We start from the raw sequence: 56,086 nt of genomic DNA on the forward strand, positions 1-56,086 counted from the left end.
TTCGGGATGACCGAGCGCGGATAATGTAGCCAGTGCGGCATCAAGCAACGTTCCGGCTGTGCCTAACCTCTGATTGGCGTCGCTACACGTAGACATTTGGAAAATCAATCACATGCATCTTCCTCCACTGGCCCGACGAGTTCTCCAGCATAGTGACAGCGCTACAGCGCGTTCGAATGGCCCCCCGCACAGACAGACGATGTTCGAGCTCGACGGCAGCCAAATGTGCTGTCGCAGCATCTCCGTGCGCGACAGTCAGATGTGGAACGATGCCATCGTGTGCACCACCATAGGGGCGAAACATGGGAAAGCGCTCGACCAACGCAGTCGTCAAGGCGACGAACGGTTCTGGTGGATCGGGAGCAAGATAAGTGGTGACCGCAAACCGCTCGACCTTCCTCAACGAGAATTCGAACGGCTGCACAACACTCAGCGCGCTTTGCGCCTGGCGAAGGACATCGAGCGTAATTTCGTCAGGCGGCATGAAGGGAAACAGAACCGTGACATGCGCTGGCACGCCCAGGTCAGAGGTGGCATCAAACCGGCTCCGAAGGTCCGCTACTGTTGACTCGGCTGCGGGAACCTCAACGACGAACGCTGTTGTGAGCATTCCGGAATCCTCTCGCGTCGATTGACCATTTATGGTTGCGGATTCAACCTTCCTTGACCTGCGTCGAAAGCCAAATCGGACATTCATCGTGCTGCCTGCGGACATCAAGCGACCGTCCAGCTATGATCGCCTGACCTATGGATTCTGATCCAACGCTTCGCAACTTTGCGATTTCCACGACCATTCGACTTGCGTTCCAGTAAGCGACCTTCGACGAACGTACAAGCGCCAGCGCGATTCAAGGCCTGATCGACGAAGGTGTCGCCGAATGACCGAACGACCCGCGCTGGACATAAACCACCACACCCGCCGCTCAATCAAGATAAGGCTCCAACACCCCCTCGATCCAGTCCATGAAGGCCCGGACGCGAGGCGACAGATTGCGCCGATGGGCCACGACAAGCGACGCGGCGAGCGGCTCGGGACGCAAGTCGGGCAGCACCTCCACCAGCGCGCCGCTTTCGATGTAATGCGCAAGCGTCGGATATCCCGCCTGGATCAACCCAAGGCCTGCCAGCCCGGCTGCATGATAGGTCTGCACACTGTTGACCTGCATCGCGCTCGGCAACGGAAGCAACGCATAGCCGTCGCCGTCCGGGTATTCCCATCCGGCGTGCCTGGCACCGAGTGTCAGCGTGTAGTGGATCATCCGGTGTCCCTGTGTGCGCAGGTCATCGAGCGTGTGCGGTGTGCCGTACCGCGCCAGATAGCTCGGGCTCGCCGCATTGGTCATCCGCAGCTTTCCCAGCGGTCGGGCAATCAGCGTCTCGTCGACGATCGGCCCGAGCCGGATCACGCAATCGAATCCTTCCTGGACGAGATCGACGCGCCGATCGGTGCTCGAAAGTTCCAGTTCCAGTTCCGGATGCGCCGCCATCAGTTGCGGGAGTGCGGGAATCACGACGCTGCGTGCGAGCTCGGTGGGCATGTCGACACGCAGCCTTCCCCGCAACGGTGTGCCGTTGCCGGAGAACATCGATTGCAATTCCTGTACTTCGGCCAGCAGGTCGCGCGCGCGTGAATAAAAGGCGCGCCCGTCTTCAGTCAGCTGAACGCGCCTCGTGGTCCGGTGCAGGAGTGCAACGCCCACATCCCGCTCCAGCTCACGGATCACCATCGACACACGTCCCTTCTGAATACCGAGGCTTTCGGCCGCGCGCGTGAAGCTCGTCATTTCGGCGACACGGGCAAAGATCAAAAGCGCGTCGAGGTTTTGCATTGTTCACCCAGGGAGTAACAGAACGTTCAATTTGTCATCGTTTATAACTCAGTTGCGGCTCGGTAGAGTGGCTTTCCATGTTGTCCACCGCGGACAACCCGAACGAAAGGAAGCACCCATGACACCACACGCCGCTCCGGTCAACACAGTCGTCGTATTCCACTCCGGCTACGGGCATACCGAGCGCATGGCAAGCGCTGTCGCCGAAGGCGCCCGCGCCGTGCTCGTCGCGATCGACGGCGAGGGAAACATTCCGGCGGATGCCTGGGAAACGCTCGCCGGCGCGGACGCGATCCTGTTCGGCTCGCCGACCTACATGGGCGGCCCGAGCTGGCAGTTCAAGAAGTTTGCCGACGCATCCTCGAAGGTCTGGTTCGAAGGCGGATGGCGGAACAAGATCTTTGGCGGCTTCACCAACAGCGCCAGCATCAACGGCGACAAGCTCAACACGCTCGAATACTTCTTCCTGCTGGCCGGGCAGCACGGCGGCATCTGGGTCAGCATGGACATCAAGCCCGCGAACGTGAAAGCCTCGATGCGTGACGACCTGAATCGCATGGGCGCCTATATCGGGCCGATGGCGCAAACGCCTGCCGATGCGTCGCCCGAGGAAATGTCGCCAGGCGACCTCGAGACGGCACGCCGCCATGGCATGCGCGTCGCGACGATCGCCGGACAGTTCCGGTCCGGAACACCTCGAGGCAACTGAAATCAAGGCATGCGCGACGGGACGGGACGTGACGCAACGCAACGGACGCCGCCGCATGCCATCCAGCCACGTTTGAAGGGAAGGGTGATGAAATACAAGCAACTGGGCCGCACCGGCCTGTACGTTTCCGAGTTGTGCCTCGGCACGATGACGCTGGGCGGCAACGCCGACGCCGGCATGTGGAAGGCGATCGGCGCCGTCGAACAGGACGAGGCGAACCAGCTGATCGCCCGCGCGCTCGACGACGGAATCAATTTCATCGATACCGCCGACATTTACTCCTTTGGCCAGTCTGAACGCATCGTCGGGCAGGCTCTCCGGGACATCGGCGTGCCGCGCAGCGAGATCGTGCTCGCGACCAAGGCGGCCGGCGTGATGGGCCGCAAGCCCAACGAACAGGGGGCGTCGCGCGGCCACATCATGGATTCCGTGCAGAGAAGCCTGGAACGGCTTCAGGTCGACCATATCGACCTGTACCAGATTCACGCCAACGATCCTGTCACGCCGATCGAAGAGACGCTGCGCGCCCTCGACGATCTCACGCGGCAGGGGCTGGTGCGATATGTCGGCGTGTCGAATTGGCGCGCGGGCAAGATCGGCAAGGCGCTCGGGCTGAGTGAGGCGCTTCGCGCGACGCGCTTCGAGACGCTCCAGGCCTACTATTCGATCGCCGGACGTGACGTCGAGCGCGAACTGGTGCCGCTCGTCGTCGAGGAGCAGATGGGGCTGCTCGTCTGGTCGCCCCTCGCTGGCGGGTTGCTGTCGGGGAAGTTCGGTCCCGGTGCGTCGACCGACAGCGGTTCGCGGCGCACCCATTTCGATTTTCCGCCGGTCGATCCTGAGCGAGCCTGGCCGTGCGTGGCGGAGATGCGCGCCATCGCCGATGCGCACGATGTCTCGGTCGCGCGGATCGCGCTCGCGTGGCTGCTTGCGAGGCCGCACGTCACGAGCGTGATTGTCGGCGCCAAACGGATCGAACAGCTTGAAGACAATCTCGGCGCGGTCGATGTCGTCCTGACCGAGGCCGAGCTTGCGCGTCTCGATGCCGTGAGTGCTTTGCCGGCCTGCTATCCCGGCTGGATGATCGAGCGTCAGGAGGCGGGCAGGCGCCCTCAACCTTTCCGGCGCGTCGCGTCGGAATAGAACCGGCTAATGCACCTCAATCCGGTCGACGCAAGTCGTTGAATATCGCCCCCCGCATTGAATTGCGTGTTCCCGCTACCCAAGAGAGATCGACATGCCAAAAGGTTATCTAGTCGCACATGTCAGCGTTTCGGACCCCGTCGCCTATGCTGCTTATGCAGAAGCCGCGGGCGATGCAATCAAGGCTTTCGGCCCCAAGGTCATTGCGGCCTGGGGGCAGTATGAAAACCTCGAAGGCGAGGCCCATGAGCGGCATGTGGTCCTCGAGTTCGATTCGTTCGCCGAGGCCAGGCGTTTTTATGAGAGCCCCGAATACCAGACGGCCAAGGCGCTCCGCGCCGGGGCGGCAACCGGGACCTTCGTCATTCTCGAGGGGGCTTCATGACCCTGATCACGACACATTCGAACATGAGCGTCTTCGGTTCGATTTCACGGCAGGGGGGGGCTCATGAATCGCGGCCATCCTTCGCCGGAGGTGCCCGGCTTGCGAATGCGGGGACGCTGGTTTGCCGACACGTCCTCGCGGTGATCAATCATCCGGCTGAATGTCCCCCGGCCCATGCGACCGGACGAGCGACGGCCTGACGATGATCTTGCCGATAACCTGGCCAGATTCTTGCGCCTCGTGGGCTTCGACGATGGCGTCGAGCGCGAATTGCATGCCTATGGTCGGCGCATAGGCGCCGTCCGCGAGGCATTGGCTGATCGCCGAAACGGCTGCGGACTTGGCGGCCGCCGGGACGGTGTAAATGTAGACGAACCGGAATGAGCAGCCGGCGATCATGGCGTCGAGCAGGGGAAGCGGCACCTGATCGGCAGCGGATCCTACGGCGTACGAACTGATGATGCCGCCGTTGGCGAGGCAACGCATATCGATGTCGAGGTTGTCTTGCAGACTGACTTCCACGATACGATCGACTCCCCGCTGCCGTGTTGCCGACTTCACGATCGCGACCACATCCTGCAGCCGTCGATTGATGACGAGGTCGGCACCCGCACGCCGTGCGGCGTCCGCCTGCCCGGGCGTTGAAACGGTTGTCGCGACCCACGCGCCAGCCCATTTTGCGAGCAGGATTGCCGCGGTTCCGACTGCTCCCGCGCCGCCCTGGACGAGTATCGCGCAACCCTTGATGTCGCCGTCGGAGAAGAGGCAGCGATGGGCCGTGAGTGCCGGAATGCCCAGGCAGGCGCCGACCTCGAACGAAACGTTGTCGGGCAAGGGAACGGCCTGTGCTTCCGGCACGACCGCATATTCCGCGGCCGTGCCGAAGGGGCGGCGATATTGCGCTTCGAACAGCCACACCCGTTCGCCTGTCCGTGTCGGCGCAACGCCGGCACCGACCGCGTCGATCACCCCCGCGCCGTCTTGATGCGGAATGACCATCGGGAATGCGGAAGGGCCGGAGAAGCCGGTACGCGCCTTGATATCGCTGGGATTCAGGCCCGATGCGTGGATGCGCACCCGGACTTCGCCCGGACCCGGTTGCGGAACCGGAAAATCTCCGAGCCTCAGCACTTCCGAAGCGTTGCCCTGACGTTCGTAATAAGCGGCCTTCATCGATCTGATCCCTTGAATGAGTCCGGTCGCCGGTGATCGGCGGCCGATGTAACGATGCCGGGACTATCGGCGGTCGGCCGCTTTTGCACAAGAAGGCACGTCTTTGATATATAGGGAAAGAAATTATCCTATTGGGAGCCGGCATGACATCTTCGGTTAGCACGTATCCGTGCTCGGTCGCCGCGACGGTCGATGTCGCGGGAGGGAAATGGAAGCCGCTGATCGTGCACTATCTGCTGGGCGGTACCAAAAGGTTCGGCGAGTTGCGCGGCTTGATCGGAGCGGTGACCCAGCGCTCGTTGACGTTGCAGCTTCGCGAGCTCGAATCGGATGGCATCGTGACCCGGACGGTTTTCGCCGAGGTCCCGCCTCGCGTCGAATACACGTTGACCGAATTCGGCAGAACGCTCGCCCCGGTGCTCGACGCGATGAAGCAATGGGGCGATGCTTACCTCGCGCGACTGGAGCAATCCGCCGAGCGCCGGCCGTGTTCGTGAGGTTCCCGTTGCGTCGAGGGGGATGTCCGGACACCGTTGCCCGGCGAGTCGTTGAAAACGCACACGTGCCATAATTCGCCGGTTCCTGGGCTATCCGACGCATCGTGTCCTTCACGAAATGATTTTGTTCAGATCTCTTGCCGCCGCCTGCCTGTTGCTGGCGGGATGTATTGCCGCGGCGCACGCCGAAACGTATCCGCCAGAAGTGTCGAGAAACATCGACAAGCTCCAGTCCCGATGTGCCGGCAAGTCCAACGACCCCAAGGCGGCCGCCTGCATCGAATACAAGGACACGCTGGCCCGCACCGTTCCACCCGCTGTCCAGGCGTTGATGCGTCAGGAAGAAGTGGTCGATGGCCAATGCAGGAACGGCGCGGCACCGAAACTCTTGCCTGACGGGCAATATGCTCCGGGCAGTGCGTGCGCACAACGCGAGCTGATGATGAAAACCATTCGCCAGCACGGCTGGTGCTGGGGGCACACGGACATGGACAGCTATCATCCGGGCTGGGTGGTCTGTCATCCCGGTGAATGGCAGTGAAGCCGGGCGAAGCTGTTGCTGAAACGCTCGCGTGACGGCATCGGCGGCGTTCGCTGATGGTTGCGGATTCAACGCGCCGGGGCGACGGGCCGAGGATTGTGAACGATCGAGCGGCTCGTGCCGAACGACCGATTGAATCCGCCGCCGAACCCGGTCACTGCCTGCTTCGACAATCCGCGACTGACGTGACCCGATCCGCTAAAGGCTGTCGACACCGGTGCGTGTTGAAAACACGCCGACTGTCAGTCGGATGACGCCGACACCTCATTTCCCTGAGCCGCACCGCATTGATGGCAATGCGGGAAGAAGAAGAAATTCCGGCCGCCGCATTCGCAGACATTGAAGAGTCGTAATCCGCAATGCACGCAGAACGTGGAGTCGTCGCCGCCGAGATTCCATTGTTTGTCGCATGACGGGCAGCGCTTCTTTTCGAGCGAACGAACGGCTTTTTCGTAGCCGATCGTGCGCGCGCGTTCTCCCTGATCCTGCTGCAATTCGAGCCGCTTGCGTTCGGCATAGCGCTGAAAGGCCCTCATCATGTAAAGGCCGGCGAACACCGTGAGCGCAATCCCCACCAGGACCCGGACATAACCGCCGAAATTCGGCAAGTACGGAACCAGTTCGATGAAGAACGCGCTCAGTGCAAACAGGCCAAAACCGTACACGAAAGGCCAGTAGCGCATCTTGCGATAGCGTATGAACAACCAGATCGCAACCAGCAGTATCGGCAGCGTCAGCGCAAGCCGCAGCCCGAATACTTGCAGCTCGTAGTGCCGTGTCGCTTCGTCGAAGCGCCGTTCGGCTGCCGCGTCCGCTTCGGCGATTTGCGTGTCCACTTGAGTCTGCTGCGATGCCAGCGCCCGTTGCTGGTCGTTGATCGCATCGATCTGATGCTGCCAGTTGACCACCACGGCCTGGAGCGAATCCAGCTTGCGAGTTCTCGCCAGAATGTCGGGGTCCCTCGCACTGTCGCCGGTCACCGAGCGCGTTGCCAGCCAGTTGCGGAAGCTTTCCTTCTCGGCCGCATACTCCTTCGCGGCGCGGCCGCGCGCGACCTCCATGGTGTCGGCCTTGTCGGCAAGCGCGTTGTGCTGCGCCTGCAGATTGCGTCGCGCTGCGTCCAGCCGTGCTTTCGTCGGCGCATCGGCGAATTGCTCGATGGCGGGTGGGCCGCCCGTCGGGGCAAACGCCATGTCGCGGATCACGAGGCTGCCGAGCATGTTCAGAAAGACGGCGAAGATGATCGCGATTACCCATGAGGCGAGTCGCAGGAGCCGCGCGGGACTGGTCAGGCCGTCGCCGGAAGTCATCATTGTTTTGCCTTTGTTGGAATGGTTCGCAGTGTTATCAATCTTGACACAATGGTCGGCTGTCGCTTTTTGGCCGGCTGCCGCCCGATGCGCTGCACCACGCAGCCCTTGACGTTGACTCAGATGAAATGCCGGGCTTGCAAGGCGGTCATTGCGGCGAATCCAGGCCGAGTTGCTCCACTAGCTCAGGGAAGCCAAGCGACGTTGCCATCCTGGCAAAGGCATCCTGCTCTGTTGTCGATGCAACCGCAAGTGCCGCTGCGATCTCCTCAAGCGCATTGACGTCGTCGTCCTCGGCGTGCAAGTTGCTCCGCTGATCGATGTACCTCACGGCCAGGACAAGTGCCTTGGTTATTCCATCCATGTCGCCCTCAAAAGACCAAATGTGAAGTGGACCATGTGTACAGAGAAGATCGCTGCTTTGATAAGAGTATTGTCATGGCTTGGAAAAATTATACCGGCTCTTTTCGGGGAGTATTCAATTAGCAAAGTTTGGAAATAAAAAATCCACCCTTGAATGCCGGGTAGGAGTTAATAAATTCATTGCATGCGGCATCAATATCAATCGACTGTGGAAATATTTGATATTTCAACGTAAGCACAGATGCCACGTGATTGGCGATTACGAAGTCCCCAAGAGGTTCGCATTCTCACGCTGTGGCGATTGACTTCTTCCTTGTGGATTTCGAAGGTGCATCGGTCATCTGTCGTGGCTATCAGGCGAAACCGAGTCGCGGATCGTTGCTGTGCGATCGCGTCTGCCAAACGCATGTTCATATTGCGCTTTTGTGCGCGGGAGCCACGACACATGGCGAGCCACTTGCGAGCTCATCTGCAATTCGCAAAATCGATCGATGTCGGACGGTACGTGTTCTCGGAGTCGAACGGGGCATGAATTCATTCAGGTACCGGACGCAGCCAGGCGCGTTTCTCGAAAGGCGTCGTACGCGGTCACGGAATCATCAAGGCCCGGGCGGCGGATGCGGAAGCGACGGAAACCTCGATGGCAACGAGCACTTCGAGAGAACGACGCGCTGCTTCTGTCTCAACGGGGTAGTGCCCTGCGATGCGAGCCAGGATACCTCGCTTTCCGCTGCCATTTTGACCTCGGGCCGACGTCGGATAGGGGGGGCTGCCGTCAGCGCATAAGCGCTCCCGTTCCGCAACGGTTTTTCGTCTGATCGTGGATCAACGTCACGGCGCGGATCTTGCTGACGCGGTGTCCTCGGCCTGTTCTATAAGGGTAAGTCCGGCATGGCGCAACGCCATCAAACCAGATTAACTTATATCAAACAATTTTTGACGCAAAATTATGTTCCTGATATGGTCTTTCGCACTCGCTAAGCGCGATCCGGCCACGTTGGTGCCCGGCGAATAGGTTCGTCTACTTCGCCAGCGGTTGAGCCGGACGCTCAAGCAGCCTGCAATGGCGGCCGGTACTTCCAGACGGTCTTTTGTAGCAGGTGGAGCGTGGTCCGGTTTCGTCATCGCCGGCCTTGCTCGCGGGCATTGCATGGGCGCTGGACGTGACGACGCCGGACTGCTCCGAAATGCCATCGGGGAAAGTTCGGCTGAGCGCGGTGATCGGCTCGAGTTGTCCGGCTTCGCGGACTCGGTACATCGGTTCGCCGGATCATGAATACGGCGGGAGGATGTCAGTTCGAATGAATCCTCTAGTGCGCGCTCGTGGTCAAGGCGTACCCGGAAATCACCGCGCAGGGGGCAAGTTTCTTCGCGTGATCGACGGTGACGTTTCGCCGGAGCTGGAAGGCAAGGTATCGATGCGGCAAACAGGCGACCCGGCACATTCTCGATTCACGGTGCCGTAGGGCCGGAGCGACAGCGGAAGCAAGGAAGCGGCTTTGATCCAGATCGGGATGCCGCGATTGTTCTGATCGAAAGCGTGCCGGACAGGTCGAGATGCGTGGTACCTCTCCGCATGAAATTTTGAGGACGACGAAATGATTGATTTGATTATGCCGATCTGGCGAATATGACGCTGGCCGTTGCGGCCGAGACGACGCGCAGGCCGTGCGCCGTCATCCGCATGCGAATACGACACAACCCGTTTCAAACAATCCCACAACCACTCCTGACTGTGAAATACAGATGAAAAACAAAAACATCAACGTCAGCGTTATCGCTGTTGCCGCATTCGCCGCATCTTCGGCAGCAATGGCGCAGTCGTCGGTCACCCTGTACGGCATGCTCGATTCGGGTATCGGCTACACCTCGAACATCAATGGCCACAAGCGGTTCGGCCTCGACGGGGGCGCCGTAGGTTCGAACAAGTGGGGCCTCAAGGGGGACGAAGACCTCGGCGGCGGCCTCAAGGCGGTATTCAAGATCGAAAACGGTTTCAACATCGGTACAGGCGGGATAAACGGCCAGGGGCCGATTGGTTCCACGCGTTCGCTGTTCAACCGCCAGGCCTACGTCGGCATTGCTTCCGATCGGTACGGTACCCTGCGCATGGGGCGCCAGCTCGACGCCGTGACGGAAATGGTGCAGGGCCTGACGGGCGACGCCATTTCAGCATCGACGTTCTCGACGCCGGGCGACGTCGACAACAACGACAACACGACGAACCAGAACAGCGCCGTGAAGTACATTTCGCCGGTCATCAACGGCTTCCAGGCTGAAGGCGCGTACTCGTTCGGCGGTGTTGCCGGTGCGATGGGTTCGGGGCAGTCGTGGTCGGTGGCGGCGAACTACGCTCAAGGCGGCCTGACCGTCGCCGGCGGTTACTTCCGCGCGACGAACCAGGGTGAGAACGGGTGGCAGAACGCCACGGCACAACCGGGTTTCGGTACCGCGCTGGGCTATCCGAGCTCGGGTTATAACGGTGGCAACGCGTTCAAGAGCGCGGGCATCGCCCAGGTCGCAACTCAATACCAGATCGGTCCGTACACGGCGGGCTTGCGGTACTCGAACGCGCAGTACCAGGGCAACAACGGCCAGCCGTCGATCCACTTCAACGTGCTGGGTGCGCTCCTGCAGTACCAGGTCACCCCGGCATTGTCGCTGGCCACCGGGTACACGTATGTCTACGGTTCCGCAGCCACGCCCAGCCAGGCTGCCGAAGGCCGCACGATGGCTTCGATCAACCAGGCGTCGCTCGGTGCCATGTACGCGCTGTCGAAGCGCACGTCGGTTTACGCCGTCGGTGCCTACGTCCATGCCCAGGGCGCTCAGGCTTCGGCTGCCGACTTTGGCAACACCTCGTCGGGCGGTAACCAGGTTCAAGTCAACATCGGCATGCACCATAGCTTCTGATCCTCAAATTGCAGGCCCGGAAGCCCGGAGCAGTGGGTGCAATACGCCGGGCTTGCAGCATTCTGGTGGTTCCACATGACCATGAGCGCTCGGATCGTCAACGATTCGAGCGCTCGTGTCAGACGGCTGCAAGCGGGCCGCAAACGGGCCGCAAACGGCCGGGGCGCAGCTGGCCGCCCGATCTCGAGTCTCGTTCGACGAATCGCCCGGACTTCACGGCAGTCGCGACCGGCATCCATACCTTCATGAGCGTCGCCGCCGGTCCATGCGACGCCTTGTCGCCGGCGTGTAGCAAAAAGGCCTGCTGAAGCCGGCGGTGTCTCGGCCGCATTGACGGCTCATCGATCGCGCAGCCGCTCGACTTGCCGGCGCGCAGCACGAATGTCGTCACGGTACTCAACTCTTCCACGAATCTGTCGTTAACTCAGGGCGGCTGCCTCCGAGTGGGCGGCGCTCCGGCGTCTGAACCCGCCGGACAAGGGATCGTCAAATGCGACGTCGCGGCCCATGTGCCACGCCCGCCGCCGCGACGCCTCACGCGATGGGTCAATGCCCCGTCTGCGAGTTCGATGAGTACGCAACCATTCAGGGCAAGCGATATCGCACCGTGCCTGTCGCCGCGGGCGAGCCTGAAGGTTGCCGGATCGAAGCGCGCCGGCGAGGGCTTTTCGTCTTGGTTAGAGAATGTATCCGAGCAGCTACGATGTTCCGATTGCGCGCCTCGTCGCGCGTCAGATTCTGTCCTGCACGCCCGCCACGCCGGTGCGGGAGGTCGCGCGACGCATGTTCATCGAGCGTTGCAGCTCGATCGTCGTGATGGAGGATGAACAGGTCGTCGGGATCTGGACCGAGCGCGATGCACTGACGGCCGGCGACGATCCGCATGGGCTCGATCGGCCGGTCAGCGAGGTAATGAGCCATCCGGTGCTGACGCTCGAGGCCAACACGCCGCTGGGTGAGGCCGCGATGAAGTTCAAGCAGTCGGGCGTCCGGCACTTCGTGGTGGTCCGCGATAGCGCCCCGATCGGCGTGCTGACGCAGACCGACGTCGTCGTGAACCAGGGCCCGGAGTTCTTCCTGCACCTGAAGCCGATCGAATCGATCCGCATCCATCCGCCCGTCGTGGTGTCCGAGCAGGTCGCGCTGCACGACGTCATCGCACGGATGCGCACGCAACGACTCGACGCGATCCTGGTCGGCTACGACGACGGCGAGCACGGCATCCTGACCGAGCGGGACATCGTCCGGCTCCTGGCGGAAGGCGCGTCCGAGGGCGCGGTCGGGGCCTACGCGAGCAAGCCGCTGCAGATGCTGAGCGCAAAGCAGAGCCTGTATACAGCACAGCGCTTCATGACCGAGCACAATATGCGGCACGTCGGCATTCGGGACGAGGCGGGCAGGTTGACCGGGCTGCTCTGTTTCGCGGACGTGCTGCAGAGCATCGAGCATGAATACGCGAACGAGTTGCGCAGCGCCGTGCGCGAGCGCGACGAAGCGCTGGGTCTCGCGCGCTTCAACCTGCGCATGGCGGATCGGGTGTTCGAATCGGCGCTCGAAGGCATCATGGTGACCGATCGGCACGCGAGGATCGAGCGTGTCAACCAGGCCTTCACGCGCCTGACCGGGTACACCGCGGACGAAGTGATCGGGCGCAACCCGGGCCTGCTGAGTTCCGGGCGCCAGACGCCGGATTTCTACAAGCAGCTGTGGCATTCGCTGACGACCGATGGCCACTGGCAAGGCGAAATCTGGAATCGCCGCAAGACCGGCGAGCTGTTTCTGGAATACCTGACGATCACCAGCATTCGCGACAACGACGACGAGATCTCGCACTATGCGGCGATCTTCTCCGACATCACGCAGCGGCGTCAGGCGGAGGAGCGGCTGGGTTATCTCGCCACGCACGACGTGCTCACCGATCTCGCGAACCGGGCGCTGTTCGAGGAGCGGCTCGCGCACGCGATCACTCACGCGAAGCGGCTCGGTCACAAGGTCGCGGTGATGTACCTCGATCTCGACCGCTTCAAGCTGGTCAACGACACGCTCGGCCACAACGCCGGCGACGAGGTGCTGAAGCAGGTCGCGGAGCGCATCGTCGCGTCGGTGCGCGCGAACGACACGGTGGCGCGCATGGGCGGTGACGAATTCGCGCTCGTGCTCGAGGAATTCGACGATGTTCGCGACGTCGGGCGCGTTGCACGCAAGCTGCTGGACGAAGTGGCGCGGGCGATCGATGTCGGCGGTCGCGAGATCTTCGTGACGCCGAGCATCGGCATCAGCATCTATCCGGACGACGGCACCGAGGCGGAACACCTGATCCTGCTCGCGGACCAGGCGATGTACGGCGCGAAAAGTCGCGGCAGGAACGTGTTCCAGTTCTTCGAGAGCAAGATGACGTCGTCGGCGATGGAGCAGCTGGAGACGCTCGGCGAGCTGCACCGCGCGCTCGAGCAGGACGAATTCCGGCTGTTCTACCAGCCGCAATACGATCTGGCGAGCGGCCGGATCGTCGGCGTGGAGGCGCTGCTGCGCTGGCTGCATCCGCGCAAGGGCCTTGTGCCGCCAGGCGACTTCATCGGGCTGGCGGAGCGGTCGGCGCTGATCGTCCCGATCGGCCGGTGGGTGCTTCGCGAAGCCTGCCGGCAGGCGCGCCGCTGGCTCGACGAGGGTTTCGAGTTCGGGCGGGTGTCGGTGAACGTGTCCGCGCGGCAGTGCTTTACCGACCATTTCCTCAGCGACCTGACGACCATCCTCAGCGAAACCGCGCTGCCGGCCGAATGCCTGCAGCTCGAGTTGCTCGAAAGCATGGCGATGAACACCCGCGAGGAAATCGGCATCCTGCTGCGCGAACTGGCGACACGGGGGATCAGCCTGGCGATCGACGATTTCGGTACGGGCTATTCGTCGCTGGTGTACCTGAAGGATCTGCCCGTCGATACGCTGAAGATCGATCGGTCGTTCCTGACGGACTGCGGTTCGGGCAGCACGGATGATGCAATCGTGCGCGCGATCGTTGCGATGGGGCGCGCGCTGGGGCTCGATGTCGTGATGGAGGGCGTCGAGACGGAGAAGCAGCTGGCGTTCCTGCAGGAAATCGGCTGCCACCAGGTGCAGGGGTTTCTGTTCGCGCGACCGCAGCCTGCTGAACAGCTGGCCGGGATCTCGTTGCGTCGCGGTGTTGAATTGCTGACCGAGTGAGGCGGTCGGGTGTCAATATGTCAGCCGCCGAGGCTCCCCGCGATCGCGCTACTGCCGTTTTTGAACGACAGCATGTCCGTCACCTTGCCGGTATAAAAATCGATGATTTCACCGCCATGCGTCAGCAGCCGGTCGCCGAACCAATCTGCTGCCAGTCGCGCGGGCGGCCCACGGTGACGTTGAATGGCATGTTCGACCGCACCGGTATGTGCGTCGATCACCAGATCCTCGCCCCAATTGCAGCGTGCCGTTTCCGGCAAGGGTAAGCACAAATGGCTGCCACTCTCGTTGAACAGGATGTTGGTCGAGCGAATCTCGCCAAATTCGCCAATATCGCGCGACCATACCACCGAGCCATTCCGGTCACAGCATAGCAATTGATTGGTATCGCTCGCGACGAACATGACTGACCCATCGCGCGCAAAGCGCAGGCGCTTGACCTTGCCGCCCGCCGGGAGATTGACCGTGTTGATCTCGCCGCTGCGGCAATTCACGGTCAGCACCGAATTCCTGGTTCGTTTGTCTGGAGCCCACAGGAGTCCGTCGACCGGATCCACGTCGCCGAAACGTGCATCGAAATCACGCGCGACAGGATCGCCAAGCTCGCCGGTGTCCAGATCGATCACCACCGGACGGCCTTTGTCATTGCTCTTGAAGACGCTTACCAGCGCATAGCGCCCGGAAGGATCCAGTCGCGTCCAGAACGACAGAAACTTGTCGGTCTGATGCAGGACGGTGCCATCGGCAACTACGGTCAAGCGGCTGCGGTTGGTATTGCGTGCGATTATCCACGACGCCGATGCCAATGCAAGGCGACGGCCGTCGCGCGATACATCACACACCGTATCGTCCGTCTGCGCGCCGGCGACCGATGTAATCGTTTTCGAATCACGGTCGTATCGCACTAACGCCGGCTCGGGAAGGAAAGCGTCAGTTGGGTCAAAGAACACGAGACCGCGGGGGACATCGATGTACACAAGTAACTCCGGCAAGAATTGCGAAAAAGACGTGTCGATCGCGATTGTTTGGGTTACCACTGACGCCTTGCGTCGGCGGATCATGTCCTGATTATCAACAGACCGGCACGTGGCGTCGAGCGATTGGTCGTGGGCGTCCACGACCTGAGCTGGTTGAATCCGCCACCAGGAAGAGACATTCAACTTCCCGTGAAGCGGACGCTCGCGCCATGTTGCGCTGCGTGTGTTCATGGGTAAATCGACTTAGAATTACGCCTCACACTTCGAAAGAACGCCCGATGGTCACAGTCCGCGCACTCAGCAGCGATTCGGATAACGATTACGCGAATGTATCGCGCGTCTTTATCGAATCCGCATCTTATACTCAACTGGTCGAAGGACGGTCACCCTCCAAAGAAGATGTTGATGATTTCTTTTACGGCAAGCCTGCAGGCAAAGATGGGGGAGATAAATCAGTCTTCGGCTTTTACGTCGGGCCAGACATGGTTGGCTGTGCCGACGTGATTCGCGCATATCCAACGGACGACTGCATCTGGATCGGGCTGCTGTTGTTTTCCGATGCGTACCGGAATCGTGGTTACGGAAAGACTGCGTGGGCGTTGCTCGATGCTATGGCGCGTGAGTGGGGCTTCCGCAGGGCGCAACTCGCGGCCGTTTCAACGAATCCGCGTGCATTCGCATTTTGGCAGCGCGAGGGATTCGAGGAAATCCGACGGACGACCAATCAGAGATTCCTCGGCGAGTTGATCGTCATGGAGCGGCCAATTCCGTAGCTGCGTCGAATGGCTCAAACTGCCGGGGGTTTGATGCAGTACAGGCGGCAATTAGCTGCCGAACAACGACCATTGAGCGAGGGCTGACACGGCCTCGGGTAGCCAAAGTGGAGGCGACCTCGACCGGCTGCTCCTGACCGACTACTGCCCGAAACAGTAGGAAGTAGTCGACCCACAAGCGACAGTCGAAATCGCGGAACCCCGACGTTCGCACCATCGCCTTACTACGTATAACCGGCGATATGGCGCTTGCGACTGTCCCGACCCGCAAGCCGCGTCGGCAGGCACTTCACTACACAAGCCCTTGAGCGGTCATCGCCAACAACAGTCGTTCTGCGCCGATGCCGAAGCCGGCCCCCTCCCGATAGGCGCCGCCACCAACCACCTGTTGTTGTGCGCCGAGTTCGGTACAGCGCATTTCGAAGCCCCGACCGTTCAGGTAGTAGCTGAGGCCTCTGCGGGCCGAATCGTCGATTTCATAGCGAAGGCCGAGTGAATCGAAAAAACCGGTCGCCACCTCCTGGCTGCGTTTGACCGCGGATTCCGGGTTGGGGCACAGATACTCAAATCCTAGTTGGGTGAATTCGCGGTAGCGACCGGCTTGCGGTCGTTCATAGCGGTAGCATCGAGCGATATAAAACAGCATCCGCTCCCGTTGTCGGCCCAGCAACTCGCTGCATCGCTCCTGGAACAGTGCCGTTGCCTCGGGAATCAGGCAGCAAGCGCGCCCCTTCTTGTCGGAAAAGGCCCACATCTGGCCGATGACCTCGCTGCCCCCGGCCTTTTGAATGAATGTATCTTGCGACCACAACGCCGGGACAATCGCCTCCTCTGCCCCAACGTTAATGAAGATAGCTCCGGAAACGAGTTTCCAGAGCGCGAATTTGCGCGGCTTCCTTGCCGACGATGAAGCGTGTTCCGCGAATCATGGTCATGAGCGTTCTCCTCGGGGTAAAAAATAAAAAAGGCGCCGTAGGCGCCTTGGTCGTTTGTACAGGAAGGGGGAGCTGCAATCCCGGATGTCCTGCTATGGACGTAACGAACCACGGCGCATCGAGTGACGGCCGTGATGATGACGAGATTGGTTCGGGACGTTACGGAGTTCCATGCCGGTCATATTGGCACATTGATTTTGATTTGTGAACTGATCTGCGTGGCTGCGAGGCCGCGACGTATGCGTGAACCCCGTCGGTAAACAGTTCTGGCCCATGCGTCGAGCGTTATTCGAGCAGATCGCCATACGCAGGCTTCATCTGGGACTCGAACCCCGTTGACAATGACGAAGCCACACCCGGCACTGGCAGGAATGGACAGGTCACGACGGCGATTGAAGGTCGAAAAGTTCCCGGTTGGTCTGGAGATAGTGGGGCGAGCCACCATCGTCGGAATTGAGCATGCGCCTCAACGGCCTGGAAAAGGCAATGCAAAGGAGCGCAAGTACGAAAAGTTCGCTGCCGTAGATGATGACTGCGTTTGGCGACAAGGTCTTCAGCGCCGCGCCCGACATCCAGATACCCAATGGAGCGGCGGCCGTGCAAAGAAACATCAGGCTCGATTCCATGCCGGCACGATGCCCGGCTGGAATGGCCATGGCCCGTTTCGAATTGACGGTGACGTTGAACATCGTCAATCCGGTACCCAATGCGAAACCGAGCATGCACCAGACGGGGAGCGTGTGCGAGCAACCGAACGCGAAGATGGAGGCGCCGATCATTGCAATGCCGACGATCGAAATGGCGTGATCGGAAACAATGCGTCGTGCCTGCTGGATCAGCAAGGCCGAAGCCGCCAATACGCCCGCACCCAATGACAGTTCGATGCCGGCGACGTTCAGCATCGAGCCTCCCTCCGCGAGAACCTTGGCCGGCAACAGGAAGAAAACGAACGGGACGAACAGCATGTTGGCAAGCAGCGACGCTGTCGCGATCGCCCGCTCGGCGCGAATACCGAGCACCCGCTGCATCCCGCGGCGCAGATCCTGGAAAAACGACGGCGCTTCGCCGGAGCGCGCGTGCACCGATTGCCGCGCGCTGAACGACATGTGGAAGGCGAGCGCCGCTACGACGCCGAAACAACTACTTGCGACACTCACCCATAGCGCGGACTCGCCGCCGAATGCCCCGATCATGAAACCTGCCAGCGTCGGGCCGAACAGGATATTCAGGATGAAACCCGATGCCTTCAGGCGCAGACCTCGACGAACCTCGTCGGCATCCGGCGAAATTTCAGGTATGAGCGGCGTGCTCAGCGGCATGAGGGCCGCCACCGCGACGCTCGAAGTCACGCTTGCGATGACGATGACGACGATAAGCCAGTTCGTGTTGGTGCCGTGAAGCGCAAGTGCGACGACGACGACCGGTATCACCGACGCAAGGGCAAGCAGCGATGCGCCCAGCAAAACCGTACTTTTGCGGACCCGGTCGGCGACGATGCCGGTGAACGGAAGGATCAGCAGGGTCGTCGCCCACGTTGCGACCAGCGTCAGCGTGAGTGCCGACGGGTTCGCGAGACCCTTGAGCAAAAGCCAGGTGGCATAGAACTGCAGGATGCGAGACGAAACCGTCACGGCTGCGTCGGCGCACACATACGTCACGATCAGTTGCCACCGGGTCGAGGGCATCATGCTATTCGTTATTCTGAAACGTGTCGGCGACGGATTTGAAAATGGCTGCCGCATTGAACGTCCGCGCATCCCCGGCAAAACCTTGCAATGAATACCTCGCGGATCCGCTCGGCCGATATGCCGGGATGCAGAGGCAGCGCCAGGCTGGAAACGCAATGGATTCTCGCAGCCGCTCATCGCACTGCTTACTCCAAGCGTGACGGGGTGCCGCGTCTTCCGATCAATGCCGGGCCGGCGATACGCGTATCCGTACATGTCCAGACTCTTTGCGAATCGCGCGAACTGCGGGGCTATGTTTTCAGGTAAACAAAGTCTGGTAAACAAAAAAATATTGGAGCGCGTCACGTAGCGGTTCGCCCATCCCCGGCAGCGCAAGGGGCGTGACAGGGAGCGAATTCGGGATTCTCGTCCACGTCATATCGATGACAGAAATCGTTGTTTGCGGGTACGTCGTGCGGCACGCTAGATTGGCCGAACCGGCGTCGATGCCTGCGCGGCGCAGTCATGCTCAACGTGGATCGACGTGGAAGCCGAAGCCGATAAGCCGCGGCACGCTGTCCCCGCCCAAGCGGGATTGCCCCTGCGTTAAGCATCCCGCCGCACGTTTCCGGTGACCGGGTGGCGTTGCGCACATGGCGCCGCTCGCCGAGAGGCACATCTTTTCGACACGGCATTGACGACGACTTCCTCAAATCCCCGAATTGATCGACGGCATCGCGTCGCGCGGCAGCCCGTCCTGACGGCCATCGGCGTGTCGAAGCGCTTCGGCGCGACGACCGCGCTCGCATCGCTCGACCTGTCGATCGGCGCCGGCGAGGTCGTCGCGCTGATGGGGGCCAACGGCGCGGGCAAATCGACGTTCGTCAAGATCCTGAGCGGCGTGATCCGTCACGACGGCGGCACGCTGACGCTGCGCGGCACGCCTTACCGGCCCGCGTCGCCGCACGCGGCGAAGCAGCTCGGCATCGCGACCGTGCATCAGTCGGTTGCCGACGCAGTGGTGCCGGCGCTGTCGATCGCCGACAACCTGCTGCTCGACCGGCTGTGCGATCCGGCATCGCCGTGGCGCGTGCCGCCGGCCGCCCGGCGCGATGCCGCACGGCCGCTCGCCGAACGCGTCGGGCTCGATGCCGACCTGGCGGCGCCGCTCGCGTCGCTTTCGCTGGCGGACCAGCAGCGCGTGACGCTCGCGCGAGCACTTGCCGGGCAGCCGGGCCTGCTGATCCTCGACGAACCGACCGCGAGCCTGTCGGCGCCGGAGGCCGAGCGCCTGTTCGCGCTGCTCGATACATTGCGTGACGAAGGCGTCGCCGTCCTGCTGGTGTCGCACCGGCTCGGCGACCTGCGCCGTATCGCCGATCGCGTCGCGATCGTGCGCGACGGGCGGATCGTTGCCGATCTCACCGCACCGGCCGATTTCGACGCGGCGGTCGAAACGATGGTCGGGCGGCCGTTGCCGAAGTCGCGTGTGCCGGGCCCGGCGCCGATCGCGCGGCCCGGCGACGGCGGCCTGAGCGTGCGCGGGTTGCGCCTGACGCAGGCCAGCGCGCCGTTCGATCTCGACGTGCGGCGCGGCGAGATCGTCGCGATCGCGGGGCCCGTCGGCGGCGGCAAGTCGCGCCTCGCAAACACGATCTTCGGCGCCGTGCGCGCGGCGCAGGGCGCGATGACGCTCGACGGCAGGCCGTGGCGCCCGCGTTCACCTGCCGACGCGATTTGCGCCGGCGTGTTCCTCGCCGGCGAGGACCGCTGGCGCACGTCGCTGTTTCCCGACAGCGTGCCGTTTGCGTCGATCGCGGGCACCATCAGCTTCCCGTTCCTGTCGCGCTGGTTCGGCGGCGGCGCGGTGCGCGCCGCGCGCGAGCGCACGGCGGCCGCCGCCGCGATCGCGCGCTTCGGGATTCGCTGCACGGGCCCCGACGACCGTCTCGTGCGGCTGTCCGGTGGCAACCAGCAGAAGGTCGTGCTCGCCCGCTGGCACGCGGAACCCGCGCGGCTGCTGCTGCTCGACGAACCGTTCCAGGGCATCGACGCCGGTGCGCGCGCCGATATCGTCGACATGTTGCGGCGCCATGCGCACGAACGCGCGACGCTCGTGTTCGTCAGCGATCTCGAGGAAGCGGTCGAAGTCGCCGATCGAGTCGTCCGGTTCGATCGCGCGACGCTCGATCATTCATTCTCCCACCCGTCGGACTGACCCATAACGATGCTGAAATCCGCCACACCTGCCGTTGCACCCGATGCGCCGTCCACCAGGCCGGCGTTGTCCGCGTCGGCCCGCCTGCGCGCCGGCCTCGAACGCACCGGCATCCTGCTCGTGCTCGCCGCGCTGGTGGTCGTCTTTACCGTCAACGAGCCCGCGTTCCTGAACGTGGACAACCTGTTCAGCATCCTGCAGGCGGTGTCGATCGTCGCGCTGCTCGGGATCGGTGTGACGATCACGCTCGCGGCGGGCGGCTTCGACTTGTCGGTGGGTAGCATCGCCGCATCCGCGCAGATGGCGGCGAGCTACGTGCTGGTGGTCTGGCACGGCAGCGCGCTCGCGGCGGTGGCGGCCTGCGTGGCGCTCGGTGTGGCAGCCGGCCTGTTCAACGGTGTGCTGATCACGCGCTTGCGCGTGCCGGACCAGCTTGCGACGCTCGGCACGCTGTTCCTGCTCGCGGGCCTGCAGTTGATTCCGACCGGCGGGCGTTCGCTCGCGACCGGTTCGGTGCTGCCCGACGGCACGGAAGCGAGCGGCATGTTTCCCGACGCGTTTCTCGCGCTCGGGCGCCTGCGCGTGTTCGACGTGGTGCCGTTGCCGGTTCTGATACTGGCGGCGGTGACGGTGCTGGCTTGCGTCGCGATGGAAGCGACACGCTGGGGCCGCGTGATCTATGCGATCGGCGGCAACGAGACGGCCGCGCGGCTGGCCGGTGCGCCGGCGGCGCGCTACCGGGTCGCGGCGTATGTCGTATCGGGCGCAATCGCGGCATTGGGGGGCGTGCTGATCTCTGCCCGCGTCGGGCGCGGCGACGTCAGCGCCGGGCACTCGCTGCTGCTCGACGCGGTGGCCGCCGCGCTGGTCGGGTACGCGGTGTGGGGCGCGAAACGGCCGAACGTGTTCGGCACCGTGGTCGGGGCCGTGTTCGTCGGGGTGCTGCTCAACGGCCTGACGATGCTCAATGCGCCGTATTACCTGCAGGATTTCGTGAAAGGGGCGCTGCTGGTGCTCGCGCTGGCGTTCACGTTCGGCATCGGCCGGCGCGCGGACGCCCGCGCCTGAGCGCGGCGTAGGGGGCGGGGGCACGGCGTGCGGCGGCTCACGCGGCGCGCACACGCCGCCCCATGAAACTCAGCGCGAGCACCGCGAGGATCAGCGCGCCGGTGGCGACCTGCTGCCAGTAGAAGTTCCAGCCGATCAGCAACAGCCCGTTGGCGACGAGGCTGATCAGCAGCACGCCGAGCAGGGTGCCGGCGACGCCGGGGCGGCGCGTCGGCGACAGCGTCGTGCCGATGAAGGTCGCGCCGATCGCGTTCAGCAGGAAGCCGTTGCCGGCCTGCGGCACATAGGCCTTGACCGTCGACGACAGCAGCAGGCCGACCACGCCGTAGACGAGCGCGCTCGCGACGAACGTCGCCACGACGGTCGCCGCGACCGGTAGCCCCGAATGGCGCGTGACGCCCGGCTGCGCGCCGAACGCGGCGCTGTAACGCCCGAATGCCGAATGCGCGAGCACGACATGCACGGCCGCACCGAGCACGACGACGCACCACAGCGGCACCGGCACGCCCGCGAGCGTACCGTGCGCGAGCGCGCCGAACAGCGGCGGCAGCGCCACGTTCAGCAGGTAGACGGGCTGGCCGCCGCCGGTGGCGAGCTGCTGGACGGTCTGGCCGATGAACAGCGTGCCGAGCGTCGCGAGAAACGGTGCGATCCCGAGGCCGGCGACCAGCGCGCCGTTGAACGTGCCGACCAGCGCCGCCGCACCGAGGCCGCCGAGCAGGGCCGGCAGCACGCCCACCTGGTGCGCGACCAGCTGCACGAACACGAGGCTCGCGACGTCGATCGCGGTGCCCAGCGACAGGTCGACCGCGCCGATCGACAGCGCGAGCGTCATCCCGAGCGCGGCGATCGCAAGCAGCGCGAAGTTGTTCACCAGCACGTCGGCGAGATTGGCGGGCCGCGTGAACCCCGGTGCGAACACGGCGAAGAAGGCGATCACCGCGAGCAGTGCCGCCACGAGCGAGAACCGCTGCAGGCGGCCGATCCGTTCAATCATGGGCATGGTGTTCCGTATGGCGGCGCCGAATCAGCGCGGTCGTTGCGACGACGAACAGGATCAGCGCGCCTTCGACGCCGTTGACCCAGTAGCTCGACACGTTGTCGAGCTGGAAGCCGTTGCCGACGATGCCGACGAACAACGCGGCGAGCAGCGTGCCCGGTATCGTCGGCACGAGCCGCCGCGAGAACACGACGCCGAGCAACGCGACCGCGACGACGGCCAGCAGGTTCTCGCCGGCGCCGGGCGAGCTGCCGCTCAGCAAGGCACTCGACGCCAGCGCGGCCAGCGCGGCGAAGACGCCGCTCAGCACGTAGCTGGCCGCGACATACGCGTTCACGCGCAGCCCGGCCGCGCGGGCGGCATCGCGATGCGCACCGGTCGCGGCGAGCCGCAGGCCGAAGCGGGTTCGGTGCAGCAGCACGCCAGACAGCAGCGCGACGATCAGCAACGCGGGCGCGAGATGCGGTATGCCGAACGGGCCGCTGTCGATCAGAAAGGCGAGCACCGGGCTCGCTGCCGCGACCGACGTGTTCTGCGTCAGCACCAGTTCGAAGCCGGCGCACAGATTCATCGTCGTCAGCGTGGCCAGCAGCGGGACGATGCGCAGCGCGATCACCGCGAACGCATTGAGCGCGCCGACCGCCGCGCCGGTGGCCAGCATCAGCGCAAGCGCCGCGCCGTCGGGCGCCCCGTCGCGGAGCGCGACGGCCTGAACGGCTGCGCAGAGGCCCATGTTCGCCGCGACCGACAGGTCGAGACCGCCGCGGATCGGATCGGGGCCGCCGCCGATCAGCACGGCCGTCAACCCGAACCCGAGGATGCCGACCACGGCCGACTGCTGCAGCACGTTCGCGAGGTTTGCGACGGTCAGAAAGAGCGGCGAGCTCGCGGCAAACACCGCACACACGACGGCGAACGCGAGTGCCGCGCCCCAGCGCAGCCAGAATTGCGCGCCGAACGTGCCCGGCAGCCGCGCGAACGCCGCTCCGGGCGGCGCACGATCGAGAATCCGGTTCATGCAGCCACCTCCTGGCGCGGCGTGTGGCCGCGTGCGCCGGTCGCCCACGCGAGCAGATCGTGGCGTGTGGCGTCGCGGGTCGCGACGTCACGCACGATCCGGCCGCGTGCCATCACGAGCACGCGATCGGTGACGTCCAGCAGCTCGATCAGGTCGCTCGAGAACAACAGGATCGCCGCGCCGTCGCGTGCGAGGCGATCGAGCAGCCGGTAGATTTCCGCTTTGGCGCCGATATCGACGCCCACCGTCGGCTCGTCGAACAGATACACCGGCGACGTGCGCTCTGCGCCACGGCTCAGCCATTTCGCGAGCGCGACTTTCTGCTGGTTGCCGCCGGACAGCTGGCGCACCGGCGCGTCTGGGCCGGGCGCCCGCACGTCGAGCGCGGCGATCAGCCGTTGCACAGCGTCGTCCTCGCGGCGCCGCGCGACCAGACCGAATCGGGTGAAGCGCGCAAGGCTCGCGAGCGTGATGTTCTCGCGCACGGACAGGCTCGGTGCGATGCCGTGCGAGCGGCGGTCTTCCGGTACGAACGCGATGCCGCGACGCACCGCGTCGCGCGGGCTGCGCAGCCGTGTCACGCGGCCGTCGAGCGTCACCGTGCCGCGCACGCCGCGTTCGAGTCCGAACAGGCTGCGCACGACCTGTTTTCCGCCGGAACCGAGCAGCCCCGTGACACCGACGATCTCGCCGCGCCGAACCTCGAACGACACGTCGTCGAACCGGCCGGGCGCCGCGAGGCCGGCGACCCGCAGCGCGGACGGGCCGGGCACGCGCGCCGGCGCTTGCGATCGTGCGGCGATCCCGGTGCCGATCATCGCCGCGACGAGCGCCTCGGTCGGCGTGGTCCGTGCGTCGACGTGCGCGACGTCGGTGCCGTCGCGCAGCACGGTGACGCGATCGCAGATCGCCGCGATCTCGTTCAGGTAGTGCGACACGTAGAGGATCGTCAGCCCGCGGCGCCGCAGCCGGTCGAGTGTCTGCAGCAGGCGGTCGACCTCGCTGCTGACGAGCGCGGCGGTCGGTTCGTCGAGCACGAGGATGCGCGGGTCGCGCATCAGCGCGCGCGTGATCTGCACGATCTGCCGCTCGGCGACGCTCAACTCGGCAATCAGGCGGTTCGGCGGCAGGTCGAGGCCGAAATGCGCGTGCAGTGCGTCGCTGGCATCGCGTCGCATCCGGCGTGCCGCCAGCAGCCCGAGCGGCCCCGCGCCATAGGCCGGTTCGTTGCCGAACTGCAGCGCCTCGGCGACCGTGAACGTCGCCGGCAGCAGACGCTCCTGGTGAATGAACGCGATGCCTTCCGGCGGCGCGCGGTGTGCGAGCGCCTGTGTCGCACCGTCGATCGCGATCGTACCGGCATCGGCCGTGTCGATGCCGGCGAGAATCCGGATCAGCGTCGACTTGCCGGCGCCGTTCTGCCCGATCAGCCCGTGCACGGTGCCGCGCGCGACGTCGAGCGACGCGCCGCGCAGCGCCGGCACGCCGTCGAAGTGTTTGACGATCCCGCGCAGCGCCAGCGCGGGCGGGCGCGTGTCGGCGCTCATTTCGGGGCGGCGGCCTGCCCGAGCGTCTGCTGGGCCGAGCCGGCGTTGTCCTTCGTGACGAGCAGCGACGGGACGTACGTATAGGGCGGTAGCGTGCGCTCGCCGGCCAGGTAGCGCGCGACGTTGTCGACCGCGGTCTTGCCGATCAGCGCGGGTTGTTGCGCGACCACGGCCGCCGCGCTCGATTTCGGGTCTTTCACGAGCGCGACGACATCGGGGCTGCCGTCCACCGCGTAGGTCCTGATCTCGCTGCGGCGCGCGGCGTCGACGGCCTGCGTCGCGCCGACTTGCGGCACGTCCCACGCGGCCCAGATCGCGGAGATCTGCCCCTTCGGGTATTTCGCGAGCAGCTGGCTGACCTGCGCGTACGCGCTCTGCACGGTGTTCGGAATCACGTCGCGCAACTCGGGCTGCAGGATCTTCACCTTCGGGTAGTACTTGAGCACCGCCTTCAACTGGTCATAGCGGATCGCGCACACCGGCACGCCGTAGAAGCCGTTGAACACGAGAATGTTGCCTTCGCCGTGGATGTCGTTGACGAGCTTCAGCGCGAGTTGTTCGCCGATGAAGAAGTTGTCCGAGGTCGTGACGTTGAGGCTCGACGGCGAGGCCGTGTCGATCGTGAACAGCGGAATGCCGGCCTGCCGGATCTTTTGCAGCCATGGTTCGAGCACGCTCGCCGTGCCGAGCTGCTCGATGATCGCATCGGGCTTCTGCGCGATCAGCGTCTGGATCTGCGCGATCTGGCGGTTGTCGTTGCGACCGGCGTCGAGTGCGATCGGCGTCCCGCCGAGCCGCTTCACTTCGTCGATCGCACCCTGGTATGCCTTCAGGTCCCAGTAATGATCGGTGCCGATCGCCGTGATGCCGATGCGCTTGCCTTTCAGCGACGGCACGGCGGCGTTACCTGTCGCCGCATCGCCTTGCGCGCGGGCAGGGGAGAGCGCGGCGACGGCGGCGAGCGTCAGCAGGGCGGCGGCAACGGTGCGACGGGTTCGGGCGGGACGGGTCATGGCGTCGATGGGCGCTGAAAAAAAGAGGAGGCTGAACTTTGCGACTCTAATGACAACGCGCCCGCACGCTAACCATCGATTCCTGCTACGCATATCACGCGCGCGCTCGAATGCTTGTGCCGGGTGCGGCGCGGTCGGCTTCAACGATTTGCCATCCGAAGGAATATCGATTGCCGAATCGCTCGGTTTGAACCGGTTCGCCGCGCTGATAGATTTTCCGGATACCGACACCAGCCAAGGAAGATCCGCATGCGATTCCCGTTTCGCCGTTCGTCCCGCCCCGTCCGGATGATCCGCGCGCTCGCGCTCCTGTCCGTTGCCGCGTTGACCGTGCCCGTATCGCATGCCGGCCCGCTCAAAGGCGCACCCGCGCCGTTCGACAAGGGCGGAGTGAAGGTCGCGCTCGTCAACTACCTGTCGACCGGCGATTTCTTCCAGGCATACGAGGCCGGCGCGCAGAAGCAGGCGAAGGCGCTCGGTATCGACCTGCGCATCTACGAAGGTCGCCAGGACGCAACCGAGCAGCGCGAGCAGATCCAGCAGGCGATCAGCGTCGGCGTGTCGGCGATCATCGTCAACCACGGGCTCCCCGAATCGCTGAAGGACGTCGTGCAGCGCGCGCTGGACAAGGGCATCAAGGTCGTCGCGTTCGATGTCGACCTCGGTAACCCGAAGGTGCCGCAGATCGAGCAGAGCGATCGCGACCTTGCGAACCTGCTGCTCGACCAGGCGGTGAAAGACAACGGCGATGCGTTCTCGGCCGGCTACGTGTATGTCGCCGGGTTCGCACCGCTTGACCGGCGCGACGCCGCGTGGCGGGACTTCAAGCGCGCGCATCCGAAGGTGCGCGAGCAGGCGCGCTGGGGCACCGTCGACAATCCGATCGCGCAATCGGTCGCGAACCAGGCCGCGGCCGCCTATCGCGCGCATCCCGACATCCGCGTGGTGTTCGCGCCTTACGACGAATTCGCGCGCGGGGCGAAGCTCGCGGCCGACGAGGCGAAGCTGGCGTCGAAGTTGCGCATCTATAGCGCCGACATTTCGACCGCCGATATCGAAGCGATCCGCGCCCCCGGCAGCGCATGGGTCGCGACGGCCGCCACGAATCCCGCAGTCGTCGGCGCGGTGTCGGTGCGGGCCGCCGCGCTGCTCGTCGCGGGGCAGGATCCGGGCCGGCGGATCGTCGTCAAGCCGGCGCTGATCACGCGCGATGATCTCGTGAAGAACGACATCCGCACGATCGCGGAGCTCGGCGCGAAGTTTCCCGCGTTCCGCGCAAGCGAAGCGGCGACGGCCTCGTGGATTCCGGCGACGGATTAACGCGCGGTCGCTTTTGCCTACGGTACGTGACCGTACGTAGCACTGGCGGGCTTCGATGCTCGGGCGCCTTTACGGGCAGACGCGGACCCGCCGTTGCCTTTGCATGGCTGATGCAGGTGATGCTGACGATCTCCGCGAACGAAGCCGGCAGCCCGGACGGCAGATACGCGGGCGAATGAACGCGATCGACGGGGAGGCCGATCACACGCGCCGTCGTGGACGATCGTGCAAACGTCTTCAATCTGACGGATCTCCCACATCCGATGCGAGCCGAACAGCACGGCAAGTTCAGTGTCGGCGATCAGCCTGCTAATGGCTGCGTTTATCAAAACCTGACTCGCGTGACCGACCCAATGGCTTGAACGACCGGCTAAACCCGACGATTTGCGTAACGTGACAGTTGCCGCCAGGAACGGCCGCATCCCGACGGGAAGCGGCCGTTTGCTTTGGATGGGCCAATAGCCGCTTGTGGCTGGAAAACGACTGCTCGCCGGCCGTTGGCTCAGGCCTCCGCTTGTTCCGCCATCTCAAGCGCATCGTCAACGTCGATGCCGAGGTATCGGCCAGTGCTCTCAAGCCTTGCATGCCCGGGCAGAAGTTGAACGGCCCGCAGGTTCTTCGTTCGCCGATAGATCGGAGAGACCCCTTTCCGCCGCATGGTGTGCGTACCATACGCCGTGTCGTCCAGGCTGAGGGACGCGATCCAGCGATGAACCAGCCGAGCGTATTGTCGGCATCGAAAGATGCGGCGAAGCGTGCAGCCGGCTCGAAAACAGAATCAATTTTCGCTGCCTGTTTCGCTCTTCTTTCGTTTTGACGGTCAGGGAAAGCAACTCGAACGGGGCATTCGGATTCGGTAGCGTTGCGACCTTCGGATGTCAAGTGCGCAACGTTTCCAGAGCGTAACGTGTTTTCGTGTAGCGGTAAAAACGCATCGGCGGTTGGCAAGGTCAAGGATTCCGACACGATCGCGAACCAGACTCGCCGTCCGCTCAACGCGATGTCTCCCGACAGCGGCCATTGAGAAAAAGACGATGATCGTCTCTTGTTGGCCGATCAGGGAAATAGGCACCCCCATCGTCTTCATCCAACGAAACGAGCCGGTTCCAATCGCATCCATTGGGCTACAGTGAACCTTTCCCGCCACCGTCAACTCTGGCGCCCATCCAATACCGCCGACGAGGCCAACCCATGCAACTTCAAACCGGCAACCTGTTCACCGCCGATGGCCGGCGCGATGAGGGCGAAAAAATCGACCTCCTCGTCACGGGCCAGCGTCTGAACGTCGAGCGAATCGTATCGATGGGCCACACGAGCCCGGACGGTTTCTGGTATGACGACGCACGCGCCGAATGGGTCGTGCTGCTGTCGGGGGCAGCGGTGCTCGAATTCGAGGAAGGCCCGACGCGCCATGAAATGCATCCCGGCGACTACGTGCTGATCGAGCCGCATTGCCGCCATCGCGTTGCGTGGACGCACGAAGAAACGCAAACCATCTGGCTTGCGATCTATTACGAACGTTGAATCAGGAAATAGTGCGAGGGCGGGGCCGAATGCAATCCGGCGCGCAGCATGCCGCCGCGCGCCGAATGAGACAAAGCCTCATCAACCCGGCACGGTCGTTGAATACCGCCGGTATCGATGCCCAAATAGCAGGACGGCGCGCAAAACCGCGCGCCGGTACGCGTCGAGAATCCTATTCCTGGATCAGGAATCGATTGCGATTCTTCGCGTCCTTGATCCATGCGGGCGCGCGACCGCGGCCCGACCAGGTTGCCCCGGTCTTCGGGTCGCGATACTTTGCCTGCACGGGGGCGGCCGCTTGCTTGGCCGGTCGGCCGCGACGGTTACCGAAAATGTCCTTCTCGGTAATGCCGAATTCCGCAACCTTGGTGCGGATGTCGTCGACGATCGCCTGGAATTCCGCGGCACGTGCAGCTTCGGCTTTCTCGGCCAAAGCTTCCATCTGGGCTTTCAGTTCCTTGTACGTTGCCATGTATCGCTCTTCAGGTTTGAGTACTCACATGATAGCGGTTTCAACGGAAAATTTTGAGGAAAATTCGCCGACTACGTGTTTTGTCGTCAATATGGCGATGCAGGACTGCTTCGAACACCTGAGAAGTGTGTCGTATCGACGAACACGTAGAGGATTACCCGGGCATCTTTAACGGCACCAGCATGTCAAGTTGACCGATCGCACGGGTTTTCTTCTTCAAGACAGACAACCGGGATTTAACGACTCTTTACATTTTTATGAAGTATCGGGGAATTCACTGATGAACAGAGACGAGAAGCTGATTCAGATTGCCGCCGAATTCGGCTTCAATCCGGACGAGGAAATCAGGATTGGTGGAAAGTACACACCCATTCTGGTCGACGGGAATACGGCCTATATTGCCGGCCAGATTCCACGGATCGGCGAAGTGGTGCATTTCGTTGGCGTAGTGGGGGAGTCCGTTTCGCTCGATGAAGGTCGCCGGGCTGCCGGCGTATCGGCACTGCGTGCGCTCTCGCTGATCAGAAAGCGCTGCGGCACGCTTGACGTAATAGCGACGGTGCCGCGCATGACCGTGTATGTGCGAAGTGCACCCGGCTTCACGATGCAAAGCGAAGTTGCCGACGGCGCATCCGATGTTTTGTATGCAGTGCTTGGCGACGCCGGTGTTCATACGCGTACGTCGGTCGGCGTGCTGCAATTGCCCAAAGGCGCATCGGTGGAAGCGGATTTCATTTTCGGGTTGAAGCAGGGCAATGCCGGTATCTGATTCCGACGGGCTGTATCGCTCAGGTAGGTCGTTTCGCGAAACATCCGGATATTCGCGCGTGACATGCGAGTCACTACCGACAAGCGCTTGCAATACCTAAAAAACACCCGCCGATGGACTTCGACAGGTTGCCCGATCAAAAGGATTCGACGAAGCGTCGGGCGGCGTTCGATACCGGCGATGTGAATGCGCGCGGCGAGCCGGGCAAGTGGGCCGCGCCGTCGCGCACGCCGTGTCGAAACAATCTCGTACGCTGGCGCGTCACGCAAGCGCAAACGTTTTCGACGTGCACGGCGCACGACGGACGCCACACGCCACGCGTTCCCGTCCGCGATCGTCGTGAACACGAATCCCGGGCCGCGCTCATGCGCGCTGCAAGTCCTCGCCCCTTGCCTGCCCGGCGGCAGTGAGCCGGTTGCACGCCATTCAAGTAGCCAGCCGATCGCGAATTCATCCCCGGCCGGCCGCCGCATGCGCGCCTCCCGACGCCCCACGATTTCCGGAAATCCCCCCGCCAATATCTGCCGGCATCCCCACTTTGGGAGATGCCATTGCCCGACAGCAAGCCTACGATTGACCACAGGGCATCGGGGGCGGATGGCATCAGAACAAGCGGGCAGGCCCGCCATTCCGGGTCGAAATCAACACATGCCCACGCAGTTTATTGACACAGCTTCTGCGTACGATGGCGTTCGACGTGTGCGGTGAGTCGCTTTCATCGCAACACGATGGCGCGTTGATGACGGAAGGCCTGCTGTCGTATTTCGGGGAATTTCAATCAATATGCTGGCACGAGACTATGTGGAACGAGAGCTCTCTCACATCCAGAGAATGGTGGCTCTCCTGGACAGCGAACAGAACGCTGACGATGTGTCGATGTCGGGCGCGGGGCGCGTGCGGCATCCGAGCTACTGGCGCGGGCGAATCGAGGAGCTGCTGTCGGCGCCCGATGTGCCGCGCCACATCAGAAAGCTCAGCGAAGCGGTGCTCGCGAAGATCGACGAGATGGAAATGCGCTTCGCGGCGATGAAGTAAGTGCATCGTCGGATACGGCGCCGGCATGGGTTTCGTCGCGTCGTCGACCGGATCGCCGGTCGCTTATCCGGCCGGCATCACGTCAAGCAGGGCCGCACGGAATGCGGCCATCTCCGCAGCGGTGCCGATGGACACGCGCAGATACGCGGGCGGGCCCGATTCGCGAATCAGGACGCCGTGACGCAGCAGGCCGCTCCAGATCCGGTGCCGATCGGCAAACTCGCCGAACATCACGAAGTTCGCATCCGAATCGGCCACCGTGAGGCCCAGGCCGCGCAGCCAGCCGACGGTCGAATCGCGCTCGGCCTTGATCGTCTCGACTTGCGACAGCATCTCGTCGCGCGCGACCAGCGCCGCGCAGGCCGCCGCCTGGGTGAAGGCGGACAGGTGGTAGGGCAAGCGAACCAGCTTCAGCGCCTGCACGATCGCGGGCGCGCACGCGCAATACCCGACGCGGCCGCCCGCGAACTTGAATGCCTTGCTCAACGTGCGGGTCACGATGAGCCGCGGATGATCCGGTAGCAGCGTCACCGCGCTGGGTACGCCGTGACGCCGGAACTCCGCATAGGCTTCGTCGACGACGACCACGCCCGGCGCGACGTCGAGAATGGCGCGAGTATCGCCGACCGGCAGCGCGGTTCCGGTCGGGTTGTTCGGCGACGTCAGCAGCACCACGCTCGGCTGGTGCGCGCGGATACTGTCGAGCGCCTGATCCACGTCCAGCGCGAAATCCCCGGTGCGCGGCAACGTATGGAGGCGCGTGAAAGTCGTGCGGCAGTATTCGTCATACATGGGATACGCGGGCGTAAAGGCCAGCGCCGATCGCCCCGGGCCGCCGAATGCCTGCAGGATCTGCTGGATCACCTCATTCGAGCCGTTGGCGGCCCAGATGCCCGCTGCGTCGACCGTCACGCCGGTGTCGTGTGTCAGATACGCCGCCAGATGCGATCGCAGCCCGGCAAAGTCGCGATCGGGATAGCGGTTCGCCGCGCGCGCGGCGTCGGCCACCGCGGTCGCGATGCGCTCGACGAGCGCGGGCGACGGCGGGTAGGGATTCTCGTTGACGTTCAGGCAGACCGGCACGTCGAGCTGCGGCGCCCCGTACGCGTGCTGCAACCTGAGGTCCTCGCGCAGCGGCAGATCCGACAAGGCGACTTCTTTCCAGGTCTGTTGCATTGAAAACACTCCGTACGGTATCGATTGATCGGCGCAGCAGGTTTTTAAGGCGGCAAAAAACAAAAAAGGCGCCGCAGGCGCCTTGGTTGTCGTCTTGATCGGGCATTCACCCGATGCAATTGCTAGATGCGAAACGAACCAGGGCGCAACAGGGGGCGTCCGTGGTGATGGTGCAGCGAGAGCGTGGTGTTTCGAATCGACATGCGTCGCATCATGGCATACCGCGGTCCGGAAGAAAAGCGCGCGACCCCGTGTGCGCCGGATTCGATTGGGCCCATGGCGCCGGAAAAATGCCCATTACGTCTGACGATAAACGGTAACAAACGTCGTATTTCGACCAAATGCGAACGAGTGATTCAAACGCTGGCGCCAATTGACTAAGATGCGCAGAAGACGTTCGACAAAAACGCACGGCGCGGGGTGGCCAGATGCAAATGAACGGGTTGATTCCATCGGCATGGATCGATGACGTCTATGCCGCGGCACTGGGCGATCAGCGCTGGGAAACGGTGCTGGACGGGCTGAGATCGTGGGTCGGCGTGCGCATGGTCACGCTGCTGTCGTTCGACGATGCGGCGCGGGTGCCGGCGATCGAGAAGGCGGCGGGTGACGATGCGTCATGGGTCGCCGCGTGTTATCACACGTACAACACCGAGTTCTATCGGTACGACCCGGTCGTGCCGGTCGCCGGCAACTGGCCGGCGGGCCGCTGGTTCGAGGACGTCAGGCACCTGTCCGCGCACCAGCGCGCGCACAGCGAGTTCTACCAGGAGTTCCTTCACCCTTATGGGATCGGCAGCATCTCGGGCCTGTACATCCATCGCGGCGAGGGTTCGGGCGCATTCCTCAGCGTCCAGGGCGGCCTCGAATCGCAGGGGCTGTCCGACGATCAGCGCCGCGCGATCGAAAACATGGGCATGCACATCAGCCGCGCGCTGCAGATCCAGGCTCGGATCGGCGAGCTCGAGGCGCGCGTGGCCGCGGCCGAATCGGCGCTCGATGCGATTCCGGTGCCGGTGTTCCTGCTCGGCGCGCAGCGCGAATTGCGCTATACGAATCGCGCGGCCGATCAGCTGATCGCGGCGGAGCCGGCGTTGCGGGTGGTGAACGGGCGTTTCGCGCCGGAAGGCTGCGTCGACGATGTGCAATGGCGGCACGCGTACGCGCGCGGCGGGCTGTTGTTGCGGCGCGCGACGGGCGAACCGTTGCCGCTGGCGTTGATGCCGGTGCCCGAGCAGTCGCGCCTGATGCGCGAGCGGCCGGGCGTCGCGACGCTGATGACGGCCGCCGACCTGCGTTCGCCGTCGGCCCGCGCGCAGCGGTTGCGCGTGTTCTACGGACTGTCGTCGGCAGAGGCCGATCTCGCCGTGCTGCTGTGCTGCGACGGGCTGTCGCCGCAGGAGTGCGCGGGGCTGCGCGGCGTGTCGATCGGCACGATCCGCACGCAGATCAAGTCGATCTACGCGAAGACGGCCGTGGCGCGCGCGGCGCAACTGACGTCGCTGGTCATGCAGACATGACGGCAACGGCAGGCGAGCGCGCCTGTCGCTGCACGCTTTCCCCGTCGTTCTTTCCTTCCTGAATCGCGCCGCCGGCGGCGCGTGCGCATGACATTGCGCCGACGTACATGCGTTGAGATCAGTCATCCTACGACAATGAAAAGCGAAGCGGGCGATCGATTTCCACTGCCAGCCTGAGCAATCAGCCGGCCGCTCGCCGCAAATGCGAACCCGCTTCCGGAAAACGTTTCGCATGGAGCCACCTAAACAGAGAATACGATTCCCCGAAATTCGCTGCAAACCCATCGTGGCTGCGGTTCTAGGGGTATGCACCAAGTGAGTTAAACGATTAACCGACGTACATTCGCGTCAACACGTCATACGACGTATGACTCTGCAGCCGGTGAGCACGGCGTCGAAGCGTGCGCATGCCGGCCGCTCGCCGCGCGACAACGAGTACAACCATCAAGGAGACTGACGATGAAGCACCGATTCACCCGCTCCCGTACCGCCCTGGCCGTTGCGCTGCTGGCCGGCTTCGCGATGTCCGCCCAGGCGCGCGTGTTCCGCTCGGCGGACGTGCATGGCGACAACTTCCCGACCAACATGGCCGTGAAGTTCATGGGCGACGAACTGTCGAAGCAGACGGGCGGCAAGGATTCGATCAAGGTGTTCGGCAACAGCGCGCTCGGCTCGGAGAAGGACACGGTCGACCAGGTGCGGATCGGCGCGATCGACATGGCGCGCGTAAACGGTGCGTCGTTCAACGAGATCGTGCCGGAATCGCTGATCCCGTCGTTCCCGTTCCTGTTCCGCGACGTCGACCATTTCCGCAAGGCGATGTACGGCCCGGCCGGCCAGAAGATCCTGGACGCGTTCACCGCGAAGGGGATGATCGCGCTGACGTTCTACGAGAGCGGCGCGCGCTCGATCTACGCGAAGCGCCCGGTGCGCTCGCCGGCCGACATGAAGGGGCTGAAGGTGCGCGTGCAACCGTCCGACCTGATGGTCGACGAGATCAAGGCGATGGGCGGCACGCCGACGCCGATGCCGTTCGCCGAGGTGTACACGGGGCTGAAGACGGGCCTCGTCGACGCGGCCGAAAACAACATGCCGTCGTACGAGGAAACCAAGCACTACGAAGTGGCGCCCGACTACTCGGAGACGCAGCACGCGATGACGCCGGAAGTGCTGGTGTTCTCGAAGAAGGTCTGGGACACGCTGTCGCCGCAGGAGCAGGCGGCGATCAGGAAGGCCGCGGCCGATTCGGTGCCGTACTACCAGAAGCTTTGGACCGCGCGCGAGGCGTCCGCGCAGCAGGCGGTGACGAAGGGCGGCGCGAAGGTCCTGCCGGCCGCGCAGATCGATCGCGCGGCGTTCGTGAAGGCGATGCAGCCGCTGTGGACGAAGTACGAGAAAACGCCGCAGATGAAGCAGATCGTCGACGAGATCGAGGCCACCAAGTGACGCGTCGCACTTCCCTGAACGGCGCCGCGGCCGCCGGCGGGGCGGCCGCCGCCCCGGACGGCACGGGGCCGGCGCGGCCGCATGCCGCGCCGCTCCTGCGCTGCGTGAACGACGTGCTGTTCCGCGTGCTGGCGGTGATCGCGTCGGCGTGCCTCGCGGTGCTTACGGTGTTGGTGTTCTACGCGGTCGTGATGCGCTACGTGTTCGAGAACGCGCCGGATTTCGTGGAGCCGATCGCGCTGCTGCTCGTGATCGTGATCGCGATGTTCGGCGCGGCGATGAAGGTGCGCGACGGTGGTCACATCGGCCTCGATTCGCTCGTGCGCCGGCTGCCGCCCAGGTCGCGCACGGTGGTGATCGCGATCCAGCACGTGAGCCTGATCGCGTTCGCGATCATGATCATGGCCGGCTGCGGCAGCATGGCCGCCGAGACGATGGGCGACCGCATTCCGATCATCGGGCTGCCCGAAGGCGTGCGCTACCTGATCGCGATGCCGGCCGCGATCGCCATCATCCTCTTCTCGCTCGAGCACCTGCTCGCGCTTCGTCGTTCTTCGCCGGGGCAATAACGCCATGGAACTCGCGATCCTGTCCGTCAGTTTTCTGATTTTCCTCGTGCTCGGCGTGCCCGTGTCGTTCGCGCTCGGCATCGCCTGCGTGCTCACCTATATGGTCGAAGGCCTGCCGATCGCGACCGCGATGCAGGCGATGATCTCGGGGATGAATGCGTTCTCGTTCCTCGCGGTGCCGTTCTTCATCTTCTCCGGCGAACTGATGCTGCACGGCGGCATCGCGGACCGGATCCTGCGCTTCGCGCAGGCGACCGTCGGCCACTTTCGCGGCGGCCTCGGGATGGCGAACGTCGTCGCCTGCACGCTGTTCGGCGGCGTGTCGGGCTCGCCGACCGCCGATACGTCGGCGATGGGCGGCGTGGTGATTCCGCTGATGAAGCGCGAAGGCTACAGCGCCGCGTACGCGGTCAACGTGACGACGCACGCGTCGCTCGCCGGCGCGCTGATGCCGACGTCGACCAACATGATCATCTACGCGTTCGCCGCGCAGGGCATCACCGGAATGCTGCACGGCCAGCCGGTGAGCGGCGTGTCGATCGGCGACCTGCTGTTTTCCGGGCTGCTGCCGGTGTTGTGGGTGATGGGCTTCGTGCTCGCCGCCGCGTACTGGCAGGCGGTGCGCCACGGCTACCCGCGCCGCGAAGACGGCTCGTCCGCGCTGCCGCGGTTTCCCGGCTGGTATGCGGTGCTGCGCAGCTTCGTCGGCGCGGTGCCCGGGCTGATGGTGATCGCGATCATCCTCGTGTGCGTCGCGAAGGGCATCGCGACCGCGACCGAAGCCGCCGCGATCGCCGTCGTGTACTCGCTCGTGCTGACCGCGGTCGTGTACCGCACGCTGACGGCCGAGAAGCTGCGCCGCGCGCTGTCGCATGCGGCGCGCACGACGGGGGTCGTGCTGCTGCTGATCGCGGTGTCGAACATGCTGCGCTTCCAGATGTCGTACCTGGAGATTCCGGATGCGATCGAGGGGCTGCTGAAGCAGTCGACCGCCGCGCCGTGGCTGATGCTGCTGTACATCAACATCATCCAGGTGTTCCTCGGCACGTTCGTCGACATGGCCGCGCACATCCTGATCACGACGCCGCTGTTCCTGCCGATCGCGATGGCGTGCGGTGTCGGGCCGGTGCAGTTCGGGATCATGCTGCTGCTGAACTGTTCGCTCGGCCTCGTGCATCCGCCGATCGGCTCGGTGCAGTTCGTCGGCTGCGCGATCGGCAACGTGTCGATCGGGGAGACGACGAAGATGGCGTGGCCGTATTACCTCGCGATCTTCAGTGCGATCAACATCGTCACTTACATGCCGTTCTTCTCGACCTGGCTGCCCAGCGTGATCAGCGGGCACGCGGTGTTCTGACCGGATGCGTTGCCTGACGCGGCGCCGGACGACCGAGGTTGTCCGGCGCCGCGTTCGTTTGCGTGGCGCCCTTTCAATTCAACGGAATGCACATGCCCGCTCAATCCTGCTGCGTATCCGGCTCGCCGTTTCCATCGGCCGACCGTTCGTCGCGCCGATCCTCCAGCTCGCGCCACAGCGCCGGGCGCGCATGATCGCGGGGCGGCAGCGGAATCACGTAGGCCACTCCTCGCACGTTGATCACGGCCCCCGAGTCGGGCAGCGTGGCCGGAATGCCCGAGGGCGGCGGGTCGGTACCCGGTTCGGAATCCGTACCCTGGCCCAGGCTGGACGGGTGTCGAAGCATCATGCAAATTCTCCCTGGCGCCGCGAATCGGCGCATCAATAACGGACCCGCCCGATCAACCCCAACGGATCGACGGCGTGCTGGACGGCGGCGGCGAGTTCCCGTTGCGCGGCCGGCACGTGCTTGCGGTAATACGCGACGTTGACCGGCCCGACCCCATGCTCCGCGCTGAAGCAGCCGCCGGCCCGCACGACGCGCTCGTACAGCGCGCCGCGCAGCGCCATCTGCTGCAGCGGCCCGTAGCGTTCCGCATCGGCGTGGGGAATCGACACGACGAGATGGCAGCCGCCGTCGCCGAAATGACCGAACGCGTAGCAGCGCAGCGACGGATGCGCCGCCGCGATCCATTGCTCGGCATCGGCGACGAATGCGGCCAGCGCGCCGCGCGGAAACGACACGTCGAACGACAGCGGAATGCCGTGCTGCGCAACCGCAACCGGCAGCGCATCGCGGATCCGCCAGAACCGTTCGGCCGGCGCGCAGGCCGCGTCGAGCACCACGCGTTCACCCGCCAGCGTGTCGAGCGTCGCAATCGCGCGATCCTCGAGCAGCCCGTCGAGCCCCGGCATGCCGGTCGCGATCTCGACGAGCGCATAGCATGCGGCGGCATCCGCTTCAAACGGAATGCGCAGCGCAGGAAACGCGGCGGCGACGCAACCGACGGCCGCGGCCGACATGAATTCGAACGCCGACAGCATCTCGCCGAACGCGCGCTCGAACGCGAGCAGGCCGGCGAGCGCCGCGTCGTACGACGCGAACGCGACGAACGCGGCACACGACGACCGTTCGAGCGGTGCGAGCGCGAACGACACGGCCGTCACGAGCCCGTGGGCGCCGTTCGCGCCGATGAAGCATTGCGTGACGTCGAAGCCCGCGTTGCGCTTGCGCAGCGGCGCGAGCGCGTCGATCACGGTGCCCGCCGCGTCGGCGAGCACGACTTCGACGCCGAGCACGTTGCGGCGCACGTCGCCGTACTTGATCAGGCGACTGCCGCCCGCGTTGGCGCCGACGAGGCCGCCGGCCGCCGGATCGCTGCCGAGGTCGATCGGCAGGCCGAGGCCGGCGTCGGCCGCCGCGCGGTTGATGTCGGACAGCCGCGCGCCGGCCTCGACGGTGATGCTGCGATTCGCCGCGTCGAACGCGCGAACGGCGCGCATCCGGTCGAACGACACCACGCATTGCGTGCCGCTGCGATCGGGCACGGCGGCGCCGACGAGCCCGGTCCGCGCCCCCTGCGCGACGAGCGCGACACGGTGCGCGACGGCGACCCGCGCGAGCGCGCTCGTGTCGGCGGTCGACGCCGGCCGCGCGACACCGAGCGCGAGGCCGCCGTGTCGCGTCACGTCCGTCGCGTACGGCTCGCAGGCTTCGGCCGACGCTCCGTCGAGCCAGCCGTCGCCGAGCGTCGCGGCGAGCGCGTGCCGTTGCGCGGCACGGTCGGGCAGCGCGCTCATCGTCAGCCGGCCCGCACGAGCTGCTTGCGCAGGCGGCCGCGCACGACGACCAGCGCGATCAGCGGCACGACGCCGCCCCACAGCGGGCTGTGGCGCATCGCGATCGACACCGCGAGCGCGACGACGGTGACGGCGAGCAGCACGATCGACAGCGAACGGGCGCGCGCATGGTCGACGAACGTGCCGTCGACGAACCCGCCGTCCGACCACGCGGTATGCACGATGCCGACGACCAGCACGCACACGAGCATCGCGGCCGGCCCGAGTTCTTCTCCCCACAAACGGCTACCTGTCGGCGACACGAGCGCCAGCACCGCGCCGATCACGAGGAACAGGTCGACGCCGATCGCGATGCTGTTGCGGTCCGCGCGGCGGATCAGCCATGCGCCGTGCACGAGCGCGAGCACGCCGCCGATCAGGAACGCGTGCGTCCAGCGCACGTCCGGCTGTTCGGGCCCGAGCCGGCCGTAGAACAGGAACACGATCGCCGGCAGGAAGTTGCTCGCGTGCAGCAGGTAGTCGGTGATGGGATTGCTCGATTTCATCGGGGGATTCTCCTTCGTCGAAACGTCGAAACGATGGGCGACGCGTCATGCGTCATGCGTCGTGCCAGCGGAACAGCCGCGCGGCGGCGAACAGGAACAGCGCCGTGCTCGCGGTCATGCCGAGCAGTTGCGGCGCGAGCTGCGCGTACGGGGCGCCGTCGACCAGCGCGCCGCGCAGCGCGACGGCGAACTGGTTGGTCGGCAGGAATGCGAGTACCGCCTTGAGCCAGGCCGGTGCGTCGTGCATCGGGATCGTCAGGTCGCTGAAGAACAGCAGCGGGTAGTAGGTGACGTTGCACGCGAGTTCCGCGGCCGCGAGCGACCGCGTGCGGCTCGCGAGCAGCACGCCGATGCTGAGCACCATCGCCGCGCCGAGCAGCACGATCGGCAATGCACGCAGCCCGTCCGGCGTCGCGATCGGCAGCGCGATGCCGAACGCGACGCGTGCGACCGTCAGCAGCACGAGCGCCGACAGCGCCATCATCACCATCCGCGCGACGATCAGCGCGGCGAGGAACACGCCGCGCGAGACCGGGAAGCACACGTACAGCTTGAAGGTATTGCGTTCGCGCAGCGACGCGATCGCGGTGGTCGTCGAGTTCAGGCCGATCGCCATGAACGCCATCACGAGAATGCCGGTCGCGAAGAACGCGCCAAAGTCGAACGGGCGGCGCGCCGGTGCCGCGTTCTCGAAGCGCGCCTGCGCGGCCGGCAACCCGAGCCGCTGTGCGGCGCAGCGGGCGAGCGCGATCTCGACGACGCGCGACGCGGCCTTGACCGCGAGCGAGCCGTTGAAGTCGTAGCGGATCGTCGCCGGCGTGCGCTCGTCGGCGCCGAGCACGACGGTCACGCGATCGGCCGCCGCGCCGCGCCCGCCGAAGGTCGCCTTCACCGTGTCGCTGTGCGTGAGGCTGGCGACGATCTGCGCTTCGCATGCGCGGCTGTACGGTGTCGCGCCGCCGGGCACGTCGAACGCGATGTCGGCGGTGCCGAGCGACCCCGATCCGCCGAACGCGAACAGCATCACGCTCAGCAGGAACACCGGGAACACGAGCGTCCAGAACAGCGACGAGCGGCTGCGCAGATAACCGAGCAGCTCGTTGCGCACGAGAATCAGGAACACCTTAGTCATGGACAGGGCCCTCGGTACAGAGGCGCAGCAGGTCGCCCGGCGTGCTCGGCGCGAGCGCGAGATGCTGGATGCCCTGTTCGCCGACGATGCGGTGCACGTTCGGATGCAGCGTCGCATCGCCGAACACCTCGACGACGTGCGCGGCCGACACGCGCACGCCGGTCACGCCCGGCAGCGCCGCGAGCCGCTTGCGCAGCGCGCGCGCGTCGGCTTCGTCGCGGCAATGCAGGACCGCGCGCGCTTCGCCGACGAGCTCGGCGCGCAGCGCGTCCTTGTCGCCCTGGTAGCGCACGCCGCCGTCGCGCACCCAGACGAGATCGTCGACGACGGCAAGCTCCTCCTCGGCGTGGCAGATCATCGCGACGCTCGTGCCGCGCGCGCGGTGGCGCAGCAGGTCGATCACGACGCCCGCATAACGACGGTCGAGGCCGGTGAACGGTTCGTCGAGCACGGCCAGTTCGGGGCGGTGCGCGAGCGCCACGTAGAGATCCACGCGCTGGCGCTGCCCCTTCGACAGCGCGCGGCACGGCTTGTCGAGCAATTCGGCGATGCCGAGCGCCTCGGTGACCGCGGCGTCCGCATGCACGTACATCGCGCGGTGCAGCGCGACGATCTCCGACACGCGGAGATGGTCGGGATACTCGACCTTCTGCAGCTGCGCGCCGAGCCGCCGCAGCGACGGCGTGTCGCGCATGAAGCGCGCGGCCGGCACGTCGAGCACGCGCACGTCGGTGCCGCCGCGCCGGAAGCCGAGCAGCGTTTCGAGCAGCGTGGTCTTGCCGGAGCCGTTCGGCCCGACGATCGCCGTGACCGCGCCGAGCCGGAACCGCACGTGCCGCGCGGAGAAACGGAAATCGCCGGCCGCGACGTCGATCGCGCGCGCGCCGAGCGCCGCACCCGGCGCGTGCGCATCGGGCAGCGGCTGCGAGGCCGTGCGCAGCGGCCGGTCGAACGCGGTGTGCGGGCCGAACAGCGCGCGCACGGAGGCGAGGAACGAATCGCTCATCGTCGGCTTCCTGTCAGTCGAACAGCATGACCTGCGTGTCGCGCGCGCCCCGGTACGGGTTGCGGCCGTGCGCGACCAGCATGTTGTCGACGACGAGCACGTCGCCGGCCTGCCACGGGAATGCGAGCTCCTCTTCGTCGAGCGCATCGTAGATCGCGACGAGATCGTCGAACGGCATCGGCGAGCCGTCGCCGTAGCGGATCTCGTACGGGAACGCGGCGCGCGCGCCGTACATGCGCTGCAGGTAGCGGTAGCTGAGCTCGCCCATCGAGCGCGGGTTCGGGTGCTGCGCGCTGGCCTGGTTGAACCAGACGGTTTCGCCGGTGCGCGGATGCGCGCGCAGCGCGCTGCCGACGTGCGACACGGTCACGCTGCCGTCGTCGAGCCAGCGGCAGCCGACGCCGCGTTCCGCGCACAGCCGCTCGACCTCGTCGCGGTCGCGCGTGCCGAACGCGTCGTGCCACGGCCGGTGGTATTCGGCGAACGGCAGGTTCGGGTTGGCGGCGAGGCCGTCCGCGCGATCGCCGGGCGCCGCGAAGTTGCGCAGGTACATCACGCCGCGCGCGGCGAACCGTTCGCGCAGCGCGGCCGGCACGCGCGCCGTCACGCGCCGCATGTCGCAGATCGGCGTTTCGCCGCCCGCATCGGCCGGCTGCCGGCAATAGAACGCGACGAGGCGCGGGAACGCGGGCATGTAGGCCATCTCCTGGTGCAGCCCGATCTTGAACGGCGGCGGCATGCGGGTCGATTCGTACACCTGGCCGTCGATCTGCTTGCGCGGCGCGGCGCCCGCCGTGTAACCGTTCGCGTGCGCCGGATACAGCGCGCCGAGGCGGCCGAACGCGGCGGTGTCGGGCACCGCGAAACCGCGCCACAGCAGCGCGCCGCACGCGTCGAGCAGCGTGTCGATCGTGTCGAGCCGCGAGCGGTACCACGCGACGAACATCTCCGGCGAGGTCGCGAGCTCGGCGCTGCGCGGCGTCACGCACAGCGGCAGCGTCGCGCCGGGCGCGACCGCCGCGCAGTGCACGTCGTCGGCGCCGAGCCGCACGGCGGCGTGCGCGGCGAGAAAGGCGAGGTCGGTCATCGCTCAGGCCAGCGCCGGTTTCTTCAGCAGGATCTCGAAGCCGAGCGCGCCGAGCCCGGCGCTCGGGCTGTAGATCGACGCGACGTCCGCGAGGCCGGCTTCGGCGACGAGCGCGCGCGCTTCGTCGAGCGTGATCTTTTCCTCGACGTGGGTCGGCGGATAGTCGGCGGCGGCGCGCATCTCGGTGAAGCGGTCGAGCAGGTGCTGCGGCGCGTCGCGGCGCATGTCGTGCACGAGCGCGATGCCGCCCGGCTCCAGCACGCGATACATCTCGGTCAGGCTGAGCGCCTTGTCGGGCAGGTGGTGCAGCGTCGCGCGGCCGACGGCCATCGTCAGCGTGCCGTCGTCGAACGGCAGCGCGAGCGCGTCGCCGACGCGCATCTCGATCGTGTCGTCGAGATCGAGTTCGCGGATGCGCGGGCGGCCTTCGTCGAGCATCGCCGGATCGAGGTCGATGCCGACGTAGCGCCAGCCGCGCATCGCCGGGTCGGTGGCGAGCCGCACCGGCACGACGCCGGTGGCCGTGCCGATGTCGGCGATCACGCCGGGCGTCATCCCGCGCGCGAGCTGGCGGATGCGGCTGATGAACAGCAGGTCCCACGGTTCGAGCGTTTCGGTGGCGAAGCGATCGTAGTCGTTCGCCGGGCGCAGGTTCTTGAGCAGCATGACGTTCCTTTTGCTGAATGGTGCCGATGGATGAAGGTTCACAGCCAGCCGACCGGCACGGCGGCCAGCAGCCGTCGCGCGGTCGCGCTGTTGACGCCGAAGGCCGGGCGGCGCCGGCGCTCGACCGCATGCGCGGCCATCGCCGCGATGCGCGCGCCGAGCCCGACACCGACGCCCCACGACGGCGCGGCGACACCGAGTTCGAGCAGCGTCGCGGCCGTCAGGAAATCGATGTTCGGCCGCAACGCGCGGCGGGCGTCGGCCTGCGCGCAGCACGCGTCGAACAGCGTCACGTACGCACCGTCGAAGCCGTGCGCGGCGAACAGGCCGCGCATGTGCGGCGGACGCGGATCGGCGACGAACAGCGGATGGCCGAAGCCGTACAGCGTGTGCTTCGCGTCGAGCGCCGCATCGATCGCCGCGCGGCCGGCGGCGTCGAGCGCGGCGGGCGGTGCGTCGATGCCGCCCGGGACCGAGCGTGCGAGCGCGGCGAGCCAGTGCATCGCTTCGAGTGCCGCGCCGACGTGCGACGGGCCGCTCGCGAGGAAACCGGACGCGATCGCCTGCGTGAGCGTGACGCCGGTGCCGATCGCGACGCGCGGCGCGAGCACGGTCGGCGTGATGTAGCCGAAGCCGGCGTGCCACGCGACGAGCAGCATGTCCATTGCCGCTTGAGCCTGCGCATCGTGGCGCGTCGCGCCGGTCAGCACGAGCATGCGTTGCGCTTGCGTCGCGGCGGTATCGAGCGAAGCGCCGCCGTCGGTGCCGGCCGCAAACGGACGGCCTTCGATCGCCGCATGCAGCAGGAACGGCGCGGCGGCCGCGCACAGCAGCATCGTGTCGAGATCGGCGTCGTCCGGCGCGTTGCCGGGCATGCGTGCCGTCACGTCGTCGAAGCCGCGCAACAGGCCGGACGCGGCCGCGAACACCGGCGCGACACCCGTCGCGCCGAGATCCGCGGCGACGGACTGCGCGGCCGAGCCGGGCGCCAGCGCCGCGGCGAACGCCGCGAGCCGCGTGCGGATCGCCGCCTCGTGCTTGCCATGAGCCGCGTTGCCCGGCGCGACGTCGAACCACAGGTGCGCGAGCGCGCCTTCGAACGTCGTCGCGCCGATCAGCGTGTTCAGGTCGAGATCGCGCACGCGCAATGCCTCGGGCTCGAGCGTCGCGCCGTCGATGTCGGTACCGCGATGGCGCGTTGCGGGGCGGCCGAGCAGGTTGCGCGGCGCGTCGCCGGTCGAGGTGGCCGAAGCGTTCGTGCCAGTCGAAACGTTCGTGCCGGAATCGAGTGTCGTGTCCATGTCATTCCGCCTGCACGAGTTCTTCGCTGCTGACGCTGATCGCCGCGTGCGCCATCGCGGCGATCACGGCCGCGTGCTGGTCGACCACGGGCAGCACGTTCGCGAAGTAGTAGCGCGCGCTTTTCAGCTTGCCGCGATAGAACGCGAGTTCGGCCGGCGTGTCGGCCGTGTCCGGCGCGTCGAGCCGACGCGCGGCGATCGTCGCCGATTCGAGCAGCACCCACGCCGACGTGACGACGCCGAACATCTCGAGAAAACGCGTGTAGAACTGGCTGCTGCGGTGCGTGTGGCCGTCCTGCACGTCGCGCGCGATGTCGTCGAGCGCGGCGGCGATCCGGTCGGCGCCCGTGCGCAGCGCGTCGAACAGCGGGCGCAGCTCCGCATGCGTGCCCGTGTGATGCTGGCGCGCGAGGAACACGTCGAGTTCGTCGCGATAGTACTGGATCAGCCGCGAATGGCGGCCGAAGCCGAGCTTGTCGCGCACGAGGTCCTGCGCCTGGATGTAGTTCGTGCCTTCCCAGATCGACAGGATCTTCACGTCGCGCGCGTTCTGCTCGACGGGGCTCGCGTCGGTGTAGCCGAGCCCGCCGTGCACCTGGATCGCGGTTTCGCAGATCCGCCATGCCTGATCGGAGATGAACGCCTTGCAGACCGGCGTCAGCAGCAGTTGCAGCTTGCGATGGCGCTCGATCTCGGCCGGATCGGCGTCGGGTGTCGCTTCGAGCATCGCCGCGCGTGTCGCGGTCGCGGCGAGCTTGCCGAGCAGGCCGCGGCAGCCGTCGACGCGGCTTTTCATGTCGACCAGCATGCGCTGCACGTCCGCGTGCTCGACGATCGCGACGCGCGCGGCATTCGTGTTCGACGCGCGCTCGATCGGCCGGCCCTGCAGCCGGCGGCCCGCATACTCGACCGCGTGCAGGTATGCGCTCGACGCGACGCCGACGCCGAACATTCCGGTACTCATCCGCGCCTGGTTCATCAGCGGCATCAGCTGCAGCAGGCCGACGTTGCGCCGGCCGCCGAGCAGCCAGCCGCGGGTCGTGCCGTTCGCGCCGAACACGAGGTGCGTGTTCGCGCAGCCCTTGAGCCCCATCTTGCGCGGCAGGCCGATGCAGTCGACATGGTTCGGCTGCAATTCGCCGGTTTCCTCGTCCGGCCAGAAGCGCGGCACGACGAGGCACGACAGCGAGAACGAGTCCGGCGACGCCGTGTCGATGCGGCCGAGCACGAAATACAGCGTGTTCTCGGTCAGCTCGTGCATGCCGGCCGAGATGTAGACCTTCTCGCCGTCGATCGCGTAGATGTCGCGTTCGAGCGGCGTCGCGCGCAGCGCGACCGCGGTGAGGTCGGTGCCGGCCTGCGGCTCGGTCGCGCAGAAGCACGCATCCCAGCGGTACGCCTCGAGCGGCGCGATCAGCGCCTTCTGGTGCGGCGTGCCGTGCATCTGCAGCAGCTTGATCGCGGGGCGCGTGAAGCCGCCGTACGTCATGAACGACGGGTTCGCGCCCATGAACATCTCGTAGATCATCTGCGTGACGATCGGCGGCAGCCCGTGCGCGGTGCCGAACAGCGTGTTCGACCATTCGTCGCGAAACCGCGCCCACAACGCGTGGAAATGCGACGGAATGCGCACCTGGCCGTCGTCGAGCAGCGTGCAGCCTTCGACGTCGGCCTGCTGGTAGCTGCGGCCGAGGTCGAGCGCGAAGTCGCGCGCGCGTTCGAGCAGCGCGTCGATCGATGCGCGGTCGTGGGTGCCGTACAGGCCGTGTTCCGCCAGGAACTGCTTGTCGGCTTCGAACAGTTCCCACAGAAAGAAGCGCAGTTCGCGCAGGCTGACCTTGTAGGCGCTCATCATGCGTCTCCTTCGATATCGAGTGCGGCATCGAGGCCGCCGGCGAGGTCGACGACGGCCGCCGCCGCCGCGCCATGCAGTGCCGTGTCCCACACGAGCACCGAGCGGCGCTCGCCTTCGTCGAGCGCGCCGGCGAGCCGGATCAGCGCGGCCGCCGATTCGGCCGACGACAGGTGGCCCGAGCCGTCGTGCTGAATCCGCGCGCCGACCGGGATCGACGCGGCGTCGGCCACGCGCGCCGCGAAGCCGGGATCGAAGCCGGGAGGCACGCACCAGTCGATCTGATCGGCGCGCAGCCCGGCCATGTCCAGCGCGCGGCGGATCGCGCGCGCGGCGACCGGCGCGAGCGTGTCGCGCAGCGCGCCCGGCGCGTCGGCCCACGGATCGGCGATCGACGGCCCGAACTCGAGCGCGACGGACCGCACGCCGCCCCAGTCGGCCGGCTCGGGCGCCGGGCCCGCGCGCGACACGAGCAGCGCGGCGGCCGCGTCGCCGTAGCCGACCAGGTCGCCGAACTGGCGGAAGAACGGGTAGAGCCACTTGTCGCTGAGGATCACGAGCGCCTGGTCGCCTTCGTCGAGCAGCCCGTCGAGCAGCATCAGCGCCGAATACCAGCCGAGCGTGCCGTTCTGGCCGAGCGCGAACGGCGTCACGCGTTGCAGGCCGAGTTCGTACTGCATGCGGCCGACGACCGAGTCGCCGATGCCTTCGTTGAGCGCGCAGCTCGCGACGATCACGTGGGTCGTGCGGGCCAGTTGCCCGGAACCGAGCTGGTCGCGCAGGTCGAGCGCGGCATCGGCGGCGAGATCGGCGAGGCTGCGCCCGGGCGGCGCGACCCGCAGCGCGGGGCGGCCGCCCGGCGCGAGGCGCGTGCCTTCCTCGGGCGTCAGCGCGCCCATCCCGCGCGGCCGCGCGAAGCGCGCCTGCGGCAGCAGCAGGTGCCGGTAGCCGGGATGGCGCTCCTGTGCCTGGATCGCGCTGAACACGACGGCGGGCGGCAGCACCACGACGCCGCCGGACAGGGCGAGCGTGCCGGGCGCGGCGACGCGGCGCGCGCCGAGGCAGGTTTCTTCGAGCGTCGACAGGGTCATGCGGCGGTCTCCTCGTTCGTGCGCGCGAACGCGTCGCGATACTGGTTTTTCAGCGCGGGGCGGTCGATCTTGCCGTTCGGGTTGCGCGGCAGCGCCGGCAGCGGCTCGACGACGAGCGGGCTCATGTAGGTCGGCAATGCGTCGCGGCACGCGCGTGCGATGTCGGCGCGGCACGCGTCGGCGTCGAGCGTCGACACGACGCATGCGGCGATCGCCTCGCCGAGCGACGCGTGCGGCACGCCGAACACCGCCGCCTCGCGGATGTGGGGCAGCGCGAACAGCACGTCCTCGACTTCGGTCGGGCTCACGCGGTAGCCGGAGGTCTTGATCATGTCGTCGCCGCGCGCGACGAAATACAGGTAGCCGTCGGCGTCGCGCCGCACGATGTCGCCGGACCACACCGCGACGTCGGGGCGCGGGATCTCGCCGTGCCGGCGCGGCAGCGGGCGAAAGCGCTGCGCGGTCAGCTCGGGCCGGTTCCAGTAGCCGAGCGTGACGAACGCGCCGCGATGCACGAGTTCGCCGGGCTCGTCGGCCGCGCATTCGCTGCCGTCCGCACGCAGCACGAGGATCTCGGCGTTCGGCACGGCCTTCCCGATCGACGTCGGGCGCAACGCCGCGTCGGCCGGCGGCAGGTACGTCGAACGGAACGCTTCGGTCAATCCGTACATCAGGTACGGCGCGGCGTGCGTGAACAGCGCCTGCAGGCGGTGCAGCAGCGGCGTCGCGAGATGGCCGCCGGTGTTCGCGAAGCGGCGGATTCGCGTGCGCGCCGTATCGCTCCAGCCGGCCGACGCGAGCTGCATCCACAGCGGCGGCACGCCTGTGATCGACGTCACGCCGAACGCGTCGCAATGGCGAGGCACTTCGGCCGGCTGCAGGAAGTCGAGCGGCGTGTAGCACGCGCCGGACGCCAGCGCGGTCGTGAGCTGGCTCAGGCCCGCGTCGAAGCTGAGCGGCAGCACACCGAGCACGACGTCGTCGTCGGCCAGCCCCTGGTATGCGGCGACGCTGAACGCGCCCGACACCAGGTTGCGGTGCGATACGACCACGCCTTTGGGCTTGCCGGTCGAGCCGGACGTATAGAGCAGCGCGGCGGGATCGTCGTCGACCGGGCGGCCGGCAGCCAAAGGCGCCAAAGGCGCCGAAGGTGCCGGAGCGCCGGCGTCGGACGCGGCGAACGCATCGGCCAGCTCCTCGATCAGCATCGCGCGGGTGCCGACGAGCGCGGCGAGCGCCGGCAGGCGCTTCAATCGCTGCGCGCCGGTCATGAACAGCGCCGCGCCGCTGTCGGCGACGATGTGTTCGATCTGCGCTTCCTTCAATTGCGGATTGACCGGCACGAAGATCGCGCCGAGTGCGTTGGCCGCGAGCATCGCGACCACGGTTTCGATGCGTTTCGGCGCGTAGATCGCGACGCGCTCGCCGGGCCGCACGCCGCGCGACGCGAGCGCGGCGGCCGCGCGGCGGACCGCGCGCGCGAGCTGTTCGTAGGTCATCGTGCCGCCGCCGTCGGCATACGCGGGATGATGCGGCCAGCGCGCGGCGCCGTGGTCGAGCAGGTCGGCGATGCTGATCAGGGCGTTCATGATCGGCTCCTCTCTCTGGTGGGTCTAGGCGGGCCGCACGTACACGTGCGCGGCTTCGTGGGACAGGAAATGCGCCATCGAGTACGTCCGGTGATAGGCGCCGCAGCGCGCGAACACGGCGATGTCGCCGACCTGCGGCGGCGCGCCCGTATCGTCGCGGCCGATCACGTCCGCGCGGCTGCACGTGCTGCCGGCGTAGATCGTCGGCACGCCGCGCGCGGGCGGTGCAGGCGTGCGGCGCACGAGCGACGGCGCGGCCAGCCGGCGCATCACCGATTCGGTCTGCGCGAGCAGGAACGCATGCGACAGCCCGCCGTCGCAGACGGCGATCGTGCGGTCCGGCCATGTCTTGACCGCGACGACGCGCGTCGCGAACACGCCCGCGTCGGCGAAGATCGCGCGGCCGGATTCGTGCGCGAGCGAGTAGCGGCCGGCCAGCGGGGCGAGCGCGGTCGCATAGCGCTCGAACGCGGCATCGCCCGGGTGATCGTCGGCGAAGCCGCCGCCGAGGCTCAGCGAGCCGAGCGGTGCGCCGTTGGCCGGCGCGAGATCGCGGGCGAGCGCCGCGAGCCGCTCCGGCAGCACGAGCGTGTCGGGCTGCGTCGCGTCCTGGCGGATGAACGAATGCGGGCCGGAGAACACGTGCAGCCCGACGACGGGCAGGCCGGCGGCGGCGAGCGTGCGTACCGCGTCGTGCGCCTCGTTCGGCGTCATCCCGAAGTGGTCGTGCCACAGCGCCCGCGCGTCGTCGCCGGCCAGCGCGCCGGCATTCACGCGCAGCAGTACCGGGCCCGGCGTGCCGCCGCCGGCCGCGGCTTCGCGCGCCAGCGGCACGAAGCGCGCGACCGCGTCCGGGTTGTCGAGCACGAAATGGCAGCGCGACGCGAGCCCGGCACGCATGAACATCTCGTCCATCGACGGGTTGTTCAGGTAGCGCGGCGTCCTGATCCGGCCGATCACCGCGTCGAGTTCGCCGCGGCTCGCGAGTTCGACGCCGTCCTCGTACGCATGGGCACAGCGCGCGAGCATGTCCTGATTCGGGTTCGCCTTCAGCGACACGATCAGCCGCGTGCCGAGCCGCGCCTTCAACGACCGGTAGCGCGCAATCGCGACTTCCGGCTCGTACACGTAGCACGGCGTGCGCAGGTCGGCGATCCACGCGTGGTCGCCGGCGGAGGGAAGCGGGCGTTCAGGCGTCATGGCGGCCCACCGGATGGAGCGTGGCGGCCGCATACGCGCCGCAGTTCGACTGCATCACGCCGAGCACGCGCTGCCCGCGCGCGACCGCGTCGAGCCCGACGTCGGCCAGGTTGATCGGGAAATCCGAGCAGCACGCATGGCCGCGCGCATGGATGTTCTCCGCATACAGTCGCTCGGCCGGCACGCGCATCGCGCGGCACAGCGCGTTCCAGCCCGGCAGGTCGGCGTTGTGCGGCAGCACGAGCTCGTATGCGTCGAGCGCGTGCGGCTCGAGCGCGACCGCCGCGTCGATCGCCTTGCGCGTGTACGGCCACTCCATCATGATCAGGTCGGCCTCGTTCGCGGCGACGGTGTCCGAGCCGCGATGCCATTTCGCGTGCGTCTCGATCGCGATGCCGCCGAGCCGGTTCTTCGTGCTGTTGCGCGCGATCAGCATCGCGGCCGCGCCGTCGCACTGCACGCCCGTCATCTGCCGCATCCGGTAATCTTCGCCGTACACGCGGTCGGACGACACGACGAGCGCCGCGTCGAGTTGCGGATAACGGCGCATCAGCGCGCGAACGGTTTCGATGCCGGCCGCGACCGACACGCAGTTCAGCTGCGCGACCGAGCCGAGCCACAGCGGCTCGATGCCGAGCTGCGCGGCGAGCTCGTGCGGCAGGCTGCGCGGCGCGGGCGGCACGCTGAACTGCTGCGTGTGCACGTGGACGATCGCGCCGATGTCGGACGGATGCACGCGCGCGGTGTCGAGCAGGCGGCCCGCCGCCGCGATCGCGAGATCGGTCTCGCTCGTGTCGAGCGCCATGTGGAAGTAGCGGCTGCCCGACTGCGCGATCGCCGCGGCCCGTTGCGCCGGGTAGTCGCGCTCGGCGGCCCATGCCTCGATGTCGACCGGCGGGCCCGGCAGTTCGTAGGCCACCGCGTCGATGCCGATCCAGAAATCGCGTGATGCCTGGGAGGAGTTCGTCATGGTTCAGTTGAGCGGCATCGCCGCGTAGTCGAGAACATCGAGTTTTTCGAAGGTCGCCTGCACGGTCGGCGTGAGCAGGCCCATCTCGCGGATCGTCGGCACCAGGCGCCGGAAGATCGAGCGGCGGATCGAGCTGGAGACCGGCGACTCGCGCACCATCGCGCTGCATTCGCGCTTCGACAGGCCCATCGGCTCCCAGATGTCGTCCGCGCACAGGTGCTCGTACAGCACGGCCGCGCCTTCGCAGACGAATTCCTCGCGCTCGCGCAGCTCGGTCGAACTCATCTCCGCATACACGCGGCACAGCGTGATCCGGCCGACCGCGAAGTGACGTGCCTCGTCGCGCTGGATCCGCAGGAACAGATCCTTGATGAACGGGTCGGTGCTGTACGCGACGACACTCTGGAAGATCGACAGCGCGATGCCCTCGACGAGCACCTGCATCCCGAGGTTCGTCATGTCGAGCGCGCTGCTCGTGATCGTGTCGTGCAGCAGGCCCTTCAGCGAGCGGCTCATCGGGTAGCTGACGTCGAGTTTCTCGTTGACGAGCTTCGCGTATGCCTCGACGTGGCGCGCTTCGTCCATCATCTGCGCGGCGGCGCACAGGCGTGCGCTCAGCCCATCCTCGGCCGATGCGAGCTTCGATGCGCAGATCAGCGCGGCCTGTTCGCCGTGCAGGATCTGAGACAGCAGCCAGCCCTGCGCGTGATGGCGCACCTCGCGCTTGTCGGCGTCGGACAGCTTGCTCCACAGCTCGGTGCCGTAGATCAGCAGCGTCGGGTCGGGCATGCCGAGCGGATTCGCCGGGTCGAGGTCGTGGCTCCAGTCGACGTCGGTCGCGACGTCCCACTGCGCGGCCTTCGCCTTTTCGTAGAGCCGGTTCAGCGCCTCTTCGCGCAGCGCGTAGTCGTTCGACATCAGGGCGTCGACGGGCATCGACCAGCGGATGTCGGCCGTGTCCTGCATAACGGTGAGCGTGTCAGTCATTTAGGGTCTCCCCGGCCGCGCGGCGGCGCCGGAATGATGGGCGGAATCGGTAAGCGTCGCGGCGGCGGCGCGCGGTGTCGGCGGATGCGGCACGAGGCGGATCGCATACGACGGCCACGGGCCGCGCAGCTGCGCGTCGAACGCATCGGCGAGCCGCGCGGGCCAGATCGCGCAGCACACGCGGTTGTCGCCGGAGAACTCGGCATCGCGCAGGATCCGGTCGCCGATCCACACGACGGGCGCGCCGCGCGCGGCGTCGCGCAGGGCCTCGTCGTACAGGTGCACGCCGAGCAGCACGTGCGGCGCGAGCAGTTCGGCCGGCAGCGCGCCGAAGTACGGCGCGCAGACTTCGATGAACACACGTGCGTCGGGATGCACCGCGTCGCGGATGCGCACGGACACTTCCGCAAGGAATGCGAAATACTGGACGTGGTCGAGGAGCACGCGGCGCTCGCTGCCGGATGCGTCGCCGGCATTGCCGGCGTCGTACGGTTCTCCGGCCGCTTCCGCGAGCGCGGCGCGCGCATAGTCGGCCGGCGTGTCGAGCGGCATCCGGTACGCGCTCGCGGCGACCGCGACGGGCTGCCGCGCATCGCGCTCGATCCGGTAGGTGAAGTGAACGGGCCGCACCATGTCATGCCTCGCTGTCGAGAGAGAACGTCGCGTCCGGCGCGAATGCGACGTCGGCGACCGCGTAATAGCCGTTCAGCGCGAGCGAGCAGACGGCCGCGCGGTGCGGCGTGTCGCCGTCGCGATGCGCGAGCAGCACCGACAGCCACGGATCGCTGCCGAACGCATGGCCGAACAGCCCGTGGCCGTCGGGCAGCAGCGGCGTCTTGCCGACCGACGCGAGCAGCGCGCGGCGCGACGTCGCCGGAAAGAACGGCAGCGCCGCGTGCACGCCGGGGCGGGCCGCGCAGAAGGTGCGGATGTCGCGGCCGAGCCGCACGACCGCGCTGGCCGGCGGCGCGGCGTCCGCGAGCACCGACGGTGCGGCCGGCGACGCTTCGCGGCCGACGTCGATGAGCAGCGTGCACACGCCGAAGCCCGAACGCCCCCACGCGGGGTTGCCGTGCCAGTACGTATAGCCGTGCACGTCGACGTCGACGATCTGCAGCAGCAGCGTGCGCGGCCCGGTTTCGGCCGCGGTGGCGAGCGCGCGGCGCAGCACGTAGCCCCAGCCCGCGCATTCGTACGAGCAGGTCATCCAGTCGGGCGTGTAGTCGTTCGCGCCGGCGAGCGCCTGCGCGAACACGCGATGCTGCGGCGAATCGTTCATCAGCAGCATCGACAGGATCGTCGAGCTGACCACGTAGTCGTCCGCGCCGACCGCGCCGCACAGCCGCTCGCGTTCGGCGCACGCGAGCGCGCCGATCGCGCGGGCCGTGTCGTCGAGCGGCACGGCCGCGCCGTCGCGCGCCGGCGCGACGCGCCGGTACGCGAGCGCCTGCACGGTCAGCGCGATCGCCGGGGCCGCTGGGGCCACCGGGAGCGGCTCGGCGGCAGCGGCCGCCACGGTCGCAAGGGGCGCGAGCATCGTCGTGTCAGGCGGCGTGCTGCTGGCGGCGCAGTTGCGCGTCGAGCTGCTGCAGCGTCGTGTACTGCGTGATGTTCAGCGCTTCCGGGTCGATCGAACCGTAGAGCTGTTCGCAGAACACGATCAGCTCGACGATGTTCAGCGAATCGATGCCGAGTTCGCCGATGCCGGCGTCGGTGTCGACGGTCTCGACATTGAGGATCTTCGCGACTTCGCGGGACAGGATGTCGAGCGCGTCGGCCGGAACGTTCTGGGTCGTCATGAGAGGAGCTCCTGGTAATGAAGTGGGTTGATCGGGATCGATCGGCCTGTCGCGTGGGTCAACTGCCGGCTTCGCAGCGCAGGCTCTTGCGAAGCTCGTGATAACAACGGTACGAACTGCCTTCCATCTTCGAAAACGCCAGCAGGTCGCGCTGGTCGTCGAACGTCGCGACCCGGCCGTCGCGCACGAGCGCCGTCAGGAACTCGTTCGACAGCAGCTTGATCGCGAGCACGCGCTGCACCTTGCCGAAGCTGTAGTGCGCGTCGTCGGTCTGGTTGCGCGCGGCGTCCGCGATGAAGCGGTGGACGGCGCGCGCGTCGGCGTCGAGCTCGACGCGGCCGGTTTGCGCGAGCCATTCGACGTGCGCCATCAGCGCGCGGACGAAGTAGGGGCGCACGACGGTCAGGTACTTGTTGAACACGGTCGGGCCGCCGATCCGCAGGCGATCCTCGGCGCTCACGCGCACCTGGCCGCCGACGTTCGCGAGCTGCAGGTTGCCCGCCAGGAACGGCGCGCCGCAGGTCGTGCGCGCGAGCTTGCGGTATTCGTCGGGCCACACGAGGTACGCGGCCGGGAACATCACGCCCGGCAACCGCGCGGCGACGACCGCCATGCAGTCGCGATGCGCTTCGATGCCCCACACCTTGTCGACGGTGAGCGCAAGGCCGTGATCGTCGCTGCGCACGACCGTGCGCCAGGCGGCGAGGGTCGGGCCGCCGCCGTCGCTCATCAGGAACGCGAAGTTGTGGCCGCTGTCGATGCAGTCGCATGCGCGACGGTTCTGGTCGTCGGAGAAGAACAGCCCGAACATGATGCGGATGAACGCGCGCATGAACGGCTTGAACAGGTGGTGAAACCCTTCGCGTTCGATCTGGCCGAGCAGCGCTTCCGTGAGCGGCGCCTCGTCGTGCCGCAGCGGCGTCGATGCGGACGAATCGGGCAGCACGTCCGGCGTGGCGGCGCGCAGCGCGATCACCATCTCGCTGTCGAGCAGCCGCACGGCGGCCGCCTCGACGAGCCGGGCGGCCGCGCGCGGCGGCGTGCCGATGGTGCCGATCGAGTCGAGGTGGCGCAGCACCGGATACGCGGCCTGGTCGGCCACGCGCAGCAGCAGCGGTGCGGGCAGGTCGACGGACGAAGCGGGGGCGGAAAGCGTGGACATGGGGCGGGGTTCCTGTCAGAAGCGCACGCGCACGGCGGCGTCGATACGGGTGCCGAGACCGACCATCCGGTACTCGGAGTTGCTGTCGGAGAACGCGCGGGTGAGCGCGACATCGACGCTCACGCGCTTGTTCACGTCGGCGACGACCTGGGCGATCGCGAGCAGGCCCTTGTCCTGCGGCGAATAGACGCCGCGCAGCGAATACTCGACGCGGCCGATCTTCTTGCCGAGCCGCGCGAACAGGTAGTCGCGCAGGTTGCCGTCCGCGCTCACGAAATCGGCGGTGCCGCCGAGGCCGGCCAGCGCGGGGCCGGGCGCGACGGGCAGCAGCGCGTTGTTCGCGCGCACCGCGCCGACCATCCGGCGCCACTGGTTCGCGTCGTAACGCGCCTCGTCGTGCGACCACTCGACGATCAGCGACAGGTTGCCGGGCA

52 protein-coding genes and 1 pseudogene (1 of these 53 cut by a window edge) are annotated in these 56,086 nt (G+C 66.3%); 18 read left to right on the plus strand and 35 right to left on the minus strand.

Annotated features, from left to right (window positions below; translation table 11 throughout):
• Positions 1–82: 82 nt before the first annotated feature.
• The gene (locus tag AB3K92_RS01010; RefSeq protein WP_366920046.1) at positions 83–715 is read right to left on the minus strand and encodes a 2'-5' RNA ligase family protein; all 633 of its coding nucleotides are present in this window, start codon (positions 713–715) and stop codon (positions 83–85) included.
• A 208-nt stretch (positions 716–923) separates the two neighbouring features.
• Positions 924–1,829 carry a LysR family transcriptional regulator gene (locus AB3K92_RS01015; protein ID WP_059489400.1) on the minus strand — a complete coding sequence of 302 codons (906 nt, stop codon included), beginning with the start codon at positions 1,827–1,829 and terminating at the stop codon, positions 924–926.
• 118 nt (positions 1,830–1,947) lie between these two features.
• On the opposite strand from AB3K92_RS01015, the gene AB3K92_RS01020 reads away from it, so the two are divergent.
• The 3 genes from AB3K92_RS01020 (at position 1,948) to AB3K92_RS01030 (ending at position 4,066) form a co-directional block, all read left to right on the plus strand.
• Positions 1,948–2,538: a flavodoxin family protein gene (locus AB3K92_RS01020; protein ID WP_301853967.1), complete on the plus strand. Its 591-nt coding sequence runs from the start codon at positions 1,948–1,950 to the stop codon at positions 2,536–2,538.
• An 87-nt stretch (positions 2,539–2,625) separates the two neighbouring features.
• The gene (locus tag AB3K92_RS01025) at positions 2,626–3,681 is read left to right on the plus strand and encodes an aldo/keto reductase (RefSeq protein WP_301853913.1); all 1,056 of its coding nucleotides are present in this window, start codon (positions 2,626–2,628) and stop codon (positions 3,679–3,681) included.
• A 94-nt stretch (positions 3,682–3,775) separates the two neighbouring features.
• The gene (locus AB3K92_RS01030) at positions 3,776–4,066 is read left to right on the plus strand and encodes a DUF1330 domain-containing protein (protein ID WP_042975536.1); all 291 of its coding nucleotides are present in this window, start codon (positions 3,776–3,778) and stop codon (positions 4,064–4,066) included.
• Between the two features lie 144 nt (positions 4,067–4,210).
• Here AB3K92_RS01030 and AB3K92_RS01035 read toward each other — a convergent pair whose 3' ends face one another.
• Positions 4,211–5,239, minus strand: a complete 1,029-nt coding sequence (locus AB3K92_RS01035; RefSeq protein ID WP_175851610.1) for an NADPH:quinone reductase — start codon at positions 5,237–5,239, stop codon at positions 4,211–4,213.
• A gap of 143 nt (positions 5,240–5,382) precedes the next feature.
• Here AB3K92_RS01035 and AB3K92_RS01040 point away from each other — a divergent pair, with 143 nt between their 5' ends.
• The gene (locus tag AB3K92_RS01040; RefSeq protein ID WP_059492449.1) at positions 5,383–5,736 is read left to right on the plus strand and encodes a helix-turn-helix domain-containing protein; all 354 of its coding nucleotides are present in this window, start codon (positions 5,383–5,385) and stop codon (positions 5,734–5,736) included.
• A gap of 118 nt (positions 5,737–5,854) precedes the next feature.
• Positions 5,855–6,277, plus strand: a complete 423-nt coding sequence (locus AB3K92_RS01045) for a hypothetical protein (RefSeq protein ID WP_042975538.1) — start codon at positions 5,855–5,857, stop codon at positions 6,275–6,277.
• A 242-nt stretch (positions 6,278–6,519) separates the two neighbouring features.
• On the opposite strand, the gene AB3K92_RS01050 is transcribed toward AB3K92_RS01045, so the two are convergent.
• The gene (locus AB3K92_RS01050; RefSeq protein ID WP_301853917.1) at positions 6,520–7,590 is read right to left on the minus strand and encodes a hypothetical protein; all 1,071 of its coding nucleotides are present in this window, start codon (positions 7,588–7,590) and stop codon (positions 6,520–6,522) included.
• A gap of 145 nt (positions 7,591–7,735) precedes the next feature.
• Positions 7,736–7,951 carry a hypothetical protein gene (locus AB3K92_RS01055; RefSeq protein ID WP_060228492.1) on the minus strand — a complete coding sequence of 72 codons (216 nt, stop codon included), beginning with the start codon at positions 7,949–7,951 and terminating at the stop codon, positions 7,736–7,738.
• A 1,745-nt stretch (positions 7,952–9,696) separates the two neighbouring features.
• Here AB3K92_RS01055 and AB3K92_RS01060 point away from each other — a divergent pair.
• Positions 9,697–10,863, plus strand: a complete 1,167-nt coding sequence (locus AB3K92_RS01060) for a porin (RefSeq protein ID WP_042975541.1) — start codon at positions 9,697–9,699, stop codon at positions 10,861–10,863.
• A gap of 118 nt (positions 10,864–10,981) precedes the next feature.
• Here the strand turns inward: AB3K92_RS01060 and AB3K92_RS01065 are convergent, their stop codons facing one another.
• The gene (locus tag AB3K92_RS01065) at positions 10,982–11,272 is read right to left on the minus strand and encodes a hypothetical protein (RefSeq protein WP_301853918.1); all 291 of its coding nucleotides are present in this window, start codon (positions 11,270–11,272) and stop codon (positions 10,982–10,984) included.
• A gap of 275 nt (positions 11,273–11,547) precedes the next feature.
• Between AB3K92_RS01065 and AB3K92_RS01070 the strand changes: the two genes are divergently transcribed.
• Complete coding sequence (locus AB3K92_RS01070; RefSeq protein ID WP_301853920.1) at positions 11,548–14,061, plus strand: EAL domain-containing protein; 2,514 nt, start codon at positions 11,548–11,550, stop codon at positions 14,059–14,061.
• 20 nt (positions 14,062–14,081) lie between these two features.
• On the opposite strand, the gene AB3K92_RS01075 is transcribed toward AB3K92_RS01070, so the two are convergent.
• Positions 14,082–15,269: a YncE family protein gene (locus tag AB3K92_RS01075; protein ID WP_369464358.1), complete on the minus strand. Its 1,188-nt coding sequence runs from the start codon at positions 15,267–15,269 to the stop codon at positions 14,082–14,084.
• 47 nt (positions 15,270–15,316) lie between these two features.
• Between AB3K92_RS01075 and AB3K92_RS01080 the strand changes: the two genes are divergently transcribed.
• Positions 15,317–15,811 (plus strand): N-acetyltransferase, encoded by a 495-nt coding sequence (locus tag AB3K92_RS01080; RefSeq protein WP_196788163.1) that lies wholly within the window; start codon positions 15,317–15,319, stop codon positions 15,809–15,811.
• Between the two features lie 292 nt (positions 15,812–16,103).
• On the opposite strand, the gene AB3K92_RS01085 is transcribed toward AB3K92_RS01080, so the two are convergent.
• Both AB3K92_RS01085 and AB3K92_RS01090 read right to left on the minus strand, forming a co-directional pair.
• Positions 16,104–16,664 (minus strand): ATP phosphoribosyltransferase regulatory subunit, encoded by a 561-nt coding sequence (locus AB3K92_RS01085; protein WP_060130375.1) that lies wholly within the window; start codon positions 16,662–16,664, stop codon positions 16,104–16,106.
• Positions 16,665–17,126: 462 nt separating this feature from the next.
• Positions 17,127–18,434 carry an MFS transporter gene (locus AB3K92_RS01090; RefSeq protein ID WP_301853924.1) on the minus strand — a complete coding sequence of 436 codons (1,308 nt, stop codon included), beginning with the start codon at positions 18,432–18,434 and terminating at the stop codon, positions 17,127–17,129.
• Positions 18,435–19,107: 673 nt separating this feature from the next.
• On the opposite strand from AB3K92_RS01090, the gene AB3K92_RS01095 reads away from it, so the two are divergent.
• A complete protein-coding gene (locus AB3K92_RS01095; protein WP_369464359.1) occupies positions 19,108–20,631 on the plus strand; it encodes a sugar ABC transporter ATP-binding protein in 1,524 nt (507 codons plus the stop codon).
• A gap of 9 nt (positions 20,632–20,640) precedes the next feature.
• Positions 20,641–21,699, plus strand: a complete 1,059-nt coding sequence (locus AB3K92_RS01100; RefSeq protein ID WP_021160262.1) for an ABC transporter permease — start codon at positions 20,641–20,643, stop codon at positions 21,697–21,699.
• 37 nt (positions 21,700–21,736) lie between these two features.
• On the opposite strand, the gene AB3K92_RS01105 is transcribed toward AB3K92_RS01100, so the two are convergent.
• The 4 genes from AB3K92_RS01105 to AB3K92_RS01120 are packed head-to-tail and all read right to left on the minus strand — an operon-like array spanning position 21,737 to position 26,277.
• Entirely contained in the window at positions 21,737–22,696 is a 960-nt protein-coding gene (locus tag AB3K92_RS01105) for an ABC transporter permease (RefSeq protein WP_369464628.1), read from the minus strand.
• On the minus strand, positions 22,689–23,717 hold the full coding sequence (locus AB3K92_RS01110; protein WP_301853927.1) for an ABC transporter permease: 1,029 nt from the start codon (positions 23,715–23,717) through the stop codon (positions 22,689–22,691). Before AB3K92_RS01110 ends, AB3K92_RS01105 begins: the two co-directional genes overlap by 8 nt.
• Positions 23,714–25,264: a sugar ABC transporter ATP-binding protein gene (locus AB3K92_RS01115; protein ID WP_124842647.1), complete on the minus strand. Its 1,551-nt coding sequence runs from the start codon at positions 25,262–25,264 to the stop codon at positions 23,714–23,716. Before AB3K92_RS01115 ends, AB3K92_RS01110 begins: the two co-directional genes overlap by 4 nt.
• Positions 25,261–26,277 (minus strand): sugar ABC transporter substrate-binding protein, encoded by a 1,017-nt coding sequence (locus AB3K92_RS01120; RefSeq protein ID WP_301853929.1) that lies wholly within the window; start codon positions 26,275–26,277, stop codon positions 25,261–25,263. Before AB3K92_RS01120 ends, AB3K92_RS01115 begins: the two co-directional genes overlap by 4 nt.
• 288 nt (positions 26,278–26,565) lie before the next feature.
• On the opposite strand from AB3K92_RS01120, the gene AB3K92_RS01125 reads away from it, so the two are divergent.
• Complete coding sequence (locus AB3K92_RS01125; protein ID WP_230980567.1) at positions 26,566–27,597, plus strand: substrate-binding domain-containing protein; 1,032 nt, start codon at positions 26,566–26,568, stop codon at positions 27,595–27,597.
• A 502-nt stretch (positions 27,598–28,099) separates the two neighbouring features.
• Here AB3K92_RS01125 and AB3K92_RS01130 read toward each other — a convergent pair.
• A pseudogene (locus tag AB3K92_RS01130) lies at positions 28,100–28,373 on the minus strand (integrase); the annotation flags it as partial.
• Positions 28,374–28,788: 415 nt separating this feature from the next.
• Between AB3K92_RS01130 and AB3K92_RS01135 the strand changes: the two are divergent.
• Positions 28,789–29,121 carry a cupin domain-containing protein gene (locus AB3K92_RS01135; RefSeq protein WP_301853930.1) on the plus strand — a complete coding sequence of 111 codons (333 nt, stop codon included), beginning with the start codon at positions 28,789–28,791 and terminating at the stop codon, positions 29,119–29,121.
• A gap of 172 nt (positions 29,122–29,293) precedes the next feature.
• Here the strand turns inward: AB3K92_RS01135 and AB3K92_RS01140 are convergent, their stop codons facing one another.
• Positions 29,294–29,593, minus strand: a complete 300-nt coding sequence (locus AB3K92_RS01140) for an H-NS family nucleoid-associated regulatory protein (RefSeq protein ID WP_021160271.1) — start codon at positions 29,591–29,593, stop codon at positions 29,294–29,296.
• Positions 29,594–29,873: 280 nt separating this feature from the next.
• On the opposite strand from AB3K92_RS01140, the gene AB3K92_RS01145 reads away from it, so the two are divergent.
• Positions 29,874–30,362, plus strand: coding sequence for a RidA family protein (locus AB3K92_RS01145; protein ID WP_059590732.1), 489 nt, complete (start codon positions 29,874–29,876; stop codon positions 30,360–30,362).
• A gap of 783 nt (positions 30,363–31,145) precedes the next feature.
• Positions 31,146–31,397, plus strand: a complete 252-nt coding sequence (locus tag AB3K92_RS01150; protein WP_042975551.1) for a hypothetical protein — start codon at positions 31,146–31,148, stop codon at positions 31,395–31,397.
• Between the two features lie 63 nt (positions 31,398–31,460).
• Here AB3K92_RS01150 and AB3K92_RS01155 read toward each other — a convergent pair whose 3' ends face one another.
• Positions 31,461–32,573: a histidinol-phosphate transaminase gene (locus AB3K92_RS01155; RefSeq protein ID WP_301853933.1), complete on the minus strand. Its 1,113-nt coding sequence runs from the start codon at positions 32,571–32,573 to the stop codon at positions 31,461–31,463.
• A gap of 434 nt (positions 32,574–33,007) precedes the next feature.
• On the opposite strand from AB3K92_RS01155, the gene AB3K92_RS01160 reads away from it, so the two are divergent.
• The 4 genes from AB3K92_RS01160 (at position 33,008) to AB3K92_RS01175 (ending at position 37,465) form a co-directional block, all read left to right on the plus strand.
• A complete protein-coding gene (locus tag AB3K92_RS01160; protein ID WP_224051602.1) occupies positions 33,008–34,093 on the plus strand; it encodes a helix-turn-helix transcriptional regulator in 1,086 nt (361 codons plus the stop codon).
• 459 nt (positions 34,094–34,552) lie between these two features.
• Positions 34,553–35,539, plus strand: coding sequence for a TRAP transporter substrate-binding protein (locus AB3K92_RS01165; RefSeq protein ID WP_048027553.1), 987 nt, complete (start codon positions 34,553–34,555; stop codon positions 35,537–35,539).
• On the plus strand, positions 35,536–36,108 hold the full coding sequence (locus AB3K92_RS01170) for a TRAP transporter small permease (protein WP_059675717.1): 573 nt from the start codon (positions 35,536–35,538) through the stop codon (positions 36,106–36,108). The genes AB3K92_RS01165 and AB3K92_RS01170 overlap by 4 nt, the downstream gene beginning before the upstream one ends.
• A gap of 4 nt (positions 36,109–36,112) precedes the next feature.
• Positions 36,113–37,465, plus strand: coding sequence for a TRAP transporter large permease (locus AB3K92_RS01175; protein ID WP_059579193.1), 1,353 nt, complete (start codon positions 36,113–36,115; stop codon positions 37,463–37,465).
• A 100-nt stretch (positions 37,466–37,565) separates the two neighbouring features.
• Here AB3K92_RS01175 and AB3K92_RS01180 read toward each other — a convergent pair whose 3' ends face one another.
• The 19 genes in view from AB3K92_RS01180 to AB3K92_RS01270 are tightly spaced (at most 58 nt apart) and all read right to left on the minus strand, a layout consistent with a single transcriptional unit that may run on beyond the window.
• The gene (locus AB3K92_RS01180) at positions 37,566–37,814 is read right to left on the minus strand and encodes a hypothetical protein (protein WP_301853937.1); all 249 of its coding nucleotides are present in this window, start codon (positions 37,812–37,814) and stop codon (positions 37,566–37,568) included.
• A gap of 32 nt (positions 37,815–37,846) precedes the next feature.
• Positions 37,847–39,265 carry an FAD-binding oxidoreductase gene (locus AB3K92_RS01185; RefSeq protein WP_301853940.1) on the minus strand — a complete coding sequence of 473 codons (1,419 nt, stop codon included), beginning with the start codon at positions 39,263–39,265 and terminating at the stop codon, positions 37,847–37,849.
• Between the two features lie 2 nt (positions 39,266–39,267).
• Positions 39,268–39,810 (minus strand): hypothetical protein, encoded by a 543-nt coding sequence (locus tag AB3K92_RS01190; protein WP_059590725.1) that lies wholly within the window; start codon positions 39,808–39,810, stop codon positions 39,268–39,270.
• A gap of 52 nt (positions 39,811–39,862) precedes the next feature.
• Positions 39,863–40,942: an ABC transporter permease gene (locus AB3K92_RS01195; RefSeq protein WP_301853943.1), complete on the minus strand. Its 1,080-nt coding sequence runs from the start codon at positions 40,940–40,942 to the stop codon at positions 39,863–39,865.
• On the minus strand, positions 40,935–41,948 hold the full coding sequence (locus AB3K92_RS01200) for an ATP-binding cassette domain-containing protein (protein ID WP_021160284.1): 1,014 nt from the start codon (positions 41,946–41,948) through the stop codon (positions 40,935–40,937). The genes AB3K92_RS01195 and AB3K92_RS01200 overlap by 8 nt, the downstream gene beginning before the upstream one ends.
• Before the next feature lie 13 nt (positions 41,949–41,961).
• The gene (locus tag AB3K92_RS01205; RefSeq protein ID WP_059483987.1) at positions 41,962–43,035 is read right to left on the minus strand and encodes a TauD/TfdA family dioxygenase; all 1,074 of its coding nucleotides are present in this window, start codon (positions 43,033–43,035) and stop codon (positions 41,962–41,964) included.
• 3 nt (positions 43,036–43,038) lie between these two features.
• Positions 43,039–43,701 (minus strand): class I SAM-dependent methyltransferase, encoded by a 663-nt coding sequence (locus tag AB3K92_RS01210; protein ID WP_060221573.1) that lies wholly within the window; start codon positions 43,699–43,701, stop codon positions 43,039–43,041.
• A gap of 38 nt (positions 43,702–43,739) precedes the next feature.
• Complete coding sequence (locus tag AB3K92_RS01215) at positions 43,740–45,002, minus strand: citrate/2-methylcitrate synthase (RefSeq protein WP_301853945.1); 1,263 nt, start codon at positions 45,000–45,002, stop codon at positions 43,740–43,742.
• A gap of 1 nt (position 45,003) precedes the next feature.
• On the minus strand, positions 45,004–46,854 hold the full coding sequence (locus AB3K92_RS01220) for an acyl-CoA dehydrogenase (protein ID WP_059590719.1): 1,851 nt from the start codon (positions 46,852–46,854) through the stop codon (positions 45,004–45,006).
• Positions 46,854–47,945, minus strand: a complete 1,092-nt coding sequence (locus AB3K92_RS01225; protein ID WP_301853948.1) for a hypothetical protein — start codon at positions 47,943–47,945, stop codon at positions 46,854–46,856. Before AB3K92_RS01225 ends, AB3K92_RS01220 begins: the two co-directional genes overlap by 1 nt.
• Positions 47,942–49,534, minus strand: a complete 1,593-nt coding sequence (locus AB3K92_RS01230; RefSeq protein WP_301853949.1) for an acyl-CoA ligase (AMP-forming), exosortase A system-associated — start codon at positions 49,532–49,534, stop codon at positions 47,942–47,944. Before AB3K92_RS01230 ends, AB3K92_RS01225 begins: the two co-directional genes overlap by 4 nt.
• Before the next feature lie 24 nt (positions 49,535–49,558).
• A complete protein-coding gene (locus AB3K92_RS01235; protein WP_301853950.1) occupies positions 49,559–50,734 on the minus strand; it encodes a PLP-dependent decarboxylase in 1,176 nt (391 codons plus the stop codon).
• Positions 50,724–51,704, minus strand: a complete 981-nt coding sequence (locus AB3K92_RS01240) for a ketoacyl-ACP synthase III family protein (RefSeq protein ID WP_060089119.1) — start codon at positions 51,702–51,704, stop codon at positions 50,724–50,726. The genes AB3K92_RS01235 and AB3K92_RS01240 overlap by 11 nt, the downstream gene beginning before the upstream one ends.
• Before the next feature lie 3 nt (positions 51,705–51,707).
• Positions 51,708–52,691 (minus strand): ferritin-like domain-containing protein, encoded by a 984-nt coding sequence (locus AB3K92_RS01245; RefSeq protein ID WP_021164011.1) that lies wholly within the window; start codon positions 52,689–52,691, stop codon positions 51,708–51,710.
• The gene (locus AB3K92_RS01250) at positions 52,692–53,324 is read right to left on the minus strand and encodes a hypothetical protein (protein ID WP_301853956.1); all 633 of its coding nucleotides are present in this window, start codon (positions 53,322–53,324) and stop codon (positions 52,692–52,694) included.
• A gap of 1 nt (position 53,325) precedes the next feature.
• Complete coding sequence (locus AB3K92_RS01255) at positions 53,326–54,228, minus strand: hypothetical protein (RefSeq protein ID WP_301853958.1); 903 nt, start codon at positions 54,226–54,228, stop codon at positions 53,326–53,328.
• Between the two features lie 7 nt (positions 54,229–54,235).
• Entirely contained in the window at positions 54,236–54,490 is a 255-nt protein-coding gene (locus AB3K92_RS01260; protein WP_011350104.1) for an acyl carrier protein, read from the minus strand.
• A 58-nt stretch (positions 54,491–54,548) separates the two neighbouring features.
• Positions 54,549–55,652: a hypothetical protein gene (locus AB3K92_RS01265; protein ID WP_257251203.1), complete on the minus strand. Its 1,104-nt coding sequence runs from the start codon at positions 55,650–55,652 to the stop codon at positions 54,549–54,551.
• A gap of 15 nt (positions 55,653–55,667) precedes the next feature.
• Positions 55,668–56,086 carry the 3' end of a hypothetical protein gene (locus tag AB3K92_RS01270; protein WP_301853959.1) on the minus strand. The gene runs 901 nt beyond the window's last position, so 419 of the gene's 1,320 nt are visible here — the last part of the coding sequence; its start codon lies beyond the right edge, outside the window; its stop codon occupies positions 55,668–55,670.

Origin of the sequence: Burkholderia sp. Bmkn7 (assembly GCF_041103175.1) — a bacterium.
Lineage (GTDB): Bacteria > Pseudomonadota > Gammaproteobacteria > Burkholderiales > Burkholderiaceae > Burkholderia > Burkholderia cepacia.

Bases quoted from the DNA above. Each gene is read 5' to 3' on its own strand.
- AB3K92_RS01180 (WP_301853937.1), bottom strand. From the start codon at position 37,814: ATGATGCTTCGACACCCGTCCAGCCTGGGCCAGGGTACGGATTCCGAA.
- AB3K92_RS01090 (WP_301853924.1), bottom strand. From the start codon at position 18,434: ATGATGCCCTCGACCCGGTGGCAACTGATCGTGACGTATGTGTGCGCC.
- AB3K92_RS01165 (WP_048027553.1), top strand. From the start codon at position 34,553: ATGAAGCACCGATTCACCCGCTCCCGTACCGCCCTGGCCGTTGCGCTG.
- AB3K92_RS01055 (WP_060228492.1), bottom strand. From the start codon at position 7,951: ATGGATGGAATAACCAAGGCACTTGTCCTGGCCGTGAGGTACATCGAT.
- AB3K92_RS01100 (WP_021160262.1), top strand. From the start codon at position 20,641: ATGCTGAAATCCGCCACACCTGCCGTTGCACCCGATGCGCCGTCCACC.
- AB3K92_RS01060 (WP_042975541.1), top strand. From the start codon at position 9,697: ATGAAAAACAAAAACATCAACGTCAGCGTTATCGCTGTTGCCGCATTC.
- AB3K92_RS01120 (WP_301853929.1), bottom strand. From the start codon at position 26,277: ATGACCCGTCCCGCCCGAACCCGTCGCACCGTTGCCGCCGCCCTGCTG.
- AB3K92_RS01230 (WP_301853949.1), bottom strand. From the start codon at position 49,534: ATGAACGCCCTGATCAGCATCGCCGACCTGCTCGACCACGGCGCCGCG.
- AB3K92_RS01040 (WP_059492449.1), top strand. From the start codon at position 5,383: ATGACATCTTCGGTTAGCACGTATCCGTGCTCGGTCGCCGCGACGGTC.
- AB3K92_RS01080 (WP_196788163.1), top strand. From the start codon at position 15,317: ATGGTCACAGTCCGCGCACTCAGCAGCGATTCGGATAACGATTACGCG.
- AB3K92_RS01240 (WP_060089119.1), bottom strand. From the start codon at position 51,704: ATGACGAACTCCTCCCAGGCATCACGCGATTTCTGGATCGGCATCGAC.
- AB3K92_RS01235 (WP_301853950.1), bottom strand. From the start codon at position 50,734: ATGACGCCTGAACGCCCGCTTCCCTCCGCCGGCGACCACGCGTGGATC.
- AB3K92_RS01220 (WP_059590719.1), bottom strand. From the start codon at position 46,854: ATGAGCGCCTACAAGGTCAGCCTGCGCGAACTGCGCTTCTTTCTGTGG.
- AB3K92_RS01200 (WP_021160284.1), bottom strand. From the start codon at position 41,948: ATGAGCGATTCGTTCCTCGCCTCCGTGCGCGCGCTGTTCGGCCCGCAC.
- AB3K92_RS01160 (WP_224051602.1), top strand. From the start codon at position 33,008: ATGAACGGGTTGATTCCATCGGCATGGATCGATGACGTCTATGCCGCG.
- AB3K92_RS01255 (WP_301853958.1), bottom strand. From the start codon at position 54,228: ATGCTCGCGCCCCTTGCGACCGTGGCGGCCGCTGCCGCCGAGCCGCTC.
- AB3K92_RS01210 (WP_060221573.1), bottom strand. From the start codon at position 43,701: ATGCTGCTCAAGAACCTGCGCCCGGCGAACGACTACGATCGCTTCGCC.
- AB3K92_RS01260 (WP_011350104.1), bottom strand. From the start codon at position 54,490: ATGACGACCCAGAACGTTCCGGCCGACGCGCTCGACATCCTGTCCCGC.
- AB3K92_RS01245 (WP_021164011.1), bottom strand. From the start codon at position 52,691: ATGACTGACACGCTCACCGTTATGCAGGACACGGCCGACATCCGCTGG.
- AB3K92_RS01175 (WP_059579193.1), top strand. From the start codon at position 36,113: ATGGAACTCGCGATCCTGTCCGTCAGTTTTCTGATTTTCCTCGTGCTC.
- AB3K92_RS01050 (WP_301853917.1), bottom strand. From the start codon at position 7,590: ATGATGACTTCCGGCGACGGCCTGACCAGTCCCGCGCGGCTCCTGCGA.
- AB3K92_RS01225 (WP_301853948.1), bottom strand. From the start codon at position 47,945: ATGACCCTGTCGACGCTCGAAGAAACCTGCCTCGGCGCGCGCCGCGTC.
- AB3K92_RS01215 (WP_301853945.1), bottom strand. From the start codon at position 45,002: ATGGACACGACACTCGATTCCGGCACGAACGTTTCGACTGGCACGAAC.
- AB3K92_RS01075 (WP_369464358.1), bottom strand. From the start codon at position 15,269: ATGAACACACGCAGCGCAACATGGCGCGAGCGTCCGCTTCACGGGAAG.
- AB3K92_RS01205 (WP_059483987.1), bottom strand. From the start codon at position 43,035: ATGACCGACCTCGCCTTTCTCGCCGCGCACGCCGCCGTGCGGCTCGGC.
- AB3K92_RS01020 (WP_301853967.1), top strand. From the start codon at position 1,948: ATGACACCACACGCCGCTCCGGTCAACACAGTCGTCGTATTCCACTCC.
- AB3K92_RS01045 (WP_042975538.1), top strand. From the start codon at position 5,855: ATGATTTTGTTCAGATCTCTTGCCGCCGCCTGCCTGTTGCTGGCGGGA.
- AB3K92_RS01185 (WP_301853940.1), bottom strand. From the start codon at position 39,265: ATGAGCGCGCTGCCCGACCGTGCCGCGCAACGGCACGCGCTCGCCGCG.
- AB3K92_RS01110 (WP_301853927.1), bottom strand. From the start codon at position 23,717: ATGAACCGGATTCTCGATCGTGCGCCGCCCGGAGCGGCGTTCGCGCGG.
- AB3K92_RS01155 (WP_301853933.1), bottom strand. From the start codon at position 32,573: ATGCAACAGACCTGGAAAGAAGTCGCCTTGTCGGATCTGCCGCTGCGC.
- AB3K92_RS01135 (WP_301853930.1), top strand. From the start codon at position 28,789: ATGCAACTTCAAACCGGCAACCTGTTCACCGCCGATGGCCGGCGCGAT.
- AB3K92_RS01150 (WP_042975551.1), top strand. From the start codon at position 31,146: ATGCTGGCACGAGACTATGTGGAACGAGAGCTCTCTCACATCCAGAGA.
- AB3K92_RS01035 (WP_175851610.1), bottom strand. From the start codon at position 5,239: ATGAAGGCCGCTTATTACGAACGTCAGGGCAACGCTTCGGAAGTGCTG.
- AB3K92_RS01070 (WP_301853920.1), top strand. From the start codon at position 11,548: ATGTATCCGAGCAGCTACGATGTTCCGATTGCGCGCCTCGTCGCGCGT.
- AB3K92_RS01140 (WP_021160271.1), bottom strand. From the start codon at position 29,593: ATGGCAACGTACAAGGAACTGAAAGCCCAGATGGAAGCTTTGGCCGAG.
- AB3K92_RS01015 (WP_059489400.1), bottom strand. From the start codon at position 1,829: ATGCAAAACCTCGACGCGCTTTTGATCTTTGCCCGTGTCGCCGAAATG.
- AB3K92_RS01105 (WP_369464628.1), bottom strand. From the start codon at position 22,696: ATGATTGAACGGATCGGCCGCCTGCAGCGGTTCTCGCTCGTGGCGGCA.
- AB3K92_RS01115 (WP_124842647.1), bottom strand. From the start codon at position 25,264: ATGAGCGCCGACACGCGCCCGCCCGCGCTGGCGCTGCGCGGGATCGTC.
- AB3K92_RS01025 (WP_301853913.1), top strand. From the start codon at position 2,626: ATGAAATACAAGCAACTGGGCCGCACCGGCCTGTACGTTTCCGAGTTG.
- AB3K92_RS01195 (WP_301853943.1), bottom strand. From the start codon at position 40,942: ATGACTAAGGTGTTCCTGATTCTCGTGCGCAACGAGCTGCTCGGTTAT.
- AB3K92_RS01250 (WP_301853956.1), bottom strand. From the start codon at position 53,324: ATGGTGCGGCCCGTTCACTTCACCTACCGGATCGAGCGCGATGCGCGG.
- AB3K92_RS01190 (WP_059590725.1), bottom strand. From the start codon at position 39,810: ATGAAATCGAGCAATCCCATCACCGACTACCTGCTGCACGCGAGCAAC.
- AB3K92_RS01265 (WP_257251203.1), bottom strand. From the start codon at position 55,652: ATGTCCACGCTTTCCGCCCCCGCTTCGTCCGTCGACCTGCCCGCACCG.
- AB3K92_RS01125 (WP_230980567.1), top strand. From the start codon at position 26,566: ATGATCCGCGCGCTCGCGCTCCTGTCCGTTGCCGCGTTGACCGTGCCC.
- AB3K92_RS01030 (WP_042975536.1), top strand. From the start codon at position 3,776: ATGCCAAAAGGTTATCTAGTCGCACATGTCAGCGTTTCGGACCCCGTC.
- AB3K92_RS01145 (WP_059590732.1), top strand. From the start codon at position 29,874: ATGAACAGAGACGAGAAGCTGATTCAGATTGCCGCCGAATTCGGCTTC.
- AB3K92_RS01010 (WP_366920046.1), bottom strand. From the start codon at position 715: ATGTCCGCAGGCAGCACGATGAATGTCCGATTTGGCTTTCGACGCAGG.